Annotated in this window: 60 protein-coding genes, 1 pseudogene and 1 riboswitch (2 of these 62 cut by a window edge); of the genes and pseudogenes, 21 read left to right on the top strand and 40 right to left on the bottom strand. The window is 46.9% G+C overall.

Going from position 1 to position 56,493, the window contains the following annotated elements; translation table 11 throughout:
* From ACSNJE_RS07735 to ACSNJE_RS07745, 3 genes are all read right to left on the bottom strand, one after another.
* Positions 1 to 300, bottom strand: partial view of a response regulator transcription factor gene (locus ACSNJE_RS07735; protein WP_495252383.1) — the 5' end (the start) only. Its footprint begins 564 nt before the window's first position; 300 of the gene's 864 nt are visible here — the first part of the coding sequence; it begins with the start codon at positions 298 to 300; its stop codon lies off the left edge, out of view.
* 233 nt (positions 301 to 533) lie between these two features.
* Positions 534 to 1,385, bottom strand: a complete 852-nt coding sequence (locus ACSNJE_RS07740) for a zinc metalloprotease HtpX (protein ID WP_495252384.1) — start codon at positions 1,383 to 1,385, stop codon at positions 534 to 536.
* Between the two features lie 25 nt (positions 1,386 to 1,410).
* Entirely contained in the window at positions 1,411 to 1,842 is a 432-nt protein-coding gene (locus tag ACSNJE_RS07745; protein WP_013119453.1) for a MerR family transcriptional regulator, read from the bottom strand.
* Positions 1,843 to 2,047: 205 nt separating this feature from the next.
* Positions 2,048 to 2,219, top strand: a riboswitch (cobalamin riboswitch).
* A gap of 105 nt (positions 2,220 to 2,324) precedes the next feature.
* Here ACSNJE_RS07745 and ACSNJE_RS07750 point away from each other — a divergent pair.
* The 8 genes from ACSNJE_RS07750 (at position 2,325) to ACSNJE_RS07785 (ending at position 12,627) form a co-directional block, all read left to right on the top strand.
* Positions 2,325 to 3,680 (top strand): purine-cytosine permease family protein, encoded by a 1,356-nt coding sequence (locus tag ACSNJE_RS07750; RefSeq protein WP_474774462.1) that lies wholly within the window; start codon positions 2,325 to 2,327, stop codon positions 3,678 to 3,680.
* A gap of 29 nt (positions 3,681 to 3,709) precedes the next feature.
* Positions 3,710 to 5,008: a phosphomethylpyrimidine synthase ThiC gene (gene thiC, locus ACSNJE_RS07755; RefSeq protein ID WP_495252385.1), complete on the top strand. Its 1,299-nt coding sequence runs from the start codon at positions 3,710 to 3,712 to the stop codon at positions 5,006 to 5,008.
* Between the two features lie 59 nt (positions 5,009 to 5,067).
* Positions 5,068 to 6,348 (top strand): B12 lower ligand biosynthesis ThiC-like protein BzaB, encoded by a 1,281-nt coding sequence (gene bzaB / locus ACSNJE_RS07760; protein WP_474774464.1) that lies wholly within the window; start codon positions 5,068 to 5,070, stop codon positions 6,346 to 6,348.
* Between the two features lie 68 nt (positions 6,349 to 6,416).
* Positions 6,417 to 7,145 carry an adenosylcobinamide-GDP ribazoletransferase gene (gene cobS, locus ACSNJE_RS07765; RefSeq protein ID WP_474774465.1) on the top strand — a complete coding sequence of 243 codons (729 nt, stop codon included), beginning with the start codon at positions 6,417 to 6,419 and terminating at the stop codon, positions 7,143 to 7,145.
* A 51-nt stretch (positions 7,146 to 7,196) separates the two neighbouring features.
* On the top strand, positions 7,197 to 8,276 hold the full coding sequence (gene cobT, locus ACSNJE_RS07770; RefSeq protein ID WP_474774466.1) for a nicotinate-nucleotide--dimethylbenzimidazole phosphoribosyltransferase: 1,080 nt from the start codon (positions 7,197 to 7,199) through the stop codon (positions 8,274 to 8,276).
* Positions 8,257 to 9,792, top strand: a complete 1,536-nt coding sequence (locus tag ACSNJE_RS07775) for a DUF2284 domain-containing protein (RefSeq protein WP_495252386.1) — start codon at positions 8,257 to 8,259, stop codon at positions 9,790 to 9,792. Before cobT ends, ACSNJE_RS07775 begins: the two co-directional genes overlap by 20 nt.
* Positions 9,793 to 9,797: 5 nt before the next feature.
* Positions 9,798 to 11,162: a B12 lower ligand biosynthesis radical SAM protein BzaD gene (gene bzaD / locus ACSNJE_RS07780; protein ID WP_495252387.1), complete on the top strand. Its 1,365-nt coding sequence runs from the start codon at positions 9,798 to 9,800 to the stop codon at positions 11,160 to 11,162.
* On the top strand, positions 11,125 to 12,627 hold the full coding sequence (locus tag ACSNJE_RS07785; RefSeq protein ID WP_495252388.1) for a B12-binding domain-containing radical SAM protein: 1,503 nt from the start codon (positions 11,125 to 11,127) through the stop codon (positions 12,625 to 12,627). The genes bzaD and ACSNJE_RS07785 overlap by 38 nt, the downstream gene beginning before the upstream one ends.
* Positions 12,628 to 12,749: 122 nt before the next feature.
* Here the strand turns inward: ACSNJE_RS07785 and ACSNJE_RS07790 are convergent, their stop codons facing one another.
* The 5 genes from ACSNJE_RS07790 to ACSNJE_RS07810 all read right to left on the bottom strand — a co-directional run bounded on the left by ACSNJE_RS07790 (position 12,750) and on the right by ACSNJE_RS07810 (position 18,289).
* Positions 12,750 to 15,437: an FAD-binding and (Fe-S)-binding domain-containing protein gene (locus ACSNJE_RS07790; protein WP_495252389.1), complete on the bottom strand. Its 2,688-nt coding sequence runs from the start codon at positions 15,435 to 15,437 to the stop codon at positions 12,750 to 12,752.
* 170 nt (positions 15,438 to 15,607) lie between these two features.
* Positions 15,608 to 16,306, bottom strand: coding sequence for a response regulator transcription factor (locus ACSNJE_RS07795; protein ID WP_013119443.1), 699 nt, complete (start codon positions 16,304 to 16,306; stop codon positions 15,608 to 15,610).
* Between the two features lie 11 nt (positions 16,307 to 16,317).
* A complete protein-coding gene (locus tag ACSNJE_RS07800) occupies positions 16,318 to 16,923 on the bottom strand; it encodes a TetR/AcrR family transcriptional regulator (RefSeq protein ID WP_013119442.1) in 606 nt (201 codons plus the stop codon).
* A 399-nt stretch (positions 16,924 to 17,322) separates the two neighbouring features.
* Positions 17,323 to 17,448 (bottom strand): hypothetical protein, encoded by a 126-nt coding sequence (locus tag ACSNJE_RS07805; protein ID WP_495252390.1) that lies wholly within the window; start codon positions 17,446 to 17,448, stop codon positions 17,323 to 17,325.
* Positions 17,417 to 18,289, bottom strand: coding sequence for a helix-hairpin-helix domain-containing protein (locus ACSNJE_RS07810; protein ID WP_495252391.1), 873 nt, complete (start codon positions 18,287 to 18,289; stop codon positions 17,417 to 17,419). The genes ACSNJE_RS07805 and ACSNJE_RS07810 overlap by 32 nt, the downstream gene beginning before the upstream one ends.
* 33 nt (positions 18,290 to 18,322) lie before the next feature.
* On the opposite strand from ACSNJE_RS07810, the gene ACSNJE_RS07815 reads away from it, so the two are divergent.
* Both ACSNJE_RS07815 and ACSNJE_RS07820 read left to right on the top strand, forming a co-directional pair.
* On the top strand, positions 18,323 to 18,454 hold the full coding sequence (locus ACSNJE_RS07815; protein ID WP_495252392.1) for a hypothetical protein: 132 nt from the start codon (positions 18,323 to 18,325) through the stop codon (positions 18,452 to 18,454).
* Positions 18,438 to 18,575: a hypothetical protein gene (locus ACSNJE_RS07820; RefSeq protein WP_495252393.1), complete on the top strand. Its 138-nt coding sequence runs from the start codon at positions 18,438 to 18,440 to the stop codon at positions 18,573 to 18,575. The genes ACSNJE_RS07815 and ACSNJE_RS07820 overlap by 17 nt, the downstream gene beginning before the upstream one ends.
* Positions 18,576 to 18,649: 74 nt before the next feature.
* Here ACSNJE_RS07820 and ACSNJE_RS07825 read toward each other — a convergent pair.
* The 4 genes and pseudogenes from ACSNJE_RS07825 to ACSNJE_RS07840 all read right to left on the bottom strand — a co-directional run.
* Positions 18,650 to 18,778 (bottom strand): annotated as a pseudogene (locus ACSNJE_RS07825) ((2Fe-2S)-binding protein); the annotation flags it as partial.
* Between the two features lie 3 nt (positions 18,779 to 18,781).
* Entirely contained in the window at positions 18,782 to 19,114 is a 333-nt protein-coding gene (locus ACSNJE_RS07830; protein WP_474660514.1) for a type II toxin-antitoxin system RelE/ParE family toxin, read from the bottom strand.
* Entirely contained in the window at positions 19,107 to 19,361 is a 255-nt protein-coding gene (locus tag ACSNJE_RS07835; RefSeq protein ID WP_013119436.1) for a type II toxin-antitoxin system prevent-host-death family antitoxin, read from the bottom strand. Before ACSNJE_RS07835 ends, ACSNJE_RS07830 begins: the two co-directional genes overlap by 8 nt.
* Before the next feature lie 133 nt (positions 19,362 to 19,494).
* Positions 19,495 to 19,653 carry a hypothetical protein gene (locus tag ACSNJE_RS07840; RefSeq protein ID WP_495252394.1) on the bottom strand — a complete coding sequence of 53 codons (159 nt, stop codon included), beginning with the start codon at positions 19,651 to 19,653 and terminating at the stop codon, positions 19,495 to 19,497.
* Positions 19,654 to 19,853: 200 nt separating this feature from the next.
* Between ACSNJE_RS07840 and ACSNJE_RS07845 the strand changes: the two genes are divergently transcribed.
* From ACSNJE_RS07845 to ACSNJE_RS07865, 5 genes are all read left to right on the top strand, one after another.
* Positions 19,854 to 20,102, top strand: coding sequence for an AbrB/MazE/SpoVT family DNA-binding domain-containing protein (locus ACSNJE_RS07845; protein WP_052219011.1), 249 nt, complete (start codon positions 19,854 to 19,856; stop codon positions 20,100 to 20,102).
* Between the two features lies 1 nt (position 20,103).
* On the top strand, positions 20,104 to 20,436 hold the full coding sequence (locus ACSNJE_RS07850) for a type II toxin-antitoxin system PemK/MazF family toxin (RefSeq protein WP_495252395.1): 333 nt from the start codon (positions 20,104 to 20,106) through the stop codon (positions 20,434 to 20,436).
* 119 nt (positions 20,437 to 20,555) lie between these two features.
* Positions 20,556 to 20,903, top strand: coding sequence for a hypothetical protein (locus tag ACSNJE_RS07855; protein ID WP_013119433.1), 348 nt, complete (start codon positions 20,556 to 20,558; stop codon positions 20,901 to 20,903).
* Positions 20,904 to 21,458: 555 nt separating this feature from the next.
* Complete coding sequence (gene cobS, locus ACSNJE_RS07860) at positions 21,459 to 22,205, top strand: adenosylcobinamide-GDP ribazoletransferase (protein WP_495252396.1); 747 nt, start codon at positions 21,459 to 21,461, stop codon at positions 22,203 to 22,205.
* Between the two features lie 163 nt (positions 22,206 to 22,368).
* A complete protein-coding gene (locus ACSNJE_RS07865) occupies positions 22,369 to 23,409 on the top strand; it encodes a YeiH family protein (RefSeq protein WP_013119431.1) in 1,041 nt (346 codons plus the stop codon).
* Positions 23,410 to 23,440: 31 nt separating this feature from the next.
* Here the strand turns inward: ACSNJE_RS07865 and ACSNJE_RS07870 are convergent, their stop codons facing one another.
* The 11 genes from ACSNJE_RS07870 to ACSNJE_RS07920 all read right to left on the bottom strand — a co-directional run bounded on the left by ACSNJE_RS07870 (position 23,441) and on the right by ACSNJE_RS07920 (position 36,119).
* Positions 23,441 to 24,337: a selenium metabolism-associated LysR family transcriptional regulator gene (locus ACSNJE_RS07870; protein ID WP_013119430.1), complete on the bottom strand. Its 897-nt coding sequence runs from the start codon at positions 24,335 to 24,337 to the stop codon at positions 23,441 to 23,443.
* A gap of 110 nt (positions 24,338 to 24,447) precedes the next feature.
* Entirely contained in the window at positions 24,448 to 26,352 is a 1,905-nt protein-coding gene (locus ACSNJE_RS07875) for a GNAT family N-acetyltransferase (protein WP_495252415.1), read from the bottom strand.
* 972 nt (positions 26,353 to 27,324) lie between these two features.
* Positions 27,325 to 28,086, bottom strand: coding sequence for a methyltransferase domain-containing protein (locus ACSNJE_RS07880; RefSeq protein WP_495252397.1), 762 nt, complete (start codon positions 28,084 to 28,086; stop codon positions 27,325 to 27,327).
* A 199-nt stretch (positions 28,087 to 28,285) separates the two neighbouring features.
* Positions 28,286 to 29,557, bottom strand: a complete 1,272-nt coding sequence (locus tag ACSNJE_RS07885) for an MFS transporter (RefSeq protein ID WP_474774453.1) — start codon at positions 29,555 to 29,557, stop codon at positions 28,286 to 28,288.
* Positions 29,558 to 29,593: 36 nt separating this feature from the next.
* Entirely contained in the window at positions 29,594 to 31,060 is a 1,467-nt protein-coding gene (locus ACSNJE_RS07890) for an MFS transporter (RefSeq protein ID WP_474774452.1), read from the bottom strand.
* Positions 31,050 to 31,499, bottom strand: coding sequence for a MarR family winged helix-turn-helix transcriptional regulator (locus tag ACSNJE_RS07895; RefSeq protein ID WP_474774451.1), 450 nt, complete (start codon positions 31,497 to 31,499; stop codon positions 31,050 to 31,052). Before ACSNJE_RS07895 ends, ACSNJE_RS07890 begins: the two co-directional genes overlap by 11 nt.
* Before the next feature lie 110 nt (positions 31,500 to 31,609).
* Entirely contained in the window at positions 31,610 to 32,881 is a 1,272-nt protein-coding gene (locus tag ACSNJE_RS07900; protein WP_495252398.1) for a phosphatase PAP2 family protein, read from the bottom strand.
* 23 nt (positions 32,882 to 32,904) lie between these two features.
* Positions 32,905 to 33,339, bottom strand: coding sequence for a DMT family transporter (locus ACSNJE_RS07905; RefSeq protein WP_052218371.1), 435 nt, complete (start codon positions 33,337 to 33,339; stop codon positions 32,905 to 32,907).
* 83 nt (positions 33,340 to 33,422) lie between these two features.
* Positions 33,423 to 34,334 (bottom strand): LysR family transcriptional regulator, encoded by a 912-nt coding sequence (locus ACSNJE_RS07910; RefSeq protein ID WP_013119415.1) that lies wholly within the window; start codon positions 34,332 to 34,334, stop codon positions 33,423 to 33,425.
* Between the two features lie 329 nt (positions 34,335 to 34,663).
* On the bottom strand, positions 34,664 to 35,176 hold the full coding sequence (locus tag ACSNJE_RS07915) for a NapC/NirT family cytochrome c (protein ID WP_474774449.1): 513 nt from the start codon (positions 35,174 to 35,176) through the stop codon (positions 34,664 to 34,666).
* Between the two features lie 70 nt (positions 35,177 to 35,246).
* Positions 35,247 to 36,119: a C-GCAxxG-C-C family (seleno)protein gene (locus tag ACSNJE_RS07920; protein ID WP_013119413.1), complete on the bottom strand. Its 873-nt coding sequence runs from the start codon at positions 36,117 to 36,119 to the stop codon at positions 35,247 to 35,249.
* Positions 36,120 to 36,378: 259 nt separating this feature from the next.
* Here ACSNJE_RS07920 and ACSNJE_RS07925 point away from each other — a divergent pair, with 259 nt between their 5' ends.
* From ACSNJE_RS07925 to ACSNJE_RS07935, 3 genes are read left to right on the top strand one after another with little or no spacing between them, the layout of a single operon-like run.
* Complete coding sequence (locus tag ACSNJE_RS07925; protein ID WP_052218374.1) at positions 36,379 to 37,029, top strand: YeeE/YedE thiosulfate transporter family protein; 651 nt, start codon at positions 36,379 to 36,381, stop codon at positions 37,027 to 37,029.
* Positions 37,011 to 37,235 carry a sulfurtransferase TusA family protein gene (locus tag ACSNJE_RS07930; RefSeq protein ID WP_013119411.1) on the top strand — a complete coding sequence of 75 codons (225 nt, stop codon included), beginning with the start codon at positions 37,011 to 37,013 and terminating at the stop codon, positions 37,233 to 37,235. The genes ACSNJE_RS07925 and ACSNJE_RS07930 overlap by 19 nt, the downstream gene beginning before the upstream one ends.
* A 31-nt stretch (positions 37,236 to 37,266) precedes the next feature.
* Positions 37,267 to 37,803, top strand: coding sequence for a YeeE/YedE thiosulfate transporter family protein (locus tag ACSNJE_RS07935; RefSeq protein WP_052218375.1), 537 nt, complete (start codon positions 37,267 to 37,269; stop codon positions 37,801 to 37,803).
* Here the strand turns inward: ACSNJE_RS07935 and ACSNJE_RS07940 are convergent.
* From ACSNJE_RS07940 to ACSNJE_RS07975, 8 genes are all read right to left on the bottom strand, one after another.
* Positions 37,774 to 38,718, bottom strand: coding sequence for a LysR family transcriptional regulator (locus tag ACSNJE_RS07940; RefSeq protein ID WP_052218376.1), 945 nt, complete (start codon positions 38,716 to 38,718; stop codon positions 37,774 to 37,776). The two genes, ACSNJE_RS07935 and ACSNJE_RS07940, sit on opposite strands and share 30 nt — an antisense overlap.
* 171 nt (positions 38,719 to 38,889) lie before the next feature.
* On the bottom strand, positions 38,890 to 39,666 hold the full coding sequence (locus tag ACSNJE_RS07945) for an ABC transporter ATP-binding protein (RefSeq protein WP_495252399.1): 777 nt from the start codon (positions 39,664 to 39,666) through the stop codon (positions 38,890 to 38,892).
* 9 nt (positions 39,667 to 39,675) lie between these two features.
* Positions 39,676 to 40,446 carry an ABC transporter permease gene (locus ACSNJE_RS07950; RefSeq protein WP_495252400.1) on the bottom strand — a complete coding sequence of 257 codons (771 nt, stop codon included), beginning with the start codon at positions 40,444 to 40,446 and terminating at the stop codon, positions 39,676 to 39,678.
* Between the two features lie 7 nt (positions 40,447 to 40,453).
* On the bottom strand, positions 40,454 to 41,518 hold the full coding sequence (locus ACSNJE_RS07955) for an ABC transporter substrate-binding protein (protein ID WP_052218379.1): 1,065 nt from the start codon (positions 41,516 to 41,518) through the stop codon (positions 40,454 to 40,456).
* A 51-nt stretch (positions 41,519 to 41,569) separates the two neighbouring features.
* Positions 41,570 to 41,914 carry a DMT family transporter gene (locus tag ACSNJE_RS07960; RefSeq protein WP_013119405.1) on the bottom strand — a complete coding sequence of 115 codons (345 nt, stop codon included), beginning with the start codon at positions 41,912 to 41,914 and terminating at the stop codon, positions 41,570 to 41,572.
* On the bottom strand, positions 41,915 to 42,268 hold the full coding sequence (locus tag ACSNJE_RS07965; protein WP_052218380.1) for an EamA family transporter: 354 nt from the start codon (positions 42,266 to 42,268) through the stop codon (positions 41,915 to 41,917).
* 5 nt (positions 42,269 to 42,273) lie between these two features.
* Positions 42,274 to 43,503, bottom strand: a complete 1,230-nt coding sequence (locus ACSNJE_RS07970; protein ID WP_052218381.1) for an ATP-grasp domain-containing protein — start codon at positions 43,501 to 43,503, stop codon at positions 42,274 to 42,276.
* 29 nt (positions 43,504 to 43,532) lie between these two features.
* Positions 43,533 to 44,273: a glycosyltransferase family 2 protein gene (locus tag ACSNJE_RS07975; protein ID WP_013119402.1), complete on the bottom strand. Its 741-nt coding sequence runs from the start codon at positions 44,271 to 44,273 to the stop codon at positions 43,533 to 43,535.
* A gap of 428 nt (positions 44,274 to 44,701) precedes the next feature.
* Here ACSNJE_RS07975 and ACSNJE_RS07980 point away from each other — a divergent pair, with 428 nt between their 5' ends.
* Together ACSNJE_RS07980 and ACSNJE_RS07985 are read left to right on the top strand one after the other, a co-directional pair.
* Positions 44,702 to 46,924, top strand: a complete 2,223-nt coding sequence (locus tag ACSNJE_RS07980) for a rhodanese-like domain-containing protein (protein WP_495252401.1) — start codon at positions 44,702 to 44,704, stop codon at positions 46,922 to 46,924.
* Positions 46,925 to 47,367: 443 nt separating this feature from the next.
* Positions 47,368 to 47,502, top strand: a complete 135-nt coding sequence (locus ACSNJE_RS07985) for a hypothetical protein (RefSeq protein WP_495252402.1) — start codon at positions 47,368 to 47,370, stop codon at positions 47,500 to 47,502.
* A gap of 230 nt (positions 47,503 to 47,732) precedes the next feature.
* Here the strand turns inward: ACSNJE_RS07985 and ACSNJE_RS07990 are convergent, their stop codons facing one another.
* From ACSNJE_RS07990 to rfbA, 3 genes are read right to left on the bottom strand one after another with little or no spacing between them, the layout of a single operon-like run.
* Positions 47,733 to 49,514, bottom strand: coding sequence for a glycosyltransferase family protein (locus ACSNJE_RS07990; RefSeq protein ID WP_495252403.1), 1,782 nt, complete (start codon positions 49,512 to 49,514; stop codon positions 47,733 to 47,735).
* Positions 49,507 to 50,640, bottom strand: coding sequence for a dTDP-4-amino-4,6-dideoxygalactose transaminase (rffA, locus tag ACSNJE_RS07995; RefSeq protein WP_495252404.1), 1,134 nt, complete (start codon positions 50,638 to 50,640; stop codon positions 49,507 to 49,509). Before rffA ends, ACSNJE_RS07990 begins: the two co-directional genes overlap by 8 nt.
* A 36-nt stretch (positions 50,641 to 50,676) precedes the next feature.
* Positions 50,677 to 51,567, bottom strand: coding sequence for a glucose-1-phosphate thymidylyltransferase RfbA (gene rfbA / locus ACSNJE_RS08000; RefSeq protein WP_495252405.1), 891 nt, complete (start codon positions 51,565 to 51,567; stop codon positions 50,677 to 50,679).
* A 357-nt stretch (positions 51,568 to 51,924) separates the two neighbouring features.
* Here rfbA and ACSNJE_RS08005 point away from each other — a divergent pair, with 357 nt between their 5' ends.
* Positions 51,925 to 52,794 carry a C-GCAxxG-C-C family protein gene (locus ACSNJE_RS08005; RefSeq protein ID WP_495252406.1) on the top strand — a complete coding sequence of 290 codons (870 nt, stop codon included), beginning with the start codon at positions 51,925 to 51,927 and terminating at the stop codon, positions 52,792 to 52,794.
* Positions 52,795 to 52,896: 102 nt separating this feature from the next.
* Here the strand turns inward: ACSNJE_RS08005 and ACSNJE_RS08010 are convergent, their stop codons facing one another.
* From ACSNJE_RS08010 to ACSNJE_RS08035, 6 genes are all read right to left on the bottom strand, one after another.
* A complete protein-coding gene (locus ACSNJE_RS08010; RefSeq protein WP_474774233.1) occupies positions 52,897 to 53,496 on the bottom strand; it encodes a YeeE/YedE thiosulfate transporter family protein in 600 nt (199 codons plus the stop codon).
* Positions 53,496 to 54,020, bottom strand: coding sequence for a YeeE/YedE thiosulfate transporter family protein (locus ACSNJE_RS08015; protein ID WP_013119395.1), 525 nt, complete (start codon positions 54,018 to 54,020; stop codon positions 53,496 to 53,498). The genes ACSNJE_RS08010 and ACSNJE_RS08015 overlap by 1 nt, the downstream gene beginning before the upstream one ends.
* Before the next feature lie 175 nt (positions 54,021 to 54,195).
* The gene (locus ACSNJE_RS08020) at positions 54,196 to 54,528 is read right to left on the bottom strand and encodes a CGGC domain-containing protein (RefSeq protein ID WP_052218387.1); all 333 of its coding nucleotides are present in this window, start codon (positions 54,526 to 54,528) and stop codon (positions 54,196 to 54,198) included.
* A 93-nt stretch (positions 54,529 to 54,621) separates the two neighbouring features.
* On the bottom strand, positions 54,622 to 54,984 hold the full coding sequence (locus ACSNJE_RS08025; protein WP_495252407.1) for an MBL fold metallo-hydrolase: 363 nt from the start codon (positions 54,982 to 54,984) through the stop codon (positions 54,622 to 54,624).
* Between the two features lie 68 nt (positions 54,985 to 55,052).
* Positions 55,053 to 55,631 carry a hypothetical protein gene (locus ACSNJE_RS08030; RefSeq protein ID WP_495252408.1) on the bottom strand — a complete coding sequence of 193 codons (579 nt, stop codon included), beginning with the start codon at positions 55,629 to 55,631 and terminating at the stop codon, positions 55,053 to 55,055.
* Positions 55,632 to 55,685: 54 nt separating this feature from the next.
* On the bottom strand, positions 55,686 to 56,493 hold the 3' portion of the coding sequence (locus ACSNJE_RS08035; protein ID WP_495252409.1) for a (Fe-S)-binding protein. It continues 449 nt past the right edge of the window; only the last 808 of its 1,257 coding nucleotides appear in the window; the start codon falls outside the window, past its right edge; its stop codon occupies positions 55,686 to 55,688.

Genomic DNA, 56,493 nt, shown 5'->3' on the forward strand with positions numbered 1-56,493 from the left:
GCTGCTCATTAAAGCAACAGCGTATCCTTCATGGTTACAGAGGATAATTAACTGATCCTCATCGGTAAAATTGGGGTAAAGGTCCGCTCTTATCACAGGCCAGGCAGCCGATAACAGTAATTTAGACTTTTCCAGCAACTTATCAACTTCAGGATGGCTTAGAATTCTCGGCATTTGAGCCAGTTCAACTTTAACCCTTTTATCCCGGCATCGTTTATAGGAAGCTTCGAGTATTTGAGACGGTATTAAGAATTTTCCATAATCAACTTTTTTTAATTGCTTAAGTTTTTCAAAAAGCATACTTCTTCCGCCCTCCCATCCTGCAAAGTATGCGCTACACTGATTATCCTAAAATTGTTTAACAATTATTGCCTGTATTCCCAGCTATTTTCTTTTATTATTCTCTTTTTTCTGACAAATTCCTTTTATATGGTTGTTATGACATTATCAAAACACAAAAAAACCCCTCCCACGGCAAGGGAAGGGATTTTTTCTTAAATACAGTGTCATGCTGGAAGCGGAAACTTCATTAATTATAGCCCCATATTCCGCAACCTGCGGACCCGGTCGGCAATGGGCGGGTGGGTGGAAAACAGGTGCAGTAAGCGTTGAGCCGATAAGGGATTGACAATAAACATATGGCTGGCAGCGGAGTTAACTTCCATAGGTATCATCCGGGCCCCCTGCTCGAGTTTCAGCAAGGCATTGGCCAGGCCGTTACTGCTCCCCGCTATGCGCGCTCCCGTTGCATCAGCCAAGTACTCCCGGGAACGGGAAACAGCCATCTGCACCAGCATGGCGGCCAGCGGAGCAAGAATGATCATCGGCAGGGCAGCAAGACCCGAGCCTTCTTCATCGTCACTGTTCCCGCCGCCGAAAATCAGCGCCCACTGCGCCCAGTCAGCCAGAGTAGTAATTACACCGGCCATGACGGCCGCCAGGGTGCCGATTAAAATGTCCCGGTTTTTAATATGTGCCAACTCATGAGCAATTACGCCCTCCAGTTCCTCGCGGTTCAATAAGCGGAGTATGCCCTCCGTAACAGCTACCGCCGCATGGGCCGGATTTCTTCCCGTGGCAAAGGCATTGGGCTGCGGGGACGGGGTGAGGTACAATTTGGGCATAGGCAGTCCGGCCTTGCTGGCCAGTCTTTCCACCATATCGTACAGTTCCGGATTGCCATTTCTGGTAAGAGGCTGGGACCCGGTCATCTTAATAACAATTTTATCACTGAACCAGTAACTGGCGCCGTTCATTAACAAAGCAAATACAAAAGCCATCACCATTCCCTGCCGGCCGCCCAAAGCGCTGCCGACAAGTATGACCAGCACCGTCAGGATACTCATTAATACGACGGTCTTTAATTGATTGCCAAAACCACTCAATGGTAATCAATCCTCCTTTTTTGTTTTAAATCATTGGCTCACCGAGCAAAATCATCAAGGCCTGGATAACGCACAACCCCTTGTTAATTAATTCCTGGGATACCATTCTTATCTGCGGATTTCCGCCGGCAACCTGAAGAGCGGGTACCAGTTCCGTCACTTCCTTTTGTAATTCGTCCAGATGCTGACTGATGCTGACAATCTTTTCAAAAACTTCACCTTTCTCTTTGCCGGCTAACAAATGGGCAATTTCCTCCAAAGAGTAATGCTGTTTTTGGATTTCTTTTATCATTTTAATTATTTTTAGCGTTTCTTCGGCATACAGACGGTGATTGCCCGGAGTACGGGCCGCTTCATGGATGAGGCCCAGTTGGGTGTAATAATCAATAGTCCTTGCGCTAACCCCAGCTAATTCAGCCAGTTGGCCAATACGCAGGTACTTGTTTTCGTTCCCCACATTATCCCCCCAGATCCCAAGTTACCTAAAGCCCTTTAAATTTACTCTTATACTATAAATATACAGTAGTACGTTCTGTTAGTCAATTGTTCAAATGTTATTTTTACCAAATTCAATCCAGTAAATGAAAAATGTTTGTGTCGTGTTTGTCCAACCCCTTGACAGCAGTGGGAAACTTTTACTATAATAACACTAACAAACTGGATAATTACCAAACGTTCCAGGTGCCCGTGAAGGGAGAATAGGGAACCGGGTGCAAATCCCGGACGGACCCGCCACTGTGAAGGAGAGCAGATGCCAAACCACTCCGCAAGGGGGAAGGGGCATTCAATGCGATGAACCTGAGTCAGGAGACCTGCCTGGAATGGTCTATGCCGCCTCGTGTGTAAGGGTTGGCTTAGGTGGGGAGAAGGTAAATCCACGCCGGATTTCTGGCGTGGATTTTTTATTTAACTCAGAAAAATTATAATGGGGGGATGTTTATGTCAGAAGCAGCTTATCAGGAAAAAGTACTGGAGGTGGAACCTTACGGGATTGAGCCAATTCCCAGAGAAGAGCGTCACGGCCGGGCAAGACAGATGTTTACCATCTGGTTTGCCATCAACTTAAACGTAGTTACCTGGTTCACCGGCTTTTTGGGGATTGAATTTGGCTTATCACTTAAGCATGCTATTTTAGCGATTATTATAGGCAACCTGTTGGGAGCCGCCTTTCTTGGCCTGACCTCGGTCGTGGGACCCGTAACAGGCCAACCTCTTATCCCGGCCAGCAAAAGGGCTTTTGGCAAAATCGGAGTTTTTGGATTATCTTTTCTTAACCTGGTCAATAACATTGGCTGGTTGGCTGTAAATTTAGTGCTAGCTGCCATGGCGCTACAAAAAATTTTACCTTTAGGTTATCACTCTGCATTGCTGATTCTCACTATAGCCACCCTGTTAATTGCCGTTTACGGTTATAATTTCATCCATACCTTTGCCCACTGGATGTCTATTATAATTGGTATACTTTTCATAATTATGACAGTAATATCTGTACAGAACCTGCCCGCGCTTTTAAGTCAATCAGCCGCGAGTAACGGTGAATTTAATCTGGGTATATTTATACTTGCCGTAGCTATAGCCTTCTCATATCAGATCAGTTACTGCCCCATTGGTTCCGATTATTCCCGGTATCTTCCCGAAAATACATCCGGGAAAAAGGTTTGGCTGGCCTCTTACCTGGGAGCTTTAACAGTTTGTATTTGGCTGGAAATACTTGGCGCCTTAACAGCCACATTAGGCATGCATGCCGGGCCCATGGATTTCTTTGCCAAATTGATGGGCGTGTTTACAATACCGGCCCTGATTACCGTCATTTTAAGCATATTCCCCGTCAATTCCATGGCCATTTACAGTGGCGGCCTGGCAGCTCTGGCCATGGGTATTCCTCTGAAACGCTGGACATCCGCTATAGTGTGTGGAGGTATAGGAGCTTTATTGGTTTCCTTCGGTGGTGGGCAATTAGCCGATACATATAAAAACTTCCTGCTTCTTCTCTCCTACTGGATTGCCCCGTGGCTGGGGGTGGTCCTCAGCGATTTCTTTTATTACCGGAGCGGTTTGGCGCAGAACAGTACCACAAACGGTTGGGCCGGCATTACTGCCTTTGTGATCGGAGTGATTGTGTCCGTTCCTTTTATGAGTTCTGTGCTGTATGTAGGTCCCCTGGCCGAAAAATATCTTGGCCATGCCGATATCAGCTACTTCCTTAGCCTTGTCGTCAGCGCGCTGGTGTACCGGGTACTCTTAAAATTTAGGAGTGCGGCTGTACCTGTAAAACCACTGCAATTTGAAGAATGAGAAATTATGTTTTAAGGAGGAGATTTGTTGTGACCCAGTTGATAAAAGCTTTAAACGGGGTAATCACGCCCGAAATGGAACAGGTTGCTGATAGAGAAGGTGTTACTCCCGAATTTATACGGCAGGGAGTGGCCAACGGGACAATCGTAATCCCCCGCAACATTAACCGCCGCAACATTATCCCTGCCGGGATCGGAGCCGGACTAAAAACAAAGGTCAGCGCCAGCGTAGGTTTATATGGGGAAAAAGCCACTATTGATACGGAAGTGGCCAAAATCAAAACAGCAGTGGAAGCGGGAACCGACTCCATCATGGACCTCAGTGTAAGCGGGGACATAGATGCCATGCGGCGGGAGGCCCTTGCCGCCACTCCAACCCCATTGGGTACGCTTCCCTTTTACCAGGCCGTGGCCGAAGCCGGTAGAAAACACGGTTCATCCCTCAGGATGGAAGTCGAAGAACTGTTTGAAGTTATTGAACGCCAGGCCGCCGATGGAGTTGACTTCCTCGCCCTGCATTGCGGCACTACCATGAGCATTGTAGAACGGGCCAAAAAAGAAGGCCGGATTGATCCGTTAGTCAGTTACGGTGGCTCTCATCTTATTGGATGGATGCTGTATAACAACAAGGAAAATCCCCTGTATGAAAACTACGATAGAGTGCTGGAAATTGCCCGTAAATATGATGTAACCATCAGCCTGGCTGACGGAATGCGGCCCGGCTGCCTGGCTGATTCGCTGGATGGGCCTCAGGTTCAGGAGTTGGTGGTACTGGGGGAACTTGTGAGACGAGCCAGGGAAGCCGGCGTTCAGGTCATGGTTAAAGGTCCCGGCCACGTTCCCCTGAACCACCTTAAAGCAACGGTCACCTTACAAAAGAGCCTGTGCAAAGGCGCCCCATATTTTGTTTTCGGCCCCCTGGTCACAGACATAGCCGCCGGTTATGACCACATCAGCGCCGCCATCGGCGGGGCTATCAGCGCCTGGGCAGGGGCTGAGTTCATTTGCTATGTAACAGCTTCCGAACACTTGGGCCTGCCTGATATTGACCAGGTACGGGAAGGTGTAATAGCTGCCCGGATAGCGGCTCATGCTGCTGATTTGGCCAAAGGTATGCCGGAGGCGGTTAAATGGGACAGAGATCTTTCACGGGCCAGAAAAGAATTGGATTGGGAGAAACAAATGGCTCTGGCTATTGACCCCCAGCGAGCCCGACAGATCAGAAAAGAAAGAAGCGACGATTCCTCATCGGCATGCGCAATGTGTGGTAAATACTGCGCTATGGAAGTAGTAGCCGAGTATTTGGGAACAGCCAAAACCAGTTGTTAGGATAATTTCTAATTAAACATATCTAAATCTACATGTGTCCAAAAGAAAGGATGATAATTATGACCCAGGTGTTAGCTGCCCGTGCGGGCAAAATTACACCGGAAATGGAGTTGGTAGCTGCCAAAGAGAATCTTGATGTGAAGTTTATTCAGGAAGGAGTAGCCACCGGAAAAATTGTTATTCCGAAAAACAAACTGCGGAAAAAATTCAGCGGCTGTGGAATCGGGGCAGGCCTGCGGATTAAAGTCAACGCATTAATCGGCACGTCCAGCGACCGGTCAGACCCAGAAATGGAGGCAAGAAAGTTAACTGTTGCCGAAAAGGCCGGGTGCGATTCATTCATGGATTTGAGCACCGGCGGAGATATTGACGCCATGCGGCGCTATACTCTGTCCACCGCTAACGTTCCCGTTGGCAGTGTGCCTATTTACCAGGCAGCCATCGAAGCCATCGAAAAGCGTGGGAGTATCGTGGCCATGGAACCGGAGGATATGTTTGAGGCCATCGAAAAACATGCGGCCGATGGCATAGATTTTATGGCCATTCATGCAGCTTTGAATTTTGACGTTATCCGGCGGCTGCAGTCCACCGGGCGTGTCACTGATGTAGTCAGCCGGGGAGGGGCATTTTTGACAGGCTGGATGCTGCACAATAACCGGGAAAACCCTTTATATGAACAATTTGACCGGGTACTGGAAATTTGCAAAAAATATGATGTCACACTAAGCGTCGGCGATGCCATCCGTCCCGGTTGCACGGCAGATTCACTGGATGCCGCCCAACTGCAAGGGCTTATGGTGGCCGGGGAACTAGTAGCCCGGGCCCAGGCCGCCGGAGTGCAAGTAATGGTAGAAGGACCGGGGCATGTTCCTATGCACCATGTAAAAACCACTGTTTTACTGCAAAAACGTTTGTGTAACGGAGCCCCTTATTACTTGCTGGGATTGTTAGCCACGGACATAGCGCCGGGATATGACCATATTACCGCGTCTATTGGCGGGGCATTGGCAGGCGCAGCCGGAGCTGATTTCCTGTGCTATGTTACTCCTGCCGAACATTTGGGATTGCCATTGGAACAGGATGTCAAAGACGGCGTCATCGCAATGCGTATTGCCGCTCATGCCGCCGACCTGGCCCGGGGCAATAAAATGGCCTGGGAAGAGGACCTACAAATGGCCAGGGCACGGGTAGTCCTTGAAACAGAGGGGCAAATTCGTCATTCCCTCGATCCTGAAAAAACAAAATTGGCCCTGGACAATTTGGGAGACCATGAATGTGCAGTTTGCGGGCCTGAATGTGCCGCCCAGTTTGCAGCCAAATATTTTGGTATCACAGGATAAACACTCGGGGTTAATTTTCAGGCACACTTGTTACACAACTCGACTTTACCCCGATAGGAGTTGTTGGGATGCATTTTTTGTTAGCCCTGCAGTTTCTTACCAGAATACCGGTCACCATACGGAGTGAAGTAACCGAAAAAGACCTTGCCCGTTCCATGGCCTGGTTCCCGGCTGTCGGATTACTTTTGGGCACTCTGGCGGCAGGTTTTTATACAGTTTTGTCACATGCCTTCCCCAACCCTACATGTGACCTTTTTGTCGTTGCATTTCTGGTTATTATAACGGGCAATATGCATGGAGATGCCCTTATGGACGCCGCAGACGGTTTTTTCAGCGGTAAATCCCGGGAAAAAATCCTGGAAATTATGAAAGATAGCCGGGTCGGTTCCCATGGGGTCATGGCCGGCTGCCTCCTTTTACTGGCCAAGTTTGTGCTGCTGAGCCAGATTCCCCCGGTCGCCAAAATTACGGCGCTTATTTTAGTGCCGGCACTGGGTCGCTGGCCGCAAGTATACGGCGCTACCCTTTACCCTTACGCCAGGAATAATGGGGGCACCGGAGGTTTCACCCGGTTTGTGGGCACCAGGGAAATGTGCTGGGCGTCTGTAACTGTTTTGGCTGCTGTTATAATCATGCTTGGTATAAAAGGCCTTATTTTGGCAGGAGTTGTTCTTACATGTACTGCTATTCTGAGCAGATTCATTTCAGCAAAAATCGGCGGGGTAACCGGCGATACCCTGGGCGCCATGACAGAGGTAATTGAAGTGTTAGCCCTGGTAACATTACAAATTTTATGATTTCAGTCTCATAAAGGTTAAGCAAACTCAATAGTAAGGAGTGTAACTGGAATGGCTTTGAAATTGGAAAAAGTAGTTCAAGGAATTACGCCTGTAAGCATGGAGTGGCGGCAGAAAGCCAGGACCTACCTGGATAAACTGGCCATTCCCCGCGGCAGCCTGGGCGAGCTTTTGAATTTGGCAGAACAGTTGGCCGCTATCCGGGAAACTCTGGAACCTTCAGTCAGGCACAAGGCCGTGGTTACCATGGCCGGCGACCATGGTGTAGTGGCAGAAGGGGTAAGCGCTTTCCCACCGGAAGTAACCCCCCAGATGGTAGCTAATTTTGTGGCCGGCGGGGCAGCCATCAATGTCCTGGCAGAAGTGGCCGGGGCCCGGGTATATGTGGTGGATATGGGGGTGGCCGCTGACTTGACCGACCTGGTAGCAGCAGGAAAGATTCTTTCTTACAAAGTGGATTACGGTACCCGCAATATGGCAAAAGGCCCGGCCATGAGCCGGGAACAGGCCGTACAGGCGCTGGAGGCAGGTATTGATGTGGCCGAGAAATTAATCCGGGAAGGGGTGGAATTGCTTGCCACGGGGGACATGGGCATTGGCAATACCACTCCCAGCAGCGCTATATTGGCTGCCTTTTCCGGATTACCGGCAGAGGAAGTAACGGGCCGGGGTACAGGTATCACTGACGAAGTTTTAAAGAACAAGGCTCGTACAATTCAAAGGGCTCTGGAGATAAACCGGCCTGACCCGAATGACCCGGTGGATGTGCTAGCCAAAGTAGGCGGCTTTGAAATCGGCGGAATTGCCGGGGTGATTCTGGGGGCGGCCTACCACAAAATCCCCGTGGTAGTAGACGGGTTTATCTCCTCCGCCGGGGCACTGCTGGCCAAAAAGCTGGCCCCGGCATCGGTGGATTATATGATTGCGGCTCACCAATCCATGGAGTACGGGCACCGGCACATGCTGAGGGAATTGGGTTTGCAGCCCCTGCTCAACCTTAACCTCCGCCTGGGCGAAGGTACCGGAGGAGCCCTAGCCATGAATATCGTGGAATCGGCCGCGCAGGTTATCGGGAAAATGCTTACTTTTGAAGATGCCGGGGTGACCCCAGATGCACCAAGGGGCGAATAGGCCAGGTCCGCAATACCTGGAAGACCTGGCCACAGGGTACTGGTTTTCTGAAGTCCTCTTTACGGCCGTTGAACTGGACATTTTCACTCATATTGAGCGGGGAGGCAAGTCCGTAGAAGAAATTTCGGAAATCCTGAATTGCAGGCCGGCGGGAATGGAAAGATTTCTGCAGGCCCTGTGCGCCATGGGACTGCTAATTAATTACGGAGAAAAATATTATAATACCGGACTTGCCAGTGAATATCTGGTGGCAGGTAAAGAGAATTACCAGGGAGATTCCATCTTGTGGCGAAAATACCTGGTCTCCCATTGGCAGGACCTGGCAAGCTGCCTCCGGACCGGGGGCAGGGTCAATTACGGGGCATCCGAAGAAGACCCGGCACAGCGGGCCCACCGGATCAGGATGTATATCAGCGCCATGGACCGGGTGGCCAGAACCAAGGTACAGGAAATCATGCCTTTTTTTGCAGGTCTTTCTATGAGCGGGAAAATCCTTGATGTAGGGGCCGGTTCAGGAGCTATTGCAGCAGGTTTTCTGAAACGCTTCCCGGCCATGACCGCTACCCTGCTGGACCTGCCCGAAGTGCTGAGCTGCACGCAGGAATTTATGCAGGCTGAAAAACTGGTTGAAAGGATAACCTTTTGTCCAACCAATATTTTGGAAGACTGGCCCGTAGACACAGCCGGTTTTGACCTGGTTATTCTTTCCAACATTATTCATGCCTATTCAGAAAAGGAGATTACCGGTATCCTGCAAAGGGCTTCCGATTGTCTGAAAACCGACGGTTTGCTGGTCATTCATGACTTTTTCCTGGAACATTGCCCGGAAAAAGCAGCCCTTTTTGATTTAAATATGTTCATCAATACATATAACGGAAAGGTATTTTCCTGTGAATGGGTCATGCAGGAACTTGCCCGGCTGAATCTTTACAAGACAGAGCTTATTCCATTAAAAACAGATACCGCCTTAATTATCGCCAGCAAAAATAAAAGAGCCCTGGCCAGGTTACACCTCCAACCTGTAGACCGATTAGTGTCCTCTATAAAAACCCTGGGGTTTGATGACGTCTGCCCTGTTTCGACAGACATGGTACATGTTACTGACTGGGCCGACCTGAAATGCCGGTTTGGCTGCAGCGGTTACGGCAAAGGCCATTGCCCGCCGAATAGCTTGCCTCCGCAAAAAACCAGGGATTTATTGAAAGATTATAGCCGGGCCTTACTTTTAAAAGGTCAGCCTCCAACAAGGGATTTTCAGCGTCGTGTACTCCGGGCTGAAAGGGAAGCTTTTAAAGCTGGTTTCCATAAAGCCTTCGTTTTCTGGGCGGGGCCATGCTCGCTGTGCGATTCCTGTGCTACTGACGGAAAATGCCGGAATACCAGGGATGCCAGGCCTTCCATGGAAGGAGCCGGCATCGATGTCTTTGCCACAGTCAGGCGGGCAGGTTTTCATCTGGAGGTATTGCAAGACAAAAATGATTTTGTAACATATTTTGCCTTATTATTATTGGAGTGATGAACATGCGTGTTTTGATGATCCAGGCGCTTTCTGTCGAAGGGGTTTCCCAGGAAAAGGTCTACCCCATTGGCATAGTCACCCTGGCCGGTCAACTGCAACAGGGTGGACATCAGGTGGATTTAGTGGATATGAATCTGGAAGTTGACCCATTCGGAGCCGTTAAGGAGAGGCTTTTGGCTTTCCGGCCCGATGTGGTGGGGATATCTCTGAGAAATATAGATCCCCTGGCCAATAAAACCAGTTCCCTCATTCCCCCTTTTGTCGTTGCGGTACGGCTTATTGCTGCTGTCCTGCCGCAAGCCAGGATTATTGCCGGCGGCACCGGATTTTCCCTCTTTCCGGAACGGCTTATGCTTGAACTGCCGGAAATAGATTACGGTGTTGTCGGCGAGGCGGAAGTTACTTTCCCGGCGCTGCTTGATAATCTGGATAACCCTCCTCCATTACCGGGGCTCTGCCTGCGGGAAGGGAAAGGAATACGGGTTACCCCTCCTTCCCGCGAGTTCGATATGGCAAACTACATCCCGCCGTATCGCCAACTGCTTAATCCATCCCTTTATCTGGATATAAACAGCTACGTTCCGGCCATCGGTATTGAAACAAAGCGGGGATGCCCCTTTAACTGCGCCTATTGTGTTTATCCGAAATTACAGGGCAGGAAATTGCGGTGCCGACCGCCCAAAGCCGTTGTAGACGAGATAGAGGTTTTACATAAAGAGTACGGTATTACAAGTTTCCACTTTACTGACCCCGTCCTGAACATTCCCCAGGGCCACCTGGAAGAAATATGTCACGAATTAATTCGCAGAAAACTGGCGGTGCGCTGGGACGGATTCATGCGGGAAGACCAACTGAATGAAAAAAATATAGCACTGTTTGCAAAAGCCGGCTGTGAGTGTTTTTCTTTTTCACCGGACGGCCTTTGCCAGGAAGCCTTGGATATTTTGCAGAAAAACCTAAATGAAGCGGACATTTTGAAGGCTGCCAGATTGGCAGCGCAGACAGGGATTACCACCGTATACCATTTTATGGTTAATGTCCCCGGGGAAACAGAAAGAACCTGCCGAAAAAGTATAGATTTCCTGGAAAAAATCTACGAGATACACAGCAAGCGCAGGAATTTGGGGACGGTGGTATTGAACAATATCCGCATTCTACCGGGCACACCCATTGAAAAAATGGCCCGGGCCCAAGGGGTCATAGGTCCGGATACCGACCTACTCTACCCTACATATTATAACCCGCAACCCTTTGACCGGTTCCGGTATAAGCTGGAAACTATCCAATTAGCCAGAAACGTATTTATGTGGCAGGAGGTGACACATTCAAATGAAAATACTGTTGCTGGAACACCCGCGAAGTATTGAGCCGGAACGTTGTAACGATATTGCCAATACCCCCTTGTCGTCATGCCTGCTTTCCGGCTATGCCGCCGCCATGTTAAACAGCAGGGGGCATGAAGTAGAAATTGTGGAAGGGTACCTGGACAAACTTTCTTACGCTGAAATTGAAAACATAGTAAGCGCCTGGAAACCTGACGTCTTAGGCGTTCATATGGTCTACCACTGGCAAACTGACCGGGCCCTCTACGGTTTTTTGGAGCAAGTCAAAAACGCCGGACTTACTTCTTATATAACAGCTTACGGGTTCTACCCCACCATCGCCTATACCGATATTTTACAGGAGTGTCCGGCCATTGATTCGGTCATTGTAGGCGAGCACGAGATAACTTTTGTCGAATTGGCGGAAGCCCTCTCCTGCCGGGTTAGCCCTGTCAATTTGCCGGGACTGGCCGTACGAGACAGTACCGGCGTTCAATACCGGCGGCGCGAAGTGCTGGCAGACTTAGACCGGCTCCCTCCCCCGGTACGTACCGAAGCCATGTACCGCCTGCCGGAGGTAAACCTGCAGGGAAGCCGGGGCTGCTATGGGAGATGCACTTTTTGTTATATCAATCCTTTCTATGGCGCCGGGTCCCGCTGGCGGGGACGCAGCCCCGATAATATCGTGGCGGAGATAGACGGAATTATTGCCGAACGGGGTGTCAGGGATTTCTATTTTACAGACCCCAATTTCTTCGGCCCGGGCCAAAGAGGCCAGGAACGGGCGCTGCGCTTGGCCGCCCTCTTGAAACCACGCCAAATTCGCTTTGGTATTGAAGGGCGGGTAAATGATATTCATGACGAAACCATAGCCGCACTGCGGGAAGCCGGTCTGCGGCATATCCTGATTGGCCTGGAAAGCGGCAAGGACAGTTCGCTGAAAAGAATGAATAAAATGACGACTGTGGCCCAGAACGAAGAAGCCATCCGCATCCTCCGGAAAAACGGGCTGGAACCCAATGTCGGTTTTATCATGTTTGAGCCTGATTCGACCCTGGAAGATATCAGGGGTAATTTTGAATTTCTCCTGAGAAATGACCTGCTGCATAACCTGCCTGTTACGGCCAATGTCCTGTACCACCACCAGATTGTGTTAAAAGGCACTCCGGCTTTTCAGCACCTGCAACAGCAGGGACGGCTGCAGCTTGAGAGAAATTCCTCTTATGAAGGGGTAGCATTATTTGCCGATACACAGGTGGCGGTACTTGCTGACTTGATGCGGCAGGTTACCAATTACCTCTTTAACCGTATGGCCGGAATCTGGGGCGGTAAAGTCCCGGAACCGGAGAATGCCCGCGAAAAATATGCTCGGATTAACAGGCTGTTAATCGACATTTTCGAAAATGCTCTGGAGACCCTGGAAAGAGGAAAGCAGTGGGATAAAGAACAGACAGAGGCTATTGTCCGGCAATTTGAAAAAGAAATTAATGAGGTCTTTCTTCAGATTTAAGTCAAAGATACATTACAGAAAAAGGGGAGGTTAAATGATTTTACAAACATGTAACCTCCCCATACCTTGTAGAATAACTTTTGTCGGCACCCTGGAAACCTATTAGTTTTTTCACTGCCCTTTTATCTCTTTTTCACCATGGCACTTGTCTGCAGCATCTCTACAGCCGCCCCCATGAACCTGCCTATATTTTCCGTCGGGTCTTCCGTTTCAATACCAAGGGCTTCCGCCACAAGGTCTGTAAAGTCTTTCTGGCGTACCCTGGTCTGCATGGCGCAACTGGTGGCATTAAACTGGGAACCGCATCCCGCACAGTTTGTGATCAGGAAATCGGCGCCGGTCCCTTCAGCTTCACTGACCCTCTTTATGCCCGCATGTTGAACAGTAGGCAGTGAATCAAAGGCCGATACCAGCCCACAGCAGAGGGCGTTTTCCCGGTTATGCGGCATTTCCACCAGCTCCACACCCGGAATTGCCTTAATGACACTGCGTGGTTCTTCGTAATGTCCGAACCAGCGGCCCACATGGCAGGAATCATGATAGGTTACTTTACAGTTCACAGGACGGTCAAATTTTAATTTGCCCTGGTTAATAAGTTCGCTCAGGAATACAGTGACATGGCGGAATTTAATATTGCATTCCATACCCAACTGCTGGGCGATGGCCGGATAGTTTTCAGAGAAGGTAGCAAAACAGCCCGGGCAGGAGAAGACCATGGTCTCAATGCCGGCTTCTTTAAACATCTCCAGGTTTTTCTTAACCAGTCGGGTGAAATCGTCCATGTAGCCCCCCAAAGCCAGGTACAGGCCACAGCAGGTTTCTCCTTCTCCGAAATGAACGAATTCTACCCCGATCTTGTTGAAAATCCGCGTGATATTCCTGGGCATATTAGGCATGACTATATTGGCCCAACACCCGGCCCAGTATGCAATCTTGCCCTTTTTAAGAGTAGGAACATCCAACCACTTAAATTTCTGGTCGGCCGGAACACCCCAGAAATTGCCTGTCTTTAACACATTTTCTCTCACGCCGGCCAAACCTGTATTTTCAAGGCCATTAGCATGGAAACAGGGTCTGAGGGACATCCAGTTATGGGCGTTATGGGCCTGAATCTGGCAGACCTTATCGCATTTCGCACAGGTGGTGCAGGAAAATAAGGCCTTCGACACTTCTTCGTCCAACTGTATGTTCCCCTTGATATACTGGGTCAGCAGGTAGTATTTACCCCGAGGAGAATTGCTCTCCCAGGGAACGGCGTCAAAAACGGTACAGGTGTTCCGGCAATAACCGCAGAGTGCGCAGGCAAAGGTATCGTTGGTAATCTGTGGGCTCAACGGTGATGCAAAGTCGTCACCCTGTACTTTGTTCATGAATTTACCGGCCAGGCCTATTAAACCTTTCCCGGCATTAGCCAGGGACATGGCTTTGCTGAGAGTTTTGGCCGGTGAATTTTTATCGAGAGAACTCGGAATTATTTTTCCGGGGTTTAAGATACCCTGCGGGTCAATCTTTTGTTTATAAGCCCAGATCTCATTGACCAGGTTTTCACCTAAAACATCTTTTGCTTTGTCAGCGAAATACAGTCCCAGGGTAAATACTCTGCCTCCCAGCTTTTCACCTATTTCAATGACAGTCAGGGAATTGGTATAAGCCAGCGGGAAACCGGCTTTTCTCTCATCAGATAACATAAAGCCCAAAATCGATATTTTATCGTTATGAATCATGGTGCCTTCCAGGGCAAATTCCCCTTTGTATTTCCTTTCCACTTCGGAAACAAATTCCGAAAGCCTGTCTATGGGAACTATAACTTCCGTGGCAATCAAGGTAGGCCCAAGCTTTTTAAAACGCATCGGGTAAAATCGTTCGTTCCATTCTTCCCTGGCCAGGGCTTCCCGCATTAATTCGCCATGGCAGGAAGCAATAATTCCTTTCAAGGCCATTTCAACAGTTGTTCTTCTTGTCTTTGGATAAACAAAGAGCAGGAAATACCTGTCCTCCGGCAGCACAATGTGCTGGGATGCTTTCTGCTTTAACCTGATATAGGCGGGAGTAGACATAGTTGCCGACCACAGAGGTAGAGCCTGCTGTCTAATCATCCGCAGAGCTTCGGCAGCATCATTGAGTTTATCAAAAGCAGCCAAAACTACAACATCTTCGTCTTTTTCCTTTATTTTAACGGTTACCTTCGTTATGATTCCGGTAATCCCGCAAAGGCCGTTGACAAATTTAAGTTCTTCTCCCGCGTAAGACCTGGTAATTCCTTCGGTTGTAACAACGTCAACAGATACGATGTTCTCCCCGCAGAAACCATATTCAAAGCTCCCGTAACCGCTGCCCCCCTGGGCAACCCATCCGGCAACGGTAGCCGACGGTGTACTGGAAGGATATAACCTGAGATCAAACCCTTTGGCCTGCAGGTACTCCTGCAAGTCCCCCCAAACAACGCCCGGCTCCACCGTTACCGTTAAATTATGCTCATCAACCGCAATGATCCTGTTCATCCGTACAAAATCAAGGACAATCCCTCCCCGGGTCGGCAGCGCACCGCCAAATCCGCTCGTGCCGCTACCCCGCGGAATCAACGGCCAACTAAATTCCCTGGCCAGATTGGTTGCGGCTATTACCTCCTTTTCAGAAACCGGTTGGGCAACAGCATCGGGCATAGTATCAATAAGCTTCATCACCTGGGACGGCAAAACCCCCATGTCGTGGGAGTAAACCAACCGTTCCACTTTATTGAACCGTACGCGGTCTCCGAAAAGCTCTTCCAACTTCTTCTTTAAAGCCCCCGGCAACTCTTTTTGTCCCATAAAACTCCCTCCTTTTAATTTGTGACCACAAACACAAAAACAGAACGATTATTCATTCGGTTTAATTATACCCTACCTGTCCACTGCTGTAATGAACCTAACTATTTATTTTTCCTCATATAAAAAGGACTAGTTTTAACTAGTCCTTTCGGTCTATCTTTAAACTAAAATTAACATACCGATGTATTAATGGATATCAGCAATGTAATAACCAAAGCCACTAACAACACGCTAACAAGGCCTCTGCTCATGGCATAAGAAACCAGTTTTGCCCGGTTAGAAACCCCCAGCTTTTCAAGAATGTTGTGCACATGGTTTTTTACTGTATTTACGCTGATTATAAGCTTTTTGGCAATCTGGCCATTTGTGTACCCTTGGGCCAGCAGTTCCAATATCTCTTGCTCCCTGGGCGTCAGCAGAATTTCTTTTTCCGGCTTCACCTGTAAAGAAGCAGAAAGCCTGTTCATCATATCGGGAATTAAACTGTCAGCTATCACCGGCCCGCCGGATTCCACTTTTTCCAGTATGGCAAACAGTTCGTCCTGCGGCGAATCCGTTGTCAAATATCCGTCAGCCTTGAGCGGCATCAGTTCAATAATTCTTTTGGCATTATAACTGCTTCCCAAAATAATTACCCGGCCGCCGCCCCTATTTGCCAGAAGGAGTAACTCTTGAATTTCATAATCCGGCAACTCCGCGTCAATGATGAACCAGGTATTTTCTTCAAGGGCGCCGGCTTTTAACCGGCTTTCACTGAAGCAAACGCTTCCATTAATTTCCCGAAACCGGTTACTGCCTGATAATAAATGGCTCAAGGCCTGTCGTAAAAGCGTCTGCCGGCTGATTATATACAGGGCGGGTTTTATCATTATAATCCCCCCTAAGCCTTAAGGGCCAACCAGATGTTGTTAGCTGCCGCTTCAATAAATTCTTCCAGCGGATGTTCGATTAACCCGTCCAGTCTGAGTTCAATCATCCTCATAAGGGTACCTGAAATAATGGCTGAAGCAAGACACGGATTCATGGTTTTAATTTCGCCCGCTTCCATTCCCTGTTCGACCATTTCCCTCGTAGCTTGCAAACCTTCTTCGGAACATACGGTCAGGTTCCTCACCAGTATTTCCTTCGGTCGCCCGTAGAGCAGATATTGGACCATGACCGGGTCCTGTTCAGTCCACCGGAACATTAAGCTTGTATAAGCCCGGATTTTTGCATAAGTTGATTTTTGCGTTCTAACCTGTTCATTAAAATTTGCGAGAAATTGCTGCACGGCAGTTTTATGAATTTCCCTGGCCAGTTCCTCCTTGCTGGAATAATGATGATATATAGCCCCCGTGCTAACTCCCGCCTCTTTTACAATGTCGGGAATACTGGTACTGTGGTATCCCTTTTCTACAAAAAGCCTTTGGGCAGCTTTGAAAATCTTATCCTTCAGCTCTGTGCCGGCCTGTCTCTTTTCCGCTTTTAAAACAGTTTCCCTTACCAAAGCCATCCCCTCCATACCGACCGAACGTTCTTTCTTTTATTATAACACATTTCCCTTAAAGTTACCAAACGGAAAATTTTAACCATAATATCAGAGCGGATATGACCGTTTGCGGAGGGCTTCCCCTGGGCGGCATCGTCAGGAATCTAGCTGTAAAGCGGAGAGCAGCAAACCGGGGAGTCCCCGCATGTCCGCAGACGGCGAGGGCCGCCGGGAAGTTTCGCTGACAGTAATAGCGAAACGGGAGGCGGCCATCATATAAGGAATACCCGGTGAGCCGTCAAGTTCGGGGATACCGGCTTGCTCGGAGCTTAACAGCTTAGATGACTGGATGTCGCCCTGGGACACCGGAGTAAACGGTCATACCCGCGGTAGCAATACAGTGAACTAAAAATTGAATCACTTCATGGTATCGCTGCCCATGGCCTGGCGGAAAATCCTGGTCAGCCGGACCACAGGTACGGTTCCGGAATCAATAATATCTTTCAGGACATTACCGGCGCCCACCGACGGAAGCTGGTCCACACAGCAGCCGGTGGATGGTTTTGGCTTCCATGCCGGTGGTCTCGGACAATCTTTTGGCCGCCCTCCCGGTGGGGGCTGCCAGTATACATGAAGCGCCCAGTTTCTGAAATACCCTGATGATGGCAAGAGTGGCAGTGGTTTTCCCGGTTCCGGGACCGCCTGTCAGGACCATGAACTTGGATGTAACCGCTGTCTTGATAGCTTCCAACTGGACTTCATCATAAGTGATACCGCATTCCGCCTGCACCTCTTTGATGACCCGTTCTATATCCACTGCCCGTTTGGGGGCCTGAACGGCCAGAATTTCTTTGATTCTTTTGGCAGTGCCGGTTTCGCTGAAATAGAACGGCGGAAGATAAACAGCGTTGTTTTCATCGGGAATAACCCACTTTTCCTCGACCATCCTGTCAATGGTAGATTCAACCAGTGACTCCTCAAGTTCCAGCATCCTGACCGTTTCGGACACCAGTTGCTCCCGTACGGCAAAGCAGTGTCCTTCATTGGCCAGTTCGTTCAACACACAGATGAGCCCTGAGCGGCAGCGCTCATAAGAGTTTTTGTCAAAGCCAAGCTGCCGGGCAATCTTGTCGGCTGTTTTAAAGCCGATACCCCAGATATCATCTGCCAGACGGAAAGGATTGGTTTTGACTATATTGATACTTTCGTTCCCATAGGTTTTATATATCTTCACAGCATAAGAGGCTGATACCCCGTGGCTCTGTAAGAACAGCATCACATTCTTGATTTCCTTCTGTTCCTGCCATGCTTTTTTGATCATTTCCACCCGTTTTTGTCCGATGCCTTCTACCTCAAGCAGGCGGTCGGCCTGTTCCTCTATCACTCTCAGGGTGTCTTCCCGGAGGCATTTCGACGCATGGAGGCCCGCATTAAATTACAATCCAAGTTGCTGGTTGCAGAAAAGCAGATTGCTGAAGGTGAACAATTGATTGAACATGATGAAGTCATGGCAAGAATGCGGAGGAAGATCGATGCCGCAAAGGAATAAGATTAAATATACTCCGGTAGCAGTTGATGATATGGATGAGATTTTCTCATACATATCAATGGACAATGTTGCCACAGCAGAATCTTGCCTTCCGGCAGTTTCAGGAGATAGGAATACCTAGCCTGTTCGGGCAGGTATATCACTCCCTTGGCCTGATAGTCGGCCTTGCCGATAGCACACCTGAAACCTGTTGAAATTTTTCAGCGCTCCGGTAATGTCATTTACTTCTTGCGCCGTTTTCGCTCCATGCTTAAGTACGGCATCAACAACTTGTTCTTCTGTAACTTTGCTGCAGTAGCACGCGTATTTGGGGTTCGCATCTTTCAATCAGTTGTCTTCTTCCTCTGCAGCATCCCCAAAGAGGATTCGCATAAAATCTCGTCTGCCATATAGCACTCTGTCCACATATACAGTATCATTTTCATAACGGTAAAAAGCTGTATATTGCCCACACACAAGGTAACGATAGCTTGTTTCAATTTTAATAACAGAGGACAAGGGCGCTCCAATCAACGGGAATTCCATAAGATCTCTGAATCGTTTGGTGATTTTGGCCAGCATATTCGTTGCTGCTGTAGGATTACCTAATTCCTCGGAGATATATTCTTTGATCTCCAGCATATCCTTTTGCGCTTTGGGCGAGATTTTAAGATTAACCATTCGTTACCCCCAGGGATGCTTCCAGTTCATCAATGGTTAGCCATCCATTTTCCCGCCCTGCCTTTTCACCTTTAGCCAGTTCAGTAAGCAATTTTAATTTTGCCTGCATTTTTTCATATTCCTGCATATCCATAACCACATAGCGGCCACGGCCATTTTTTGTTAAAAAGACCGGGGAACCCTCCTCTATGCAACGCAACACTTCATTGTAATTCCTTAAATCGGAAATCGGCTTAATGTTAGGCATAATAAATCTCCTTTCCTTTTTGCTGTTATTATTATAGCAATATTCTTCGTAAAATACAACAGCGGCAACAAAGAGGATACTGTCAAGTTTTTTTGGTAACCTCATCTTCATTTTTTAGTTCACCGTAGTTCCATCACGGGTATGACCGGTTAGTTCCCCGTCCACGGAAACATATCCATTTCCCCCCAAAAAACCATAAAGCCTCGCGGCGCAAGGCTTTATGGGCTGTCGCTTTTTCCTCGGAATTAACTTTCACTACAATGGGGCGTTGTTCTGAACCAAGCGGTAACATAATGCATCCTCCTCCTTTTATTATCGTGTTTCCAGCATACCCGGATATCATAAAATGAAAACGCAAACCAATACATACCATATGTGTTAAACTGGCTTGTTTTACATGGTTGACCGGCGCATTGACACTATTAGAAATAAAGTATATACTATGTATATACACGATGGGCTCTATAATCTATTACACGGAGTTGGTTTATTATGATGGCAAAAATTCAAAAATGGGGTAACAGCCAGGGAATCAGAATTCCCAAACAGCTTCTTGCCATTGCTTCCATTAAGGAAGACGACGAAGTTGAATTAATTGCGGAGTACGGCAAAATAATTATCCGCCGTGCCAGGAAAAAGGAAAAAAAATACACCATTCAAGAACTCTTTGCAGATTATAAAGCTGAACATACTCCCGAAGAAGAGGAATGGGGTCCGCCGGTGGGCAGGGAGGAGTGGTAAGATGACAACTTATACTCCGGCCCAAGGGGACATTATATGGTTAAATTTCACTCCTCAGTCGGGACACGAACAGATGGGAAAAAGGCCCGCTTTGGTAATTAGCAATGACTTCTTCAACAAACAGACCGGCCTTACAATAGTATGCCCTATTACATCCACAAAAAGAAATTACCCCCTTTACGTGAAAACTGAAGGATGCAAAAAAATTTCCGGCTACATCATGGTGGAGCAAGTAAAAGCTGTCGACTATACCTCCCGGAAGGCCCGGTTTATTGAAAAAGCCCCCGCTGAAGTTCTCGCAGAGGTTCTGGCAAGGCATTCTGCGTGTTTTTAATAATACTCCCTTTGTTTTAGGATGCATTTTGTTTTAACTGACTTCTACAGTTATTAATTTTTGCCGTAGCCTCATATAATATTACAGCCTCATATTATATACGGCGAGGTGGTACCATGATGAAAATCAAGTTTGAAGGAAAAATAAAAATTAAAAAACAGGTCAGTGCAAAAACTCTGTTGTGCCTCTTGAAATACCTGATTGATGAAGAAGGATTTGAGGTAAAAGAGTATAAATCCGATGAAGTCAAACTCGTTAAAACAGAAATTTTGAACGAAAAATCCAAAGCAGGTCCTGCCCTGTCAGCAAAAGAGCCGGAAGCCGAAATAAAAACAGAAATAAAAACAGAAATAGAAATAGAGGCCTCCGACACCGCATTTGAAATAGAAGTGGAGTCAAGTAACTGGGAAAAAATCAAAGATTTAACTTCCAGAATAGCCGTCAACTTAAAGTCTTTCGAAAAGTAAAGTATTCAGCATTCTATAGTTGCAGGTAGCCGTGAAGGGTGGGTGGGGTTCTCCACTACCAAGGAGCTTTATGCTGGAGAATGGCGGCAGGGTAGGAAGGTGTCTCCGCTACCCGGGAGCTTGGTGCTGCAAACCCTTGCCGTTCAGACAGCGTTCCCGAACTCAATGGCTCATATTATTTTCAAAAGTCAGTAGTTATAAATGCCGCTGTATAGTGAAGTAACCGTTGCTCCGAGGTTACGGCCAGCAACCATCTACCACAAAGGACTCAGAGAACACAGAGAAAAACCGAGAAAAAGCCGAACAAGAAAATTACTAAGTGGATTCTCTGTGGATTCTGCGGTTTAAATAATTACGTCCTCGGGATTGAGGCGTCCGTGCCGGAAACAGCGATTTCAAGCCTTCACTGTCGTTACGATGCAACGATTATTTCACCGTTACAGACAGTGAAAATAAGTATTAAAACTAAAAGTTGAGTAAAGGAATTAGCCGCTGGCTGGCGAAATAGTTGAACATTAACGTTTCATTCAAAACAGTATAGGAGACGTGACAATAGTGGAATTTTTGCTGGCCCTGCAGTTTTTAACCAGAATCCCGGTGACCGTTCGCGGAAATGTGGAAGAAAAAAACCTCGCCCGTTCGATGGCCTATTATCCGGTAGTGGGGCTGCTATTAGGCATACTCACTGCGGCAGTCTATATTATCCTGTCCCAGTTTTTCAGCCCACCTGTTTGTGACCTTTTCGCCGTGGCTTTTACCGTATTTATAACCGGCAATATGCATACCGACGCGCTGATGGACACAGCCGACGGATTTTTTAGCGGCAAACCTAAAGACCGGATACTGGAAATTATGAAAGACAGCCGGGTCGGTTCCCATGGCGTAATCGCCGGTTGCCTTGACCTGTTGTTTAAATTCATACTGCTGGGCCAAATTCCGCCTGACGCGAAACTGGCCGGCCTTGTCCTTGTTCCGGCCCTGGGGCGCTGGTCCCTGGTTTATGGCTCCGCCGTTTACGATTATGCCCGTTCAGGTGGAGGGACGGGCACATTCACCGACCTGGTTGGCAAGCGGGAACTGGCCTGGGCATCTGTAACGGTAATTATAGCGGGCCTTTTTCTGCTCAACCTGCCCGGCTTCATCCTGACAGCCTGTGCCTTTGCCGGGTCCGTACTTTTAGGACGATATATAAATAAAAAAATCGGGGGCGTCACCGGCGACACCCTTGGAGCCATGAACGAATGCATCGAAGTACTTACCCTGGCGCTGATGCCCTTGTTATTAAAGTTAAATTTATTTTAGCAATAACGAAACGGAATTTATAAGTACTCATTATAAAACTTATGGTGAATTCGAATTTCATATTTCATTTTTTCCATGATATACTTAGGCCAGATAGTTAAGGCCTATTTTTATTTTTCCCGACATATTAGTGTTAATTATTAATGTTGGAGGTGTTCCGATAATGCAAACATATGAAAACTCCGGGAGAAACAGTATTTCCTTGCTTCAACCCAGGCCAACGGGGTACCTGCAGGGCATCGCATTAACACTGGTATTAAGTGTGGTGGCACAAAAAATTGTGACTTTCCCTTATGTCTCCGTAATGGGGACCATGGTTACCGCCATTTTGCTGGGAATCACCTGGCGGGCAGTTATGAACGTACCTCTGGAGGCAAAAACGGGTATCGACTTTACAGCAAAAATAATTCTGCGACTGGGAATAATTCTCATGGGTGTGAGGTTGAATATCGATGATATCATTTCGGCCGGGCCCCGGATTGTACTGCTGGACATTACTGTAATCACCTTTGCCATAATCTTTATATACTTCCTTGGCAGGCAAATGCAGGTGGATAAAAAAATGGCTCTGCTCACCGGAGTTGGAACAGGGGTCTGTGGCGCCGCTGCCGTAGCCGCTGCCGCTCCGGTAGTAGATGCAACAGAAGAACAAACGGCTATTTCCGTGGCCATTGTAGCCCTGCTGGGCACTATCGGCACGGTGGTATATACTTTTCTGTTAAAAGCCGGAGTAATGGCTGGGCGTCTGTACGGCATTTTTGCCGGGTCCACTTTGCATGAACTGGCTCACGTAGTTGCCGCTGCCCAACCAGCCGGCGCCACGGCAACGGACATTGCTGTGTTGGTGAAATTGGGCAGGGTCGCTTTATTGGCCCCCGCCGTCCTGGTTATTGGCCTCCTGTTCAACAGAAAACAAGCCACCGGTCAGAAACCCGGCCTTCGCAACTTGCCTATTCCCTGGTTCATCTTCGGTTTCCTGGGAGTTAGCATTATCAATACGACAGGTATTCTTCCCCATCAGGTTATAGCTTTCATTTTAAACCTAAGTATCTTTTTATTAACCATGGCTATGGCTGCTTTGGGTTTAAATGTGGATATTTCCTCTTTCCGGCGCTTGGGTATAAAATCTTTTGCTATTGGCTTCTGCGGTTCAGTGGTCCTTTCTGCACTGGGCTTCGTGCTGGTCACCCACTTTAGATTTTAGCCCTTAAAACCCAAATCACCCAAAAAAAAAATCATGACAGGTTGAGCCCGGCAATAAAATTTAGGAAGTGTTCCACCGCAGGGGTGCGATGCCTTTTGGGATTATAGACTACATAAAATTTTCTTATTATTTTCAACCCATCTATAGCCAGCAGTTTCAGCGAATTTAACTGCAATTCTTTTTGCACTGTACGTTTGGACAGAATAGATATACCCAGGTTTGCTTCCACTGCCGCCTTAACAGCTTCTGTACTGCCCAATTCCAAATTTATCAGCATTTCTTTAGGGTCCCACCCGGCATTGCGCAAGGCTTCCTCCATCACTTCCCGGGTGCCGGACCCTTTTTCACGCAGTACAAAAGGAAAACATGCCAATTCCTCCAGAGATACGGAATTTCGTCCGGCCAGCGAATGCTTTTGGCTCACTATAACACAAAGTTCATCCTCCATTATAGGCTCCACCGATAAGTCATCGTTATTTACCGGTCCTTCCACCAGACCTACATCAATATTTTGTTCCAGCAGGCGGCGTACGATATGCTTTGTATTAAAAACGTCCAGTATAATCTGAACTTGCGGGTACTCCACCTTAAAAGCGCCAATTATATTAGGCAGCAAATATTCTCCGATCGTCAGGCTGGCTCCAATCGTCAGCGTCCCTTTCACCACGCCGGTGAATTCGCTAAGGGCCCGTTCAGCATCGTCAAAAAGTTTACAGATCTGAATGGCATATTGGTAAAGTATTTTGCCTTCTTCGGTCAGGGTTACTTTTCTGGTCGTGCGGTTTAAAAGCTTAACGCCCAGGTACTCTTCAAGGGCATTAATTTGCTGGGAAATGGCAGGCTGACTAATATGCAAAGCCTCAGACGCCTTGGAAAAGCTCTTTTTCTCAGCGACAGTTTTAAATAATTCCAGGTGCTGGCGGTTCATCGGATCATAACCTCCTTAAGCAAAGGCCAATCACTTATCATCATACCTAGTTTATCAGAAATGTCAAAGAAAAACCACGGTACAAACCGTGGTTCGCCGGCAGGGGAGAATCACTCAACCTCCTCTTGCCCTTTCAAAGCCATTTTCAATTCATATACTCCGTCTGAACTTTTCCGTTCCATATCAAAACCCATTTTTTCAAACAAATGGAGCATTGGTATATTATCAAGTAATACCTCCGCTGTAAAATAAGCAATACCCTGTTTCTTGGCCAGATAAGTCAGGTAAGACATCAGTTCGGTGCATACCCCCTGGTTCTGGTATTCGTCCCTAACGACAAAGGCAACTTCTGCCGCAAGAGAATGTTCATCCACACCGTATTGGCCCATACCAACCACTGTTTCTTTATGCCCCTCTTTCAAAACGGCCAGAATTATCATATCGTTGGTATAATCCACTACCACAAATTGCTGAAGATGTTCATGGGGCATACTTCTGCGCCAGGAAATAAAACGATTGTACATGCTTTGTTCGGAAAGGGAATAGAAGAATTCCTTCAATAACGGTTCATCACTTATTTTTACCGGTCTAAGCAACAACGTTAAACCTTTTTTGGTAGTCCGGTAGGTTTCCAATTCTTCCGGATATTCTCCTCTTTCCCCGGATATAAAGGCCTGGTCTTTATATATCAGGTTTAACTTTTTGGCTTTTTCAACCAGCCAGGGCCTGAATTTGGGATGAGCAATGGAAATCAGAGCCATAGCCCGCTCACGGATGTTTTTGCCGTGCAAATAGGCAATGCCGTACTCTGTGACTACATAGTGAACATCCCCCCGGGTAGTGGTCACCCCTGCCCCTTCAAATAGAAAAGGAACGATCCTGGATACAGTTCCATTATTCGCTGTAGACTGCAGCGCTAAAATTGTTTTGCCACCCGGCGACAAACAAGCGCCCCGCATAAAATCGGCCTGTCCCCCAATCCCACTGTAAAAAGTCCGGCCAATGGATTCCGCAGTAGCTTGTCCCGTTAAATCAATGCCCAAAACACTGTTGATAGCTGTCATTTTATAATTTCTGGCTATCACTAGAGGGTTGTTGGTATAGTCAACGGTGCGAAACTCAATAGCGGGATTATCGTGGATGTATTCGTAAGTTTCTCTTTTCCCCATGCAAAAAGCGGCCACCGTCTTATTCCGGTCGATTGTCTTCCTACTGTTATCAATAACTCCGGCTTTCATCAGCTTCACTATCCCGTCTGTCAACAGCTCCGTATGTACGCCCAGGTGTTTTTTATCCCGCAGGCAGGTTAAGACCGCGTTCGGTATGCTGCCGTACCCCACCTGGATGGTGTCACCGTCTTCCACAATACGGGCCACATATTTGCCAATGCGCATGGCAATTTCATCGGAAACCCTGGCATTATACTCAAGCAGCGGCTCATTAAACGGGATAATAAAATCCACGTCCCTGATGTGTACAAAGGTATCGCCATGCACTCTGGGCATATAAGAGTTTACCTGAGCTATTACCACCGAAGCGGCTTTAACAGCTTCCTTGACAATATCCACACTTATTCCGAGGCTCATGTACCCGTGTTTGTCGGGCAGGGAGGTCTGGATCAAGGCCACGTCAATGGGTGTTATCCCGCGCCTGATCAAACCCGGCACTTCCGATAAAAATACCGGCGTATAATCAGCCACCCCCTGGTTAACTGCATTTCTGGTATTACTGCCGATAAAAAAGGAGTTATGGCGGAAATAATCCCGGAACTTATTATCTGTATAAGGGGCCACGCCGAGAGTCCAGACATGCAGCACTTCCGTATCACAAAAGGCCTTGGGATGTTTCTGCACATAACTGACCAAAGCCTGCACCAGGAACTGGGGCTCCCCGCAAGCCGTACCGATAAAAATCCGGTCTCCGGGGCGGATATGGCTAAATACCTTTTCTTCTGAAACAAACTTTTGGGGATAGACTTTGCGTATTTCTTCGATGATGCCGACAGTCTCTTCCATACTCACCCTGGACACTCCTTTCTAAGCTTGTGCATTTTTTCACGTTCTCTCTTGTTTTATAATACCATATTTTTATATTCCCGAGCAGCCCATTTTTCGTAAAAAACGATATTTCATAAAAAATAAACACCGCCCCTAAGGACTCAGGAAGCGGTGTCAATTCAGTATTAGCTATGACTTTAATTTTACCATACGCCATCGCCGAAGAAAAGGAGAATCAGAATCAAGAAGAGGATAAAAGCAAAGTTACCCCAAGCAACCTCTTGAGTTCTTATCATCCGCAGGCCCTCCTTTCTGTTTGCGGTATCAGACACAGCTTTGGTTGTTTTTTACCAAACCCCATCCCCGAAGAAAAGAAGAATTAAAATCAGGAAAAGAATAAACGCGAAGTTGCCAAACCATTCCTGAGTTCGTACTTCAGCCACTCCAAACCCTCCTTTACTCTAGTTTTGCTCCCAAAGGGTACCTAAATTCAGTTAAAAGTTTTTCAAATCTGTCCAGGGGTCCATACTATTTAAATTAAAAATTGTCCGGCCCGTTGCAGGGCCGGAACTGTTTCTGCGTTTTTAAAACAATTCGGCTCTTTTACCATACTCCGTCTCCGAAGAAGAGAAGGATCAGAATCAGGAAAAGGATAAACGCAAAGTTAGCAAACCATTCCTGAGTTTTAACGTCTGCCATTTTATACCCCCCTTTACTACTGATTTTCAACTAACCTTCATTAAATACTATGTATATTTACTGCTATTGGTGCTTGTTCCTAAAATTATACCCTTTACCACCAACCGCCGACAAAAAAGAAAATAATGATTATGAAGAAAAAGAACCCGAAGCCGAAAATAAATTGCTGCTGCTTAGCTTCCGCCATATGAAAACCCTCCTTTTCCGTTCCACTTGAATCTCTGTGCAGTCAAATTTTCGGTCTTATTAAATACTACGCAAAGGGCCTTTTAAGGGTTACAGTTGGCTCGCTCAGTGGTTGATCAACTCCTGTGTTATTTTTTTTTCAGCTTTTTTAAATGACAGGCAGTACAGATGCCCGTAGTAAATTTCTTTGTACTCCGGTCCTACTATTTCACGGGGAAGCAGGTGCAAAGGCGCTCCGGTTTTAGCCTGGTCTACTATGGTAATCCGGGCCCCCGGTTTCGCAACCCGTAGCATTTCTCTTATAGCGCCGCCTTTATCATTAAATAGTCTTAATCCCAAAACATTGAATACCACGTCAAAAACATTGTCTACAAAGGGTAGTTTTTCTGCTGCCGCCATGGCCAGTTCAACGTCAATGCCCTTTCTTTGCATGGACTTCTTGCATCGCCTCAGCATTTCCCAGGAAATATCAATGCCAAAACATTGTGCTGTTCTTGGAAGGTAAAGCAAATTTGCGCCCGTCCCTATGGATACTTCCAGGACCTTATCTTTATCGCCTATTCCCAACTCTTTAATATACTCCATGCGCATCAAATGCTCGCCACCCTGTCGGGCAGTTTGCATCCGGTGCAAAAAGTCGTAAAAAGGGGCCACTAAGTTATAAAACTTCTGTTGTTTTCGGTTATTGCCCGGCATCTGGCTTTTATCGAGAAACAGGGGAATACCCTCCCGCACAGGGAACTTTGCCCCCGTTTTTTGGCCTACCAGCAGTTCTACCGGCCTACCCCCAGCGCCCTGTTCGACTATTAACTCCAACCTCTCACCTGTGTGGGGACTGCATAAAAACTGTACATTTTCCGGTTTCATGGAAATCTCCCTTCGTTTTTTTAAATTGCATAACAATAAATCTTTAAATCATTATACGAAGATCAATGCCATTAGGCCTATCTAAAATCAACCGGCCAAAACTTTTTTATTGAAACAACCGTTGCCCTGTGGATGCCGCTGTACTGCCGTCCGTAACTCATGGCCGGGTTTTAGGCAACTGACAAAAAAAAACAGGACATCAGCCCTGCCATTTGAAGTTAATTTCTTGTTTTAACAGGGACGGTCTCCAAATAACCAAGGCCACAGTAAAAGCTAAGCTTATCAAAGCCCCTAATCCCAATGCTGCCGGGGCCCCCCAGGCATGGGCCATGGAACCGCTCAAAAAACTACCCAGCGGGACAAGACCGCCAAAAACCAGAGTATATATGCTCATTACCCGGCCCCGCATATTTGGCGGAGATTGTACCTGCAGCAGCGAATTGCAGTTAGTCGTGAAGGTGATGACCCATAATCCTGTAATCCCCAGTAAAAGGTAGGCCAGGGCGTAACTTTTGGCCGGTACCAGCAATAGCTCAAAAATGCTTACCCCAGCCGCCGCTATAAAAAGGCTGCGCATTTTCGGCCCGTGCGCGCTCCTAATGGCCAAAATTACAGAACCTATAATAGCGCCGACACCGTTAGCGCCCATCAAAAAACCATAGGTTTTCGCCCCCGCATGAAATACGTTCTTCGCATATAAAGGTACCAGGACGTTGAAATTGAAGGCAAAAACATTTATAACGGCCAGCAGCGCCAGGGGTACGAAAATGCCCGGCGTCTTCCGGACATAATCCAAACCGGCTTTTATTCCCTGCCAAACCCCCTCCTGGCAGCGCCGGCTTGCCGGTTGGACAGGCTTTGGCAAACGAATCAGCCATATTCCCGTTATGACGGGAAGGAAACTTACCGCATTTATTAAAAAACATAAAGCAATGCCTAACTTGGCAATTACCAGTCCGGATACCGAAGGACCTACAACCCTCGCAGCATTAAAAATGGAAGAATTGAGCACAATAGCATTCATCAGGTCCGCTTCTCCGACCAATTCTATCATAAAAGCCTGCCTGGCCGGCATGTCAAAAGTATTCATTACCCCCAAAAGAACGGCGAGGATAAGCACATGCCATAATTTTACCGTGTGCATCCAGGTATCCACTGCCAGAATAAAAGCCAAAGTCATCAGCCCGGCCTGAGTAAAAATGAGCATTTTCTTTTTGGGAAACCGGTCTATCAGCGTACCGGCATACAGAGAAAACAACGTCATAGGCAGAAATTGAAATGTACTTACAACCCCCAACCAAAAAGCAGACCTGGTTAGCTCGAGAACCAACCAGGACTGGGCCACATTTTGCATCCAGGTGCCGATTAAGGAGATACACTGCCCTCCCCAAAATAAGCGGAAATTTCTATGTTTCAGCGCCGCTACTACCTGGGGAATCTGCAACCTTTTTTTTGACAACACCTTTTCCATTATTCATCTGTTCCCCCAATAAAACTGATGTAAAAGTCAATGCATATTCGGAACATTAGCCGGTCCCCGGACCAGGGAAGTGAAAACAGCCAACAAGGCAATGCCGCATGCAACAAGAAAGGCGAGCTGTATAGACCCGGTAAAGGCTTGAATTTTCAACGGCGCGCCGGCCATGCCGGCTGCTGCCAGCTTTTTCATAAGGTAATTCTGCCGGCCGGTAAATACGGCTCCTGATATGGCCACACCCAAAACCATGCCCACATTCCGCATGCCCGCCAGCAGACTGGAAGCTATACCCCTGCGGTATGGCGGTACCGCCCCCATTATGGCGCTGTTGTTGGGTGTCTGGAATATTCCCGAACCAAGCCCCACCGTAACCAGCGCCAACACCACCGTTAAATTGGAAGACTCGAAATTCAGGTTGCTCAACAACCACATACCCAGAGCCGTGATGGCCATTCCCAGGGAACTGATATAACGGGTATCCACCCTGTCGGATAAGGCCCCGCTGATAGGCGCAATCAACATGGTGGTTAAGGGCATGGGAATAAGCATCAACCCCGCTTTGGAAGGAGGCATACCCCGCAGTTGCTGCAGATAAAAGGGCATCAGCAAAACAACCGAAAACATGGCCACATAATTCAATAGCGCTGATAAATTGGACATGGAAAAAAGCCTGTTCTTAAAGAGGGAAAGGTCAACCATGGGATGGGCCAGCCGCTTTTCCAGGAACAGGAATGCAACAAACAATAATATCCCTACCGCCAGCGAAGTAATGATATAAGGATTGCTCCAACCTACTTTTTCGGCATAACTCAAAGGGAGCAGAATAGCAACCAGGGCAAGGAAAACCAAGGCCGCTCCTTTAATGTCAAAAGGCTGGGCCCCTTGCCCCCCGGAATCAGGGATAACCTGTTGGGCTAAAATGATAGACAAGATACCAACTGGAACGTTAATATAAAAAATGCTCGGCCAGCCAAACTTGGCAGTCAGGAACCCACCAAGTACAGGCCCTGTGGAAAGGGCAATGGATACTGAAACAGCAATCACTCCCATGTATTTCCCCCGTTCTTGGGGTGGAGCAACATCAGTAACTATAGCCGGCCCCATTGACATTAGCATGCCGGCCCCAATGGCCTGCAGAACGCGGAAAGCGATTAGAAAGCCGATGGACGGGGCCAGGCCGCAGAGCAATGAGCCGATGGTGAAAACAACAAAACCCCAGATATAAATGCGTTTATGTCCATAAAGGTCTCCCAACCGGCCAAAAGTAAGCAGGAGACTGCTGATGATAAGTAAATAGGCCATAACAACCCATTCCACAGAGGAAAATGAAACCTGGAAATAGGAACGGATGCTCGGCAGAGCTATATTGACTACGCTGGAATCCAACGGTCCCATAAAGGTGCCCACTGCTACCGCTATGAGGACTTGAAACCGGCGACTTGGAGTTAACTGCTCATGTAAAGTCGGTAATGGTTTTATAATTTGGTCAGCCTTCATGTTCTTCCTCCCTGTCAGTTAAATTAGTAAAGATTTTTTCCAATAAGTTTTTCAATTGTTGAATTTCCCCGGTGTCAAACCCCTGTAACGCCTCATCAAGCGCTTTTGTTGCCGCAGGCACTAACACACCTTTGAGTCCATACCCCTTTTCGGTAAGAAATACAGAAAAGGCTCGCCTGTCATCAGGATTCTCCTGCCTTTTAATAAGGCCTTTTTCCTCGAGTTTATCCAGGATTCTGGTAACATTGGGCTGGTCCTTAAAACTCTTTTCCGATAGCTCCTTTTGAGAAATTCCTTCCTTTTCCCATAGCCAGTTCAAGATTCCCCACTGTTCAGGCGTAATTTCATATGGCTTGAGATGTCGGGCCAGATTATTTTTCATCTTTAAAGCAGTTTTATTGATAATAAATCCCAAAGAATCTTCCATTTTAAATTCCATAAGAACTCCTCTTATATCTTTGCCGATACAAATTCCCAAACCCAACAACAACATTAAATCATTGCCGAAACAATAATTGCTATGACAATTATTATAACAAAAATTTTACTCTAATAATACTGTTTTTTATACCTTATAGTTTGCAACGCCAAAATGCAGCCGGCCAGCCAAAATCCCCCGCCTGCCCAGCCGGCCAGGACATCGCTGGGGTAATGAGCGCCTAAATAAATCCGGCTAATTCCGATCAAAACAACTAACAGGGTCAGTCCAGCAACTACCAAAACCCTAAACCGGGAATGGCGAAGGTACAACCAGGTCAGAAAAGCCAAAAAACCATAAAAGGCAGCGCTGGTCATGGTATGGCCGCTGGGGAAACTGTAGCCGCTAACCTCCACCAACGGAGTAAGTTCCGGCCTGGGCCTTTGAAAAATCATCTTCAGAGCTTCATTGAGTAGCCACCCGCCCAAAAGTGATATAACCACCATAGCAGAATCCCAATAATGTTTTTTCTGTCTGATCAAAATAAATACAACCAGCAAAGCAATTATCGCCAAAACTCCTGCTGAGCCAAAATTGGTAATTAATTTCATAGTTTCAGTGAGGGCCGGGCTGCTCAAACCGGTGATAAAGTTCGTCACTACAGTGTCGAAGAGTCTTAACTCGTTAAATATCAGGTCTTCAGCCAGTTTAGCAAAGATTAAAAGAGACATGGCCGCCAGGATGCTTCCGGAAACAAGATATGTTCCAAATTCCCCTAGCGGGCTCAATTTCTTTTCAATCAGTAATTCTATTTTCTTTGTCCAGACAGCCAAAATACCGCCGGCCGGTACACCTTGATGCCTAACTTTGTAAAGCAGATAAATAAGCAGAACTACTGCAGCCACAACCAGTGTCCCCACACCAAGGTACTTGTTCAGGAATTGTTCCGCTGCCCGGCCCAACAGCATAATAATAAGTCCCTCTAAAAAAAACCGGGCGCCGCGGCCCAACAAGGAAGCCAATAAAAATGTATTCTTATTTACCTTAAACACTCCAGAAGCAATGGTAAAGACTTTAAAGGGTATGGGGGTAAAAGCCGAAATAGCCACTGCCCAGCCGCCGTATTTTCCAAACATCTCCTCAACCTTATGTATTCTGGCCCCGGAAACAAACCTATCCAGAACAGGCCGCCCCGCCCGCCAACCGATGAAATAGCCGAATACGGCTCCCGCCACCGAAGCCACAGTGGTGATCAAAGCCAGGAGCAAAGCTGAAGATGGATTTTTTATCGCCAGCGGTATTAAGAGCACATCCGGAGGTACAGGAAAAAAAGATGATTCCGCAAATGAAACCAAAAACAAACCCAAAGCACCGTATTGTAGAAAATAAGACGTGATATTCATTTACATTTCACCAACTCGTTAACCTACTTGCTCATAAGTCTTACACCAAGGAGCAGGAGCAGGGCGCCCATACCACGCACCCAATTCAGGCTATGTTTGGCCACGCCGAACCAGCCAAAGTGGTCTATCGCCATAGCCAACAGCAACTGCCCGGCAATAACTCCGGCTGAAGCGCTGCTTACCCCGATACGTGGAACCAATTTTATCATACCAAAAACAAACATAGCTCCGAACATACCACCAATAAGCAGGTAGGGGGCAACCCTGGTTACGCCTTTTAAGCCTCCTTCACCCGAAAACAGATAAAAAACAACCAAAGTAGTTGTCCCAACGGTAAAGCTAACCAGGGCAGCCGCCACACCGCCAATGTATTTGCCCAATTCAGAATTAACGGCTGATTGAATGGAGGTCAAAGCTCCTATAACAACTGCCAGGCCCACTGCGAAAAAGTTGCTCATATTTTCACCCCGTAAGACACGGAATTCGTAACACCGACTTAATTTTACCATATTTCCGCTTGGGACTACAAACCAAAAAACAGCTAACAGAACAGCGGGTCACCGGGCCCGGCCAGGAACCGGATAAACCTCTTACCTGTTATATTAAAGGGTTTCTTCGTCTTAAACACTAACTGGTAATTAATCTTAATGGATTTGCCCTCAATGGTCAGCGGGTGAATCAACCCGGCCCGAATAGCTGTCCGGCAGGCAATGCGGCTGCTGATGGACAAACCAAGTCCGGCCTCAACGGTGGATTTAATGGCATTGATACTGCTCATTTCCGCTTTTACGTTAAATTCGTCCAGCTTCAGCCCCCAGGAAGCCAGCGCTTCCTCAAAAATACGCCGGATGCCGGAACCTTTCTCCCGCATAATTAACGGCGCCTTTTTCAATTCATGTAGCGTGATCGTGGTACGGTTTATCCAGGGCTCACGGGGAGGAGCAATGACCAGCAATTCATCGTTGGAAACCGTCCGGGTAACGAAATCGTCTGTAAAATTGGACATGGGTTCTTCCAGAATAGCTATGTCTATTTGATCGTTTTTTAACATGTTCAGTATAGTGTCCGTATTATTTACCACCTGCTGAATTTCAGCTGAAGGATATTTTTCCTTAAAAGTCCAGATAGTACAGGGTAAAGCATAATTACCCACATTAGAACTGGCCCCGATGACCAGCTTCTGGTTTTCCGTTCTTAACAGAGCATCAACTTCTTTTTCCAACGCTTCGTGCAGTTTCAGAATTTCCTTGGCATAACTATAAACGATTTTTCCCGCTTCCGTCAGGGTAACGCCGCTGCTGCTCCGTTCAAAAAGCTGGGTGCCGTAAAAGTCTTCAATAGAGTTAATCTGGGCGCTGACTGCCGGCTGGCTTAAGTGCAGGAGCTTGGCCGCTTTGGAAAAACTCTTGACCCGGGCAACCTCGCAAAGCAATTCGAACTGGCTCAGGTTCATAATAAAACCCCTTTATAATTAAATATTACTTTTATTATAGACTAAGAGACAAAGATATACAATCAGTTACCGCTGATGAACACCCCATCACTGCAAAACCGTGGTTTTAATCACCACGGTTCTGACAAATATTCAAAAAACCCCTCTCGCTGCGCTCGGGGGTGCAAAGGTTGGTTTGCCCGGCAAACCTCACATCAAGAGGGCATATTATTCTGGAGCGGAAACTAAAATCGTCCTCCGGCCCGCAATCCACGCAGTGGGAGCGGCTGCCGGAGGAGATTTCGCCCGTTGAGCGGAAGAATAATATGCCCTCCTATTTTCCTACCTACTTATTTACTGGCTGTTTTTTTGGCTAAATGACAGGCTTTACAGGAATCAGTAAATCCAACGAAGCCCTCTTTGGTATGCCCCACCGTTCTATGGCAGGTTAAACAATCAAACTTATACTCCTTGTGCTGGGCATGGAATGCTGCGATTCTTTGTCCCGGCACAGTATTTTTGTACTTATCACCTGTAAAGTCATGGCACTTAGCGCACCTGCGGTCAGGAACATCGGCAACTACTTTGTCCATGTTTACTTCCTCAGTTAAGTGGATGTACACTTCGCGCAGACCGTTAACCTTAACTTTTGCTTTAGCAATGATTCCTTCGTCAGTATGACATCCGTAACAGTGCTCTCCACTATGGATCCCGGTCTGCCAGCCGGCATAAGTTTCATTCATCTCATGACAGCTATTGCAAAACCCCGTCTGTGAAGTATACTCAACTGCTCCTATGCTTACTGCCGCTATAACAACGGCCGCAATTATAATGATAAGCCGGAGCTTTTTCGGGTTATCCACACGCTATCCCCCCTCTGCCACAAATTGGTCTTTATCTCAACATCAACACAAATGCAAAATTTTTCGCCGATTACTGTTTCTTACCGGTCTTGGTATGATCGCCATGGCAGTACAAACAATCCATCTTTCCTTGTTCGTTGTCCAGCAAGCTCTTTTCACTCTGGTGACAGGACATACAATGTGAAAACTCATCAGGAACCTTGTATGTGGCCACAATAGCGCCTTTTTCGAGGGCTTCGTTTAATAATTCCGCTGCCCGCGCCGCAGTATCGCCGGACAGTTTGGCGCAGCGGTCTTTTTTCGCCTTCTCGTTAATCCTGGCGCCGGCCGCAGCGGCCCATTTGCTGACAGAAACATGGCAAAGAGGAGAATCAGATACGGTAGTAACCTGATTTTTGAAATGGCAGTATGCCTCATGTTTATTGGACGGAAATGGGAACTTGGTATACCAGCCGATTAATTCGTTTCCGATTTCAGCGTGTTTGGCAGATGCCAGGTTGATAACAGCCAGAGAACCATTGAGCGCACCGCATAGAGTTCCCCAACCGTATGCGCCAGCCGCTCCGTACTGGAACATATCCAGCGGAATGGTATCCCAGGGAGTCCCGTTATCTTCAGCCAAAGTGGTGAGCAGTGCGGAAGCTGCGGCATACATGCAGCCATATTTGAAATAGTTTTCGTAACCCCTTTTCCTTACCTTATCAACATCGATCTTCTTGTACTTCCAGGGCAGCGCCGGGGCCGGACCGTTGGTGTTTGTCTTGGTTTCGGCAGCATCAGTTTTGCCGGTAGCGGCAGTTTTCGCCGGCTCCGATGTGCTGCAGCCGGTAATACCGGTGGCAATAAGCCCTGTAGCCAACGCACCGGCTGTAAGTAAAAACTTCCTCCTTGTGACAACTTTCTCGTTCTCATGCACTTGTTCTTTTTCTTTCTGCTCCAACATAATTATCCCCCTTATCATTATTTTTAGAGTAAAATTTAGTATAAGCGGAAAATCTTTACGAAACCCATAATAATATTTATTAATTCTCGCTTTAATTATAACACTGTTTATTGGACAGATGCTATAGTATTACTTTATACCCCCATCAGAGTTGCTGATAAATATTTTCGTCATATTTCGACAAAAAAGAGGATATTTGTACCCAAAAAGCTAATTTATAAAAAGCTACCCTTTCCTCAATTTTTTGGAGGTGGCTTACTTGAAACGGTTTTCACAATCAAAATTAGCTTTGGCAACCGGTTTGGCGATTTTAGTTTTCGGCATAAAGTTATATTTTGTCCAGCCCAAGCTTGTTTATCTGTGGTTGATTGGAATAGCCCTGGGCTTTGTATTGTACCGCTCCGGAATATGCTTCGCCGCCGCGTACCAAAACCTTTTCCTTTTTCGCAATTACAGTTTGGCCAGGGCTGTAATTCTCATGATCATTATTTCCCTGGCCGGTATCAGTCTGCTGCAGGCTCACGCTCATTTCCACGGTCAGGTCATTCCCGGCCGGTTCCATTCCTTCGGATTGCATACAGTCGTCGGCGGTTTTCTTTTTGGCCTGGGTATGGTCCTGGCCGGTGGCTGTGCCGCCGGCAGTTTGCAGAGAATTGGCGAAGGTTTTATAATTTTTATTCCCGTGCTTATAGCCGTAATGGTTGGTTCTACCTTCGGCGCATACCATTTCTCCTGGTGGAAAAGAAATTTTATTACCCATGAGCCAGTGTTTTTGCCTGATGTTTTTGGCTGGATAAACAGCATACTGGCGGCAATAATAATTCTAACTTCCATTTATTTTATAACCTTAATATTGGAGAAGAAGTTTTTCACGGCAAAGGAGTGGCAAAAATGGCGCAAAAAAAGTTAGACCTGCTGGGCGAAGTCTGTCCTTTCCCCCTGTTTAAGACCCAGGCCGAATTGGAACAAATGAATTCAGGCGACGTACTGCTAATAGAAGTTGATTTCAACCAAAGCGTCCGCAACATAATAAAATGGTGCGAAGACCAGGGACATAATTATGAGCTTGACGAAACCGGCCAAGGAATTTGGTTGGTTACTATTACCAAGAAATAACAAAAACCCACTTGTTAGGTAGTGAGCTACTATGAAAAGTAAACAATTCGATTTAAAATGGCTGCTCGGGAGCTTCTGGCCTGATTGGGTCGGCGGCATACTGCTGGCTTTATTAAATATCCTGCTTACAGCTATTTACAAACCCTGGGGGGTTACCAGCACCATCACCGACTGGGGAATGCGCATATGGGCTCTCCTGGGAGGGCATCCCGAAAAATGGGTTGATTATTTAAAAGAAGCCGATTATAATTTCCTGTCCAAACATCCGTTTTTTAGTGAAGAAACAATTCTTAATCTGGGCGTAATCACCGGGGTCCTTTTTGCTTCTGCCCTGGCTGCCCAGTTTCGTATTAAGCTGCCCCGAGGATATCGCCAGCTTGTATTGGGTTTAACCGGCGGAATTTTGATGGGCTACGGCGCCAGACTGGCAGCCGGCTGCAACATCGGAGCAGTAGTTGGCGGTATCGCCTCACAATCGCTGCACGGATGGATTGCTGGAATATTTTTATTCTTCGGCGCCCTGGCCGGAAGCATGGTCCTAAAATATTTCTTTATGCGAACCAGATAACCGGCAGGAAGGGGGACTGCCCGAATCCATCAACATCCGGATAAACCTCTTGCCGGCGCTGTTCAAAACCGAATCATCACGATAAATCAAAACATAATGAAATTTAATGGCCTCTCCTTCTATCCTCAGGGGATGCAGCCGGCGGGTATGGATTTCTTTCCCCACAGCTATCCTGGTACATATGGCTAAACCTACTCCCGCTTCCACTGCCATCTTGAGTGCGTTCATACTGTCCACTTCTTTTTTCACCACTAACTGATTTAAAGCAATCCCTTTAGAATTCAGTGTATTTTCGAAGACCCTCCTTATTCCGGAACCCTCACAGGGAACAATCAGCGCGGCCTTGCTCAATTCTTCCCAACTGATTGAATTTTTTCCGATCCACGGCAGTTCATAAGGAGCTATAACCAATAGTTCATCATCAGAAACAGGGTAAATAACATATTTGTCCATGTCTTCAATTACCGCATCCTCTTCCACAACAGCCAGGTGAATTTTACCCTTTTTTAATAAGGACAATACTGTTTGGGAATGATGGACCTGCATGTCTACCCGGGTTAACGGGTACTTTTCCTGAAAATTCCATAAAATGCAGGGCAGCACATAATTGCTCACCGTATGGCTTGCACCGATAATTATTCTATTATTCTCAGCTTCCTGGTAGCTGTCTATCTTCTTTTCCAGGGCATTATGCATTTTTATGATTTCCCTGGCATGGCGGACTACTTCCTCTCCTATTTCAGTCAAAACAACCTCGCCGGTATCCCGTTCAAATATCTGAACGCCATAGTAGTTCTCTACGGCAGCTATTTGATTCCTCAGGAAAAACTCTCCCAGGTTAAGAAGCTTAGCGGCTTTGGAAAAACTTTTTACCCTTACCACTTCACATAGCAGTTCCAATTGGGAAAGGTACATAAGAAATGACCTCTTTCGCAAACAAATTAACAATTTCCCTCTGTTTATTATAGCACCTGCACCGACTACCCGGTCATAGTATTACATTATAGCGCCATCATGGATGGTAATATTGCTCATTACCGGGAAACTGAAAGGCTGCAAGGTGCAAAACCTTACAGCCTTAGTTTGTTATGCCGAAGGCATGATGCGATTATAATCCAGCAGGGCATGGAGTTCCTGCCACATTTCGTCAAAACCGGGGTAGCCCACAAATCGCGGTCTGCCCAGTTGGTTGGTAATAATTTTTTTAATAGTACCGGGACGCTTGCTCATCACGGCTATCTTACTGCCAAGAATAATTGCTTCCTGAATATTATGGGTAATAAAAATTATGGTGGGACGGAATTTTTCCCAGATACCGATTAATTCTGTCTGCAAGACAGTCCTGGTTTGCGCATCCAGGCTGGCAAAGGGCTCATCCATCAACAATACTTTTGGTTTTAGAGCCAACGCCCGGGCAATGGCGACCCGCTGCTTCATGCCCCCTGACAACTGGTGCGGATAGTTATCTTTAAATTCACTGAGCCCTACAAGTTCCAGAAATTCTGCCGCCCGTTCCCTTCGTTCCGTAGGAGAACCCAGTTTGTTTACCCTTAATGGGTATTCCACGTTTTCCAGCACCGTTTTCCACGGGAGCAATTGGTCGAAGCCCTGAAATACCATGGTCCGTTCCGGCCCCGGTTTATCCACGGGCCGACCGCCAACCAGAATTTCCCCTTCTGTCACCTGCTCGAAACCGGCAATACAGCGTAAAAGCGTTGATTTACCACAACCTGAGGGACCTAAAATGCAGAATAACTCCCCCTCATCAATTTCAAAACTTACTTTATCCAGGGCTACTATCTGTTGCTGCCTGTTGGTATATACTTTTGTCACGTTTTTTATTTCCAAATGATTTACTGCCATATCTCAACCTCACACCGTCATTCCCCATCGTTTGATGGTTTTCTTTTCAATATAGCCGAATAACAAATCTTCAACAAGTATACCGATTATTACTATTACCACTAACGCAGCAAATACGCCTGAAATATCCATCAGATACCTCTGCTGATATATGTACCAGCCCAGGCCGCCGCTGACACCGGCCGTACCGAAAACCATTTCCGCCGCTATCAAAGCCCGCCATGCTCTAGACCACCCAATTTTAACCCCTGTCAAAAGGTAGGGAAAGGCAGCCGGTACCATAATGCCCAGCACCAATCTGGGCCCCCGCAGGCCGATATTTTCTCCCACTTCTTTATAAATGGGGGGTACTGTTTTAAAACCGGTAACTGTATTTAATATCATAGGCCATAATGTAGAATGGACAATAATAAATATTATAGCCTTTTGCCCCGTTCCAAACCATAGAATGGCCAAGGGGAGAAGGGCGATACCGGGCAAAGGGTCCATTACCGCCACTTCCGTATTAATAAAGTCATCAAAGGTCCTGGACATTATCGCCACAGTAGATAAAATTATAGTCAGGAACACGGAGATGACCAGACCTATGATAATTAAATACAAGGAAAAACTTGCGTTATCAATTAATTCCCCACCGAAAATCCCGCTTTTAAAGGCCTGCCAGATGCTGCCCAGGGTAGGGAACATCATCCGGGGAAATAAGCCCGTAAGAGCCGTTGCTTCCCACAATCCTAACAAAATGATGATAAATAATATCCTTCTCCGAAAAATTTCCCTCATGCTATTACTACCTCTTATTATTTTTGTTGCTGTCCCGATATTGAGCCTTTTCTACAGGAGATAAGCCGCCAGACTTTTTGCCGATGGCTGCTGTAACATTCTCCCAGCAAACTTCATCCAAACTTTTGGGCACCTTACTGATATATCCCGCTTTTTTCATAAACTCGGCAAATCCCAATAACCCGTACGGAGTGGAAGTATAGTTGGTGCCCGGCCAGGTAAGATATTTTTCCACTTTCTCCGCCGGCATCTTGTAGCTAGGGGCCAGGATCTTGGCTGCTTCCTCGGGACTGTTATTAATGAAGGTAATTGCCTCATCCATGGCCATGACAAAAGCCGCATAAGCCGTAGGATGGTTGTCATGAAAATCCCTGGTTGCCGAACCCACCAAAAAACCAAACTCGCCGCCAAAGGCATCTTCCCCGTTTAAAACAAGTTCCACTCCCGGTGTATCTAACTCCTCATACAAGTACGGCGGAGCAGAAAAATGGGCGGCAATAGCCCTTTTGCTTACCACGGCAGTAGCTGCATCAGGGTGCTGCATAGACACCAGGTTTTTGTCCATGGCTTTGGGGTTGCCCAGTTCCTTCTCCGCGGCCATGGCCAACAGCATATGTTGAATACTGCCGGAATAGGGGGTCGCTATCTTATCTCCTATCTTAAAGTCCTTTAATGACTTTAAATCCTCGCGGTAGGTCACCAGACCCAGGGGCGCAGTCCCGAGGGCTGTACATATCTTCCAGTCAGCGCCTTTATCCCATGCTATCCAGAAGGGCGTCTGCCCCGTAAACCCAATATCCAGGTCGCCGGAAACCATAGCCTCTCTGATCATTTCCCCACCCATCTGTTTCCATTCCACCTGAGCCCCCGGCAGGTACTTTTCAATCAGTTTCTTTTCCTTCACAATTTGCACCGGCGCATAGCCAAGGCCATATTGTATAGCAATGCGAATTTTTTCGCCCGAATAGCCGGCTGCCTGATTTTGGCTCCTTTTGGAGGTCGTACATCCCGCAACAAAGAGTACGGACAATATCAAGAGCAGCGCTATCAAAAATCCGGTTATTTTTTTCAATTTCTATCGCCTCCCTGTAAAATCTTAACTCAACTTTTTAGTCTTCAACAGTCAAAGTTGGATGATGCTCAAACCGAGGCATATGCAGGCTATCCCAAGATAGTGAAACCTGGTAAGTTTTTCTCCGAAAAAGATTTTCCCGCCCAGGCTGACCAAAAGGTAGTTCAGCCCCGTAAAGGCGAAAGCTATCGAAAGCTCCAGTTCCCTGAGGGCCAGGATGTAAAAAACCGGGGTAATCAGCACCAATAAAACAGCCGGCACAGTAAACCTGTTGAAAAGCGTCCTGGCAACGGCTGCCATGTTGCCCTGCCATTGAATTTTGTCGGCGCCTTTTTTCAGCAAAAGCTGCCCGGCTGTAGTAGCCAGGACCATAAAAGCAATATAGACATAGCCCATTTAAGACCCTTCTCCCTTAAACCCGCCTAATGAAGTAAAAATAACACCGGCAATGATAAGTAAACTGCCCAGAAGTTTATACAAAGTAATTGTTTCCCCGAAAACAAAATACGAAGCTACCAGAATTAATACAAAAGAAAGGCTCATCATCGGGTAAGCGAAAGATACAGGCAGTCTTTTCAGGATGAAAAGCCACACCAGGCCCCTGAGCAAGAGAGCTGCGTAGCCCAAAACCACAAATACATTAAACAGGGACTCATAAGACGAACCCATTTTTGACATAATCTGCCCAAATACCATGAGGAACAAAGGCAGCAATATTAAATAATAACCCTGCTTATTTTGACGGGACATGGTCCTTACTCCCATATATTGTGAATTAGAAGGTCTCTGTTATTTTTATCATAAAAGGCTAACTCCGCATCAAACCTTTTTATGAACCGGTAATACTCCTCCGGGTTATCAGTATAAAAATCAAAACAGCCCACCCTGGAAGTAGCGTTTTCTATTTTGGCGATTTGTTTTCCCTCTTTTACAAATATCCGGCCATGATAGCCGGCAAAATCCTGTGGAACTGAAATCTTCTCAACCACCCCGGGCTGTGCAAACATAAAGAAAATTGAACCTAACCTGGCTTTCTCCCTGACCTGCCCTGGTTCGAATAAATTTTTCCCCTCGGTGACCAGGGTGAAATATAAATCAAGAATATCAACTCCTGTTACCTGGGGAATAGTTTCCGATTCAAACCCACCTCCTATCCGGTAACCAAATTCAATTATTTTACTTCCCTCAGTGCCAACTACCATTTGAATATATAAAGGCCCGTCTTTAATCCCAAAAGCATTAACCAGGTTCTGCACAATGCCGTCAATTTCTTTTTGCCGTCCACGGGCTCTTCTGGATGGATAACGCTGTTGCTTACAGACACCCAAAGCAATGCTGTCGTCAAAATGCAGCCGGTCGGTAATTAGCAAATTAAAAGCCTGTCCATCTTTAACCCAGCAATTTACCGTAATCTCATCACCGGGATAAAACTCCTCCACAATCACCGTTTTGGTCAGGCTGAACTGCCGGGCAAGAGCGAACTTCTCTTTTAGCTCTGCCCGGTCTTCTCTTCCTTCGAGAACAAATATCCCCCGCTGGCCCTGACTGTCTACAGGTTTCATCACCAGCGGGTATCGCAAACCGTCCGGCGAAAATTCGGAAAACCTTGCAAACACTTTAAAACTTGGTGTGGGAATCCCGTGTTCAGCCATTTTTGCTTTCATATAAAGTTTATTGGTTACGCTTTTCCCCTGTTCTTCCGTGATGGGAAAAGGTAACCCAAGTCGTTCCGAAACAGCCGCCGCAGTATATACCGGTTGGTCTGTGCCGATGGTCATAATGTAGTCAATGTTTTCTTCCAGGGCATACCTATAGTTGTCCTCAACGGAAAAAGTACTTATTTGCCTGGCGGTATGGCTGTATTTTTTCCCGGGCGGGTCAGGGTAATAGTCAGAAAGATATACCTGATACCCTTGCTCCCTGGCTTTCAGGATCAGGGGAATTTGCAACAACCCTCCACCCAGTACCAGAACTTTTTTGCCCAAATAGTTTTCCTCCTTAAAATAATGCGACATTACAAGTTTATCACTTTTTCCACTATATAGGCCGGTTTATCCTTTCTTATCAGTTTCATAATCAACCGGTTGTTAATGGTCAATTGTCCGGCAAGTTTAAACATCTTATACGCGGAATAATTGCTGGCTCCGTATTTTCGCGGCCGGTGTTCCACATCGGCGTTGACCACATTGGCAGTTACCCGAAATATAAGCGCCGGTATATAGGGGTATGGAAAATCTATTTCCAGCATCCCGTCAACAACCTGCCTCTTAATTAAACGGAAAGAAGACAGGTAAAGTCCTTTTGGCTTGTTTATGGCAATTTCCGCTAATTTCCTGTTTAAGTCGCTGGCCAGACGTTTCAGCCAACCATGCTTTTTCTCCGTCAGCTTTGCTATAACTGCATCTGCTCTGGTTTCCTCCATTTTATTAATAAGTTTTAAAATATCGTCGGGATTGTGTTGAAGGTCGTCATCCATGGTAATGACATACTCCCCGCGACAGTAATGCAGACCGCAAACAATAGCATTATGCTGTCCGAAGTTCCCGGCAAGTTTAACCGCTTTTATCCGGGAGTCCCGGGCCGCCAATTCCAAAATTTTAGCCCACGAATTATCGAGGCTGTAATCATCTACAAGGATGATTTCATAAGACTTCCTCAATTTATCCTCGAAAAATGTTCCCAACAACTGCAGCAATTCCGGCAAAGTTTTTTTTGCATTGTATACAGGAATGACCACAGAGTATGTGACTTCCATAACAAAACCTGCTCCTGCCTAAAAATTCCCGTTGTTTTAGCCCGGTCCTCAGCCAATATCCACTGTATTTCAACAAAAAATCACGTAATTCCTTTTAAGTTTAAAAATAATTATTTTGTTTTCCTGATTTGTGAGTAATTCCTATTACTAATATACTAAGAAATTAAATATTTAGGAAAGTTTTGTCTGGTAGCTTGAAATCACTGTCGTTATCCATTTTATATAAAATAGATCCCATTCTAACCAAGGAATATTCCTGTAATTTATTGAAAATTACAACTTTAATTAACTGGCAGGAAATTTTTCCTGCAGTTACTAATAATATTTATAATTGTCGAATGCTAAAAGTTGCCAACCCGGAGGTGGTAAACGGGAAAAGGGAAAAACTACCTGTTTTAAAAATCAATTAAAAAACGGAGGGATGAAAGATGAAAAAACGCTACAGCGCCATTTTCCTGGCATTAACTCTGGTATTGTGTCTGACTTTGGCAGCGCCTGCCTTTGCAGAAACGAAAACCATGGTACTGAAAATCGGCGACCCAAAATTTACTGTGGGCAATGCTGCTCAGGAAGTTGACCCGGGCAGGGGTACAAAACCCGTTATTGTTAAAGGGAGAACGCTTGTACCAATTAGAGCAATTGTCGAAACCATGGGCGGCACAGTTGAATGGGCAGCCGCCGAACAAAAGGTTACTGTCAAGGTACTGGACAAGACCGTTGAACTATGGATTGGCAAAACGGCTACCATTGTCAACGGAGCCAGCAAAAACACTGATGTTGCGCCGCAAATTATAAACGGTCGGACAATGCTTCCTGCCAGGTTTGTAGCGGAAAACTTAGGCGCTACTGTCGGTTGGGACCCGGCTACCCAGTCTATTCCAATAACCTTTGACAGGCCTACTGATTTTGCCCTGATCGCCAAAGCCGCTGACAAAGCCCTGAATGCGGAAACCTTTGCGGCAACCATTAACCCGGAAACCCTTTACGACGCCATCAAAAAAGGAGATAAGAGCTACTTCCTGCTCAGCATCCAGAGCCGTGAAGATTACGCCAAAGGACACGTACCCGGCGCCATTAACATTCCTTTTAAGGAAATAGCCAAAAAGGAAAATCTGGCTAAACTACCCAAAGATAAGAAGATTGTGGTTATCTGCTACACCGGCCATACGGCCAGCTATACCGCTATGTTTTTAAATCAGCTCGGCTACAACGCCACCGTTCTCAAGTACGGTACCGAAGGCTGGAATGACAAGACTGCCGGGATGGGTACCGTTGCACTTTACCCCGGTTCCAAGGGTTACGAGGTAGAAACAACTCCTGTTGCTGCAACAACCAATGAACTGCCGGCAACAAAAACAAGTACATCTTCCGTAGATGACATAATCATCAACGCCACTGATGCATTCCTTAATTCCGGCAAAGCTGCAACCATTAGTCCGGAAGCCCTTTACGACGCCATCAAGAAAGGCGACAAGAGCTACTTCCTGCTCAGCATCCAGAGCGCTGAAGATTACGCCAAGGGGCACGTGCCCGGCGCTATCAATATTCCTTTCAAAGCAATCGCCAAGGAAGAAAACCTGAAAAAACTGCCCAAAGATAAGAAGATTGTAGTTATTTGCTATACCGGTCATACGGCCAGCTACACCGCCATGCTGCTCAACCAGCTTGGTTATGATGCTACCGTTCTCAAATACGGTACTGCCGGCTGGAACGATAAGACCGCAGGTTTAGGTACTGTGAAGCCTTACCCCGGTTCCAAAGGATATGAAGTAAACACCAGCAATGACTTTGCAGTAATTGCCGCCGCTGCCGATAAGTTCTTAAATGCTGCCAACTTTGTGGCAACCGTTAACCCGGAGGACGTTAAGGCTAATCCTAACAAGTACTTCCTTTTAAGTATCCAGAGCGCTGAAGACTATGCCAAGGGACACGTGCCCGGCGCTATTAACATTCCTTTTAAGCAGATAGCCAAAAAGGAAAACCTGGCTAAACTGCCGAAAAACAAAAAAATTGTCGTTATCTGCTACACCGGCCACACGGCCAGCTATACCGCTATGTTCCTGAACCAGTTGGGTTACGACGCCACTGTACTCAAGTTCGGTACCATGGGCTGGAATGATAAGACTGCCGGTATGGGCGCCGTTAAGCCTTACGCCGGTTCCAAGGGTTACGAAGTGGAGACTAAGGCCGTTGCGGCAACTGTTTACGAACTTCCCAAGGTAATTACCGGTTATGAAGCACAAGAGGATATCATCATCGCAGCGACCAACGCTTTCCTCAACTCCGGTAAACCTGCCACTATTAACCCGGAAGACGTGAAAGCTGATCCCAGCAAATATTTCCTGCTCAGCATCCAGAGCCCCGAAGATTATGCCAAGGGACATGTTCCCGGTGCCATTAACATTGGCTTCAAAGCTATTGCAAAAGAAGAAAACCTGAAGAAGCTGCCCAAAGATAAGAAGATTGTCGTTATCTGCTACACCGGCCACACGGCCAGCTATACCGCCATGCTGCTCAACCAGCTCGGCTATGACGCCACCGTTCTCAAGTTCGGTACTATGGGCTGGAATGACAAGACAGCCGGTATGGGCGCCGTTAAACCTTATGCCGGTTCCAAAGGTTATGAAGTAAAGCAGGGCGTTAATCCCTAGTCAGAAACGTTAATCCCTAGTCAAAAACTCTGTTAAGTTGAAATTGCTGAAACCCGGCCAAATCGTCATCCGAGACTCACGGCCGGGTTTTCAGCATTAGGCCGGAAACAGTGATTTCACGCCCTCACTTTTGTTAAAACAGGCTTGCCGCCCTCCGCCAAGTTGAAACTTATTGTTTTACCTCCATAGCGGCTACCTGCAACTACGAAACAACGGTTGCCTCACCGGTACAGCATCTACCTGACAACGGAAGGGTGGGTAGGGTTCGCAGGCTACCGTTAAGGAGCGACTGCGCCCGCAAAACCGCAGCCGGACAGGCTGGGGGTTCCCGCATGTTTGAAGATGGCGAAGGCCCACTGGACGATGAAAAATACTGTTTCAAAGCTATACCTCTGCACTGTTCTACGAGGTAGCAAAAAGCCGCTGTATAGTAAAGTAATAAGTTGCGACTTGGTGGAGGGTGGATAGACAGTGTTAACGACAGTAAAGGCTTGAAATCGCTGTTTCCGGCACGGACGCCGGAAACCCGGCCATTGAGTCAGAACGACGATTTGGCCGGGTTCAGCGATTTCAACTGAACGGAGTTTACACTGTCTCCGCCCGTAACCTCGGAGCAACGGTTACTTCACTATACAGCGGCATTTATAACTACTGACTTTTGAAAATAATATGAGCCATCAAGTTCGGGAACACTGCCTGCCTGGCCAGGGTTTGCAGCTTAAAGCTCCTTAGTAGCGGAGAACCCCGCCCTTCCGTGGTTAAAGGAAGGTGTAGCCTCGGAGCAACGGTTGTTTTACCAAGAGCGGCATCATCTGTACGGCGGAGGCGTCAGGATTTCAAAAAAGCTGTTCTGCCATACGGTTTTATACTGCTTTTCCCGGATAAACCTTTCCATTGTTTTACGGTTCTCCACGTGATAAACGGTCTGCACCAAAGGTGATTTCGATTTGGGCCAGTCAAAATCTTCCGTATTCCCTTTCGCCCTAACAATAACAGGTAAATAGGGTCTTTCCTTTTCCGCCTTTTCCAATGCTTCCCTGAACTTATCTGGCCCGTACAGCATGGGCCATGCGCTGTACAGATACGGTTTCGTTTTGGTTAAAAAATAAACCAGGGAAATTTGTTCATAAGCCAGTAAATAATCGCCCTCTTTTACGTAATGCGGCAGCTCATCCAGCAGTTCCTGGACTACTTGGGCCCTCTCCCGGGTAGTAAAAACCCCTTTCAGCCTTTCGTGCTGCACCGGGTAAGCCATTTTAAACCTATCGCTGGCATCCCGGTAAGTATAATAATAGGCAGACTGTAGGGTGAAGAAAACAAAGAGCAGGGTGGCCACCGCTTTGAGCAGGTTTAATTCGCTTTTATTTACCCTTAACCCTAATGGGCCGGTGCTAATTTTTATTTCTTTTATTCCTGCACAAAAAGCAAAGACCAGTGGAATCGCTAAATACATGCCGTATATGGAATTTCTCAGAGCCACGTTGGAACCCAGGGGAGCCAAAATCAAAATCAACAGCGCTACCAGGGCTACCGGCCGCAATTCCTGCTGTCCCGCCCCGGTCAAATTCCCTCGCCACAAAAGCAAAACCAGGCCAAGATACAAACTCCCCAGCGTAATAATAAGCATGTTCACCCAATCCAGGCAAAAATCATAAAAGTAATAGAGTGTAGCGGCAGCGGCAGCAAGTATAACCGCAAATTGGAGCAACCTGCTGCCAAGTTTGGCCGTTACAGTCAGTACCAACGCCACAGCAGTAAGGCCCAGGATGATCCAGCCCATTACATAGGCCATTGTTTTATGATGGCGCAGGAATATATTTATGAGTTTATCGCTGTTATGGTGTCCCGTAGGGTCCTTCAGCATGGTAAAGGTCCCCTTAAAAGCAGCAATGTAACCGTCAAGATGTCCCAATAAATAAATGGCCAAAAGCGTCAGCAAAACAGCGGCAATGTACCCCGACAGGAAAAAAAGCGCCTGCTTTACCTGAGAGGAAATGGGGTCGCGCCTGATATAGCCATAGAAAAAAATAGCTATAACCAGAAAGAACCCTAGTATGTTGGGCAGCCGGATAAATATATTCAGGCCCAGCACAAAAGCGGCCACAAAAATCTTTAAATTTTCCCTGCTTTTTAATCCGTCTATGAAGAAATAGGCGGCCAAAACATAAAAGAAAGCCGTTAAACTGTTGTAATTAAACAGGTAACCGGACCTGTTAATGAAGATAAGGGCCAAGAAAAGCCCCCAATACAGGTATCGCCGCTCAATATAGGGCTGTAATATCTTGAAGGAACAATAAAGGGTGGCATAAACAAGCAGCACGGCAGCAATCCGGTAACCCAAAAGTCCTAGGGTATCACCGAAAAAATAGCCCCAGATGCCTCCCAGTATGTCTGTTAACCATATCCTGAAACTGGCCTCCACACTTGACGGATCGCTGAATATCAACTGATAATTGGTGATAACATAACCTGTATCGGTAAAGTCAAGCCCCTGCCAGATAAACAGAAGAGGATAAAAAACCAAGAGAGAAATTATGAAGAAATTATTGACAGCAGACCGGTCGGGGTTTAGAGGAAGCTTTCTAAACATCAAAAAAACTCCTTACCACCTGAATTACATAATCCACTTGACTGCTCTCCATTTTGTAATATAAAGGCAGCCGTACCAATCGTTCACTTTCTCTGGTAGTGTAAATATCGGCACCGCTGAAAAGACCAAATTTTACCCCAGCCACAGAGCTGTGTAAGGGAACATAATGAAAAGCGCCTTGTACACCATGCTCTCTCAGGTACTGCAGGAATTCTGTGCGTTCCTGCAGGTCCCGGACCTTGATATAAAAGATACTGGCGTTATGTCTGCAATCGTCCGGAATATGGGGCAGTTCAATGACACCTCTGTCCCTTAAAGGCTTTAAGCCGATATAATAACGTTCCCAGCTTTTCAGGCGGTCTCTGTTAATGGCCTCAGCTTCTTCCAACTGCGCATATAGGAAAGCAGCATTTAACTCACTGGGCAGGTAGGAGGACCCTACATCTATCCAGGAATACTTGTCCACTTCTCCGCGCAAAAAACTGGACCGGTTTGTCCCTTTTTCCCTGATATATTCAGCCCGGTCAACAAAGCGCCGGTCATTGATTAGAAGGGCTCCCCCCTCGCCGCAGGTATAATTTTTGGTATCATGGAAACTATAGCACCCTAAATGGCCTATCGTGCCAAGAGCCTTTCCCTTATAAGTACTCATTACCGCCTGGGCCGCATCCTCGATGACAAGCAAATTGTGTTTCCCGGCAATTTTCATGATAGTATCCATATCACAGGCTACACCTGCATAATGCACGGGTACAATCGCCTTTGTCCGCTCTGTTACAGCCCTTTCAATCAGTTTTTCATCCATGTTCATCGTATCCGGACGTATATCTGTAAAAACAATCTTCGCCCCCCTTAACACAAAAGCATTGGCCGTGGAAACAAAGGTATAAGAGGGCATGATCACCTCGTCCCCTGGCTGGATGCCGGCCAGTATAGCGCTCATTTCCAGGGCATGGGTACACGATGTAGTCAGTAAAGCCTTCAGACAACCACAATTCTCTGTCAACCAGGCATGGCACTTGCGGGAAAATTCCCCGTCACCCGACAGTTTATTATTGGCTATGGCCTTTGCAATATAATAAGTTTCTTTGCCTGTAACAGCCGGTATGTTAAACGGTACTTTCATAACAAGCTCCTTCCGGTTTTTTGAAAAACAGTAAGGCTAAAATTTCGAACCAGTCGCCATTTTTGCCCGTACCAAATCCAACAAGTACTGGCCATACTCGCTGTTTTTCAGCGGTTCAGCCAACTGAAGCAGTTGTTCTTCATCTATATAGCCCAGGGAATAAGCAATTTCCTCTATACAGGCCACTTTAAATCCCTGGTGGCTTTCGATCATTTCGATAAACTGGGCAGCTTCAAAAAGAGATTTTTGGGTGCCTGTTTCAAACCAGGCAAAGCCACGGCCCAAAACTTCCACATATAACTCATTTCTTTCCAGGTATAAGCGGTTGAGGTCGGTAATCTCCAGCTCGCCCCGTGGTGAAGGCTTAACGGTTTTGGCTAATTCCACCACTTTATTGTCATAAAAATATAAACCTATTACCGCATAGTTTGATTTGGGCGCCCCCGGTTTTTCCTCCAAAGTAATGACCTTTCCCTTTTCGTCAAACTCAACCACCCCAAAGCGTCTGGGGTCCTTGACAGGGTAACCGAAAATGACAGCCCCCTTATCAATACTGGCTACCTTCTTTAATATGGAAGTAAATCCCTGGCCGTAAAAAATGTTGTCGCCCAACACTAAGGCCACCCTTTCCCCGCCGATAAATTCTTCCCCCAGAATAAAAGCCTGCACTATTCCATCGGGAGACGGCTGCACTTTGTAACTCAAAGACAGTCCAAGTTCCTGCCCATTCCCCAGTAACTGCTGAAACCTGGGAGTATCTTCCGGCGTGGAAATAATCAAAATATCTCTGATTCCGGCCAGCATAAGGACAGATAAAGGGTAATAAATCATCGGCTTATCATAAACCGGCAGCAGTTGTTTGGACATATAACGGGTCAATGGATACAAGCGAGTACCATTGCCACCCGCCAAAATAATCCCTTTCACCTGATCACCTCGTATAATTAAATTCGTCTTGGTTTTGTTCACGAATGCACATTCAATCCCGGCAAATCCTTGTCCCCTGCATTACCGGCAGCCCCTTCTATTAATTATAAGCTTAACTTTTGCATTTTGAAAGTCATTGTCGGTCCCTGTAATGGTGATACCATTGTTCCGAAACTTTGGCTTCCGTACATATTTCTCTGCCAGGCAGTCATAAGCGTAATTTATATCCTTATCAAAGTTTCTTTCAGTAAAAAAAAACAGCTTTTCCATATGTTAAAATAAAAGTGAAAAATATAACAAGCCAATGCGCATGGCTGGAACGAGAGTAACTTGTTAAAAAAAACTGGAGGTGGTCGTATGTCTGACAAAAACAAGTTTCTGGAAAACCTATCCCGAAGAAGTTTCCTCGTCAACGCCGGGAAATTTGCTGCCGGCGCAATGGTGGGCTTCAGCGGCCTGAGTCTGGCCGGCTGCGCGGCTTCTCCGAAAGAGTCCGCATCCGAACAGGCGTCTCAAAACGGTCCAGACGTAAAAATTCCCAAGCTGCCCTGGCCGTATAAAAAACTTGATCCTGAAGTGGTCAGAAAGAAAGCCCACGACAATTACTACCGTGATGATGCTCACTGCATGGAAACAACCTTCAGTACTATTGTGGAAGAATTGGCCAAAGAAGTCGGGTTTCCTTACACTGTTATCCCGGTCGAGATGGCTCATTACGGGGCAGGCGGCGTAATGAACTGGTCTACTTTGTGTGGAGCCTTAAACGGCTCATGCATGGCCATGAACCTGGTACTCGGCAAAAAAGGCGATGCCCTGGAAAAAGCCGTCAATGAATTGATGGGCTGGTATACCAAAGCAAAGTTTCCCTCCGATCAAAGCAATAAATTTGACGGACCGAAAGTTAAAGGGCCTCTGCCCCAAAGTATCGGCACCTCGCCATTATGTCATGTTTCAGTATCTATGTGGTGCAATGCTTCCGGTATGAAATCATTCAGCCCCGAACGGGCCGAGCGGTGTGCGCGGCTTAGTGGTGATACCGCTGCCAAGGCCGTGGAAATATTAAACCAATTCCTCGAAAAAGGGGAAATCACACCCGTTTATGCAGATCCCGCTTCCATCCAGGAATGCGGCGCCTGCCACGGCAAAGGCGGCTTGATCGAAGACTCCCGCGGCAAGATGGATTGTGTCCAATGCCACGAACCACATGAAAAGAAACCGGCAAAATAAGTTCCACGGCATTTAACAACAAAGCTACCCAATCATCCCCTTATTTCAAAAGTCCCTAAAACCAGGAAAGGAGGCGCCCCGGTGAAGAGCCTCCTTTCTTGGTTATACGTCTTTGGCAGGTCGTGTATTAACTCCGGCCGATTCTTTTTTACCGCCGGGCACAAATAACTTGTGGATAAGGAACGCGCCTCCTGCAAATACTGCCACCCAGATTATCAACCCGACTCCGTAGCTAACTCCCAGGGCGCTGTGTAAGGTCATCTTACCAAGGTTATACGGAGCAATAAAGAGCTTATCCATTACAGGGTAGACATGGGCATACAGCGCGGCGCCCAGTAAACCTCCCAATATTCCATAGAGGGCATCTTTTTTCCCTTCCCCAAGGGAAACCATTACTGTACCGGGGCAGCCGCCCAGCAAAGCAAAGCCCACGCCAAATATCAGGCTGCCGACAATCAGTCTCATCCACTGCATCGGCGCTATATATATTACACTGTCGGTCAGGAAAACACCGATAGAACCGACAGCAACTGCCACCATCATAAATTTCAGTACGCCGAAATCTTTCAGCAGAAGCATTTTAAGAATTTTATCATAGCGTGACGCACCTACTTTAAAGATAACAAATCCAAAACCTATACCTGTAATAAGTCCTAGTAACAAAACACTGAAGGGTGTGCCGGTTCTCACAAATTCCGTCATTATACATCCCTCCCTCTATAGAGAAGCTTGGCTGTAATTACACCTGAAACAAACATTCCGGCAGCAAAAACCAGAGAAGCCAGGGCTAACTGGCTGCCACCGCTCATAAAGAGCCCGCTGGTGCAGCCGCCTGCCAGCCGGGAACCAAACAATAAAAATACACCGCCAAGAAATGCATGCCAGTATCTTCTCCCGGGGCTACGGCTGATATGTTGCGCAAACATTTCGGGAACATCCTCTGCTTTCTTGCCTACAACGAAGAAACGTGCGATGAGACCGGCAACTATTAATCCCAAGACAAAGAAAGTCTGCCACTCTGCGACCGGAGCTGCTTCCCTATAGTAATGAACAGTATTCGCAACATATTCCGGGGAAATGAACTCCAGGATATGACCGGCTACACGTTCATAAGTCGTAGCCGTTCCAACCGGGTGGCCTGTGGCAAAAGCAAAAGTAATAACCAATCCCAGGGCGATTCCGGCTACAACCCAGTGCCATTCACGATGACTCTGATTTTGACTCATATTACCCCCTCCTTTTCAATTTGGTATATATTGTTATATACATTATACCGGTACGGGGTATTATTGTCAAGGGGTTTATTTCAGGAAGGGCTGTTCACAATCATTTTTACAGCCACATGGACCGGTCTGTTCTGCAATGGCATTATGGGTTGAGCGGAACGCATGCAAAATCAGGTTAATGGGTGTAGTCAATAATTTTAATCCGATCACCCAGTTTCTTCGCAATCGCTTCTTTTATTGTTTTAGCATGTGGACAGGCAAACCCAATCGGGTTGCCCCGGGTAATGCATGATGCCAGAACAACGGTATCTGCTCCGCGTTTAACCATTTCAACGGCCCTCGTCACAGCTTTTTTACCCGGACATCCGCCACAGGTATTGACTCCGATCAATTCAATATTTTCCTGCACATTTTCAAAAGCACATTTTTTATCTTTCATCACCAGAAAATCTGTGGTAGCCGGACACATGTCCTCAGTTTGCCTGCATCTGATCAAGCCAACTTTCATATCAACACCTCTTTATAAAAACAGATTAAACTTTTTCTCTCTCCCGACAGTGGTTACCCCTGCATGCCCGGGATATACCAATAACCTTCAATTTCAGGCTGCTGTTTCTATTTCATCGCCTTCATTTATCAGACAATCTGCCGGTCGCTGTCTGACAGGGGCGCTTATATATGTAGAAAGATTTAGGTCCGGGTCTTCCAGCATGACCGCATCCTGTGAATGAATAAGCCGCCTGGCGCCCGTTCTTTCCTGCAGCTCCTGGCTGGCTCCGATATGGTCTATATGCCCGTGGGTATTGATGATATATTTTGCCTGCAGCCTCTGTTCGTCCAGATAAGCCAGTATTTTCCCCGCGTCACCTCCGGGATCTATTACCAATGCCTTTCCGGTCTCTTCACAGATTACAACATAACAGTTTGCACCCAACGGCCCCACTGAAAATCTCTTAACCAGCATGCAAACTATCCCCTTTTCCGGCCGGCAACACTAATAATTCTGTCCATCTGTCCTGCAGAACGGATAATTTATGTCTCATACCGTACCGGGATTAATTCCCTGGCAATAATATAAATAAGCTTCTCTGCCATTTCATTTTCCAAACCAAGGCCAATGTTTTGTTTGATACTTTTTATTGAAAAAAATCGGTCAAACACTTCCTGGGCCCATTCTTCAGTCCTTGGCGCATTCGCAAAAACGGTACAGTGAAAATCGCTGTCGGTTTCTACTTCAAACTGATAAACATTTTCCCATCCGGATACTAAGTCTGCATATTTTGCTTCATTCCACTCCCAATCCCATACGGCAAAAGCAAACTTACCGTAAGGCCTGAGCAGCGCCTCCAGTTTGTCCCGCAAAGCCCGGCAGAATTTTTCTTTAGTTGCAGGAAGCCCGCCGGCCAGATTCATCAACTCCCGGTCGAAGTTTTGCTCAAGGTGTTTGCGGAATCGTTCCACAGCCAAATTTTCAAGCCTGTTTATTTCATTTACCAATTGGTTCAAACGTTCTTTTTCTTCCGCGGTGAGAAAACTGAGCATCCGAAGTTCCTCTCGTGTTAACCTCTGTTTGTTTAAGAACAATGCTATAACCCCCGTCAGCCCCGGCATAAATCAGCCACTCTTCCCATACCGGCAGCCGTTTGTTTTTAAGAAATTTCCTCACTATAAGTCAGATTTTATTCCCATGGCTTTGGAAACAAGCTCGGCAAAATGATAGAGCTTTATCGGCGAACCATTTTTCTCCGCTCCTCCTGCCAGACCGGAATAACAGGTCGGGCACGGAGTTGTCAGATAACCTGCTCCCGTTGCCTCCGCTTCCCTGATCCGGTAAACGGAAGCTGCTTCCTGAAGGTCATGGTTAGCCATTTTAAGTCCGCCACCAACCCCACAGCATCTGGAATATTGCCGGTTCCTCTCCATTTCGACCAGCTCCAGTTGCGGGATGGCCCGCAGTACTCTGCGGGGCGCTTCGTATATTCCGTTATGTCTGCCCAGCAAACACGGGTCGTGATATGTTATCTTGCCGGGTATGGGGACATTAAGGCTGATTTTCCCTTCAGCAAGCAAAATATCTATATATTCGGCCAGATGGTAGACCTTAAAATTCTGCCTGCCGATTTTGCTGTAGTCCTGTTTTATAGTTTTGTAACAACCGGCACAGGCCGTCACCAGTGTATCTATGCCAAGAGTGTTGAGTTTTTCGAGATTGGCCCGGGCCAGACTTTGAAACTCGGGATCCCCGATCCTCCTCAGTTTTCCATAGCAGCAGAATTCATCGGGCCCCAGAATACCGAACGGAATCCCCGCATAACTGAGGATATTGGCTGCATGCTGGGAAACCAGGTTGATTTTCTCATCAAAACTGGCTGTGCAGCCCAGGAACAGTAAGACCGGCGCCAGGTTATCCTGGATAAACTCAGGTCTTGCCAGCAGAGTTCCTTTCGCCAGTCCTTTCTCAATCCAGTCAGTC

Source organism: Thermincola sp. GK-1 (genome assembly GCF_059412445.1).

Bases quoted from the DNA above. Each gene is read 5' to 3' on its own strand.
- ACSNJE_RS07850 (WP_495252395.1), top strand. From the start codon at position 20,104: ATGACAACTTATACTCCGGCCCAAGGGGACATTATATGGTTAAATTTC.
- ACSNJE_RS07920 (WP_013119413.1), bottom strand. From the start codon at position 36,119: ATGTTGGAGCAGAAAGAAAAAGAACAAGTGCATGAGAACGAGAAAGTT.
- ACSNJE_RS07855 (WP_013119433.1), top strand. From the start codon at position 20,556: ATGAAAATCAAGTTTGAAGGAAAAATAAAAATTAAAAAACAGGTCAGT.
- ACSNJE_RS08030 (WP_495252408.1), bottom strand. From the start codon at position 55,631: ATGCCGGGGCTGACGGGGGTTATAGCATTGTTCTTAAACAAACAGAGG.
- ACSNJE_RS07870 (WP_013119430.1), bottom strand. From the start codon at position 24,337: ATGAACCGCCAGCACCTGGAATTATTTAAAACTGTCGCTGAGAAAAAG.
- ACSNJE_RS07845 (WP_052219011.1), top strand. From the start codon at position 19,854: ATGATGGCAAAAATTCAAAAATGGGGTAACAGCCAGGGAATCAGAATT.
- ACSNJE_RS07960 (WP_013119405.1), bottom strand. From the start codon at position 41,914: ATGGGCTATGTCTATATTGCTTTTATGGTCCTGGCTACTACAGCCGGG.
- ACSNJE_RS07950 (WP_495252400.1), bottom strand. From the start codon at position 40,446: ATGAGGGAAATTTTTCGGAGAAGGATATTATTTATCATCATTTTGTTA.
- ACSNJE_RS07975 (WP_013119402.1), bottom strand. From the start codon at position 44,273: ATGGAAGTCACATACTCTGTGGTCATTCCTGTATACAATGCAAAAAAA.
- cobS (WP_474774465.1), top strand. From the start codon at position 6,417: ATGCATTTTTTGTTAGCCCTGCAGTTTCTTACCAGAATACCGGTCACC.
- ACSNJE_RS07840 (WP_495252394.1), bottom strand. From the start codon at position 19,653: ATGTTACCGCTTGGTTCAGAACAACGCCCCATTGTAGTGAAAGTTAAT.
- ACSNJE_RS07750 (WP_474774462.1), top strand. From the start codon at position 2,325: ATGTCAGAAGCAGCTTATCAGGAAAAAGTACTGGAGGTGGAACCTTAC.
- ACSNJE_RS08025 (WP_495252407.1), bottom strand. From the start codon at position 54,984: ATGCTGGTTAAGAGATTTTCAGTGGGGCCGTTGGGTGCAAACTGTTAT.
- rffA (WP_495252404.1), bottom strand. From the start codon at position 50,640: ATGAAAGTACCGTTTAACATACCGGCTGTTACAGGCAAAGAAACTTAT.
- ACSNJE_RS07895 (WP_474774451.1), bottom strand. From the start codon at position 31,499: ATGGAATTTAAAATGGAAGATTCTTTGGGATTTATTATCAATAAAACT.
- bzaD (WP_495252387.1), top strand. From the start codon at position 9,798: ATGCGTGTTTTGATGATCCAGGCGCTTTCTGTCGAAGGGGTTTCCCAG.
- ACSNJE_RS07900 (WP_495252398.1), bottom strand. From the start codon at position 32,881: ATGAATATCACGTCTTATTTTCTACAATACGGTGCTTTGGGTTTGTTT.
- ACSNJE_RS07830 (WP_474660514.1), bottom strand. From the start codon at position 19,114: ATGGTTAATCTTAAAATCTCGCCCAAAGCGCAAAAGGATATGCTGGAG.
- ACSNJE_RS07785 (WP_495252388.1), top strand. From the start codon at position 11,125: ATGAAAATACTGTTGCTGGAACACCCGCGAAGTATTGAGCCGGAACGT.
- ACSNJE_RS08020 (WP_052218387.1), bottom strand. From the start codon at position 54,528: ATGAAAGTTGGCTTGATCAGATGCAGGCAAACTGAGGACATGTGTCCG.
- ACSNJE_RS07875 (WP_495252415.1), bottom strand. From the start codon at position 26,352: ATGGAAGAGACTGTCGGCATCATCGAAGAAATACGCAAAGTCTATCCC.
- ACSNJE_RS08005 (WP_495252406.1), top strand. From the start codon at position 51,925: ATGTCTGACAAAAACAAGTTTCTGGAAAACCTATCCCGAAGAAGTTTC.
- ACSNJE_RS07880 (WP_495252397.1), bottom strand. From the start codon at position 28,086: ATGAAACCGGAAAATGTACAGTTTTTATGCAGTCCCCACACAGGTGAG.
- ACSNJE_RS08010 (WP_474774233.1), bottom strand. From the start codon at position 53,496: ATGACGGAATTTGTGAGAACCGGCACACCCTTCAGTGTTTTGTTACTA.
- ACSNJE_RS07905 (WP_052218371.1), bottom strand. From the start codon at position 33,339: ATGAGCAACTTTTTCGCAGTGGGCCTGGCAGTTGTTATAGGAGCTTTG.
- ACSNJE_RS07980 (WP_495252401.1), top strand. From the start codon at position 44,702: ATGAAAAAACGCTACAGCGCCATTTTCCTGGCATTAACTCTGGTATTG.
- ACSNJE_RS07990 (WP_495252403.1), bottom strand. From the start codon at position 49,514: ATGTTTAGAAAGCTTCCTCTAAACCCCGACCGGTCTGCTGTCAATAAT.
- ACSNJE_RS07795 (WP_013119443.1), bottom strand. From the start codon at position 16,306: ATGATAAAACCCGCCCTGTATATAATCAGCCGGCAGACGCTTTTACGA.
- ACSNJE_RS07885 (WP_474774453.1), bottom strand. From the start codon at position 29,557: ATGGAAAAGGTGTTGTCAAAAAAAAGGTTGCAGATTCCCCAGGTAGTA.
- ACSNJE_RS07935 (WP_052218375.1), top strand. From the start codon at position 37,267: ATGAAAAGTAAACAATTCGATTTAAAATGGCTGCTCGGGAGCTTCTGG.
- ACSNJE_RS07945 (WP_495252399.1), bottom strand. From the start codon at position 39,666: ATGGCAGTAAATCATTTGGAAATAAAAAACGTGACAAAAGTATATACC.
- ACSNJE_RS07940 (WP_052218376.1), bottom strand. From the start codon at position 38,718: ATGTACCTTTCCCAATTGGAACTGCTATGTGAAGTGGTAAGGGTAAAA.
- ACSNJE_RS07820 (WP_495252393.1), top strand. From the start codon at position 18,438: ATGCCGCAAAGGAATAAGATTAAATATACTCCGGTAGCAGTTGATGAT.
- ACSNJE_RS07790 (WP_495252389.1), bottom strand. From the start codon at position 15,437: ATGGGACAAAAAGAGTTGCCGGGGGCTTTAAAGAAGAAGTTGGAAGAG.
- ACSNJE_RS07930 (WP_013119411.1), top strand. From the start codon at position 37,011: ATGGCGCAAAAAAAGTTAGACCTGCTGGGCGAAGTCTGTCCTTTCCCC.
- ACSNJE_RS07775 (WP_495252386.1), top strand. From the start codon at position 8,257: ATGCACCAAGGGGCGAATAGGCCAGGTCCGCAATACCTGGAAGACCTG.
- ACSNJE_RS07865 (WP_013119431.1), top strand. From the start codon at position 22,369: ATGCAAACATATGAAAACTCCGGGAGAAACAGTATTTCCTTGCTTCAA.
- ACSNJE_RS07965 (WP_052218380.1), bottom strand. From the start codon at position 42,268: ATGTCCCGTCAAAATAAGCAGGGTTATTATTTAATATTGCTGCCTTTG.
- ACSNJE_RS08015 (WP_013119395.1), bottom strand. From the start codon at position 54,020: ATGAGTCAAAATCAGAGTCATCGTGAATGGCACTGGGTTGTAGCCGGA.
- ACSNJE_RS07815 (WP_495252392.1), top strand. From the start codon at position 18,323: ATGGAGGCCCGCATTAAATTACAATCCAAGTTGCTGGTTGCAGAAAAG.
- ACSNJE_RS07890 (WP_474774452.1), bottom strand. From the start codon at position 31,060: ATGAAGGCTGACCAAATTATAAAACCATTACCGACTTTACATGAGCAG.
- bzaB (WP_474774464.1), top strand. From the start codon at position 5,068: ATGACCCAGGTGTTAGCTGCCCGTGCGGGCAAAATTACACCGGAAATG.
- ACSNJE_RS07910 (WP_013119415.1), bottom strand. From the start codon at position 34,334: ATGAACCTGAGCCAGTTCGAATTGCTTTGCGAGGTTGCCCGGGTCAAG.
- cobT (WP_474774466.1), top strand. From the start codon at position 7,197: ATGGCTTTGAAATTGGAAAAAGTAGTTCAAGGAATTACGCCTGTAAGC.
- ACSNJE_RS07835 (WP_013119436.1), bottom strand. From the start codon at position 19,361: ATGCCTAACATTAAGCCGATTTCCGATTTAAGGAATTACAATGAAGTG.